A 56,573-nucleotide genomic window follows, 5' to 3' on the forward strand; every position below is an offset into this window, starting at 1 on the left:
TGGTCGCGCTGCTCGCGAGGCGCAACCCGCGCTTCGCCGCCTACGACGCGGCCGATCCGGTGCCCTGAGTGCGATCGCGCGACGGAATCCTGCCGATCATCGGCGGATATCGGACGTCGCATCCGGAACCGCGCCGGCGCACGCCGTGGCGTGAATAGAGTTCGGGAGTGACTTCGACCGCCACTCCCCCGCCATCCGTCATCGCGCGCCCTCGGTCCGCGTCGATCGTGGTCCAATTCCTCCTGACGGGGATCGTGTGGGGATCCAGTTTCCTGTTCATGAAGGTTGCGCTGGGCGGAATCTCCCCGGCTCAGGTGGCGTGGTCCCGGCTGATGCTCGGCGCGCTCGCCCTCGGCCTGTTCGTCGTGCTGCGCCGCGACCGCCTGCCGCGCGCCGGCAGCACCTGGATGCACCTGACCGTCGTCGCCGTGACGTTCTGCGTCGTGCCGTTCCTCATCTTCTCGTGGGCTCAGCAGCATGTGAGCTCCGGGCTCTCCAGCATCTACAACGCGACGACGCCGATCATGACGGCGATCATGGCCTGGGCCGTGATGCGGGTGGAGAAGCTGAAGCCGGGACAGATCGTCGGCATCCTGGTCGGGATCCTGGGCGTGATGGTCATCATCGCCCCGTGGGGCGGACTGGACGGGAGCCAGAGCATCGGTGCGCAGCTCGCGATCCTCGGCGCCACCGCCTGCTACGGTTTCAGCTTCGCGTACATGCGGCGCTTCCTCTCTGACACCGGGGTGAGCGCGCTGGTGTTCACCTTCCTGAACATCGGCCTCGCCGCCGCGATCATGCTCCTGCTCACGCCGGTGCTGGTGCTGACACCGGTCAGTCTCGACGCCGGGGTCGTCGTGGCCGTGGTGCTCCTGGGCTTCCTGGGCACCGGCCTCGCCTACGTCTGGAACCAGAACGTGCTGCGGGCCTGGGGACCGACCAGGGCGTCGACGGTCACCTACATCACCCCGGTGGTCGGGGTCACGCTCGGAGTCCTCGTGCTGCACGAGCAGGTGACCTGGAACGAGCCGGTCGGGGTGCTCGTCGTGTTCGCCGGCATCCTGCTCGCACAGGACAGGCTCCGGCTGGGCCGTCGCGTCGCCTGAACATGCGAGAGGGGTGCGGATGCCGCAGCATCCGCACCCCTCTCGGGATGTGGCGATCAGGCCTGCAGAGCGCCCTGCAGGTCGAGGTTGATCGTGACGTCCTTGCCGACCAGGACGCCGCCGGTCTCGAGGGCCGCGTTCCAGGTCAGCCCGAAGTCCTCACGGTTGATGACGGTGGTGGCGGACGCGCCGGCCTTGTAGTTGCCGTAGGGGTCGGTGCCGAAGCCGCCGAAGTCGAGCGCGAAACTGACCGGCTTGGTGGTGCCGCGGATGGTCAGGTCGCCGTCCACGAACAGATCGCCGTCCTCGACGCGGGCGCCGGTCGACACGAACTCCATGGTGGGGTGGTTCTCGGTGTCGAAGAAGTCGGCGGAGCGCAGGTGCGCGTCGCGGCCCTCGTCGTTGGTGTCGATCGAGGTCACGTCGACGCTGGCCTCGACCTTGGTCTCGAGCGGGTTCTCCGGAGCGTACAGGGTCGCGCTCTTCACGCCGAAGCTGCCGCGCACCTTCGAGATCATCATGTGGCGGACGCTGAAGGTGACCTCGCTGTGCTGCGGGTCGAGGGTCCAGGTGCCGGCGCGGTAACCGGGGACGTCGATGGTGCTCATTGTGCTCCTTGGGGGAAGTCGTTGCCGCCGAATGGCGACACGGGTTACAACTTACATGCGTTTGGATATATTCCGAGGAATCGGATTTTCTTTTCCCAGGCAGAACAGGCCCCCACCCGGATGCCGGGTGGGGGCCTGCTGCGCGGAGATGTCAGCCGACGGCGACGAGGTCGATGATGAAGATCAGGGTCTTGCCGGACAGGAAGTGGCCCGCACCGGCCGGGCCATAGGCCAGGTGCGGCGGAATGACCAGCTCGCGGCGACCGCCGACCTTCATGCCGGGGATGCCCTCCTGCCAGCCCTGGATCAGGCCGCGCAGCGGGAACTGGATGGTCTCACCGCGACCCCAGGACGAGTCGAATTCTTCGCCGGTGTCGTAGTCGACGCCCGCGTAGTGCACGGTGACGGTGTCGCCGGGCTTCGCCTCGGTGCCGTCGCCGGCGATGATGTCGCGGATGACGAGCTCCGCGGGAGCCTCGCCGGTGGGGGCGTCGAACTCGGGCTTTGTGCGATCAGTCATGCCTCCATGTAACCGGACGCCCCGCGCACGGTCAACGCGAGGATGCGCGCCGAGAGCGAACAGCCGACCCTTGACACTTCGGATCGGGTGATGCACCCTGGGAACAGATCAACTCAGCGCCCGGATTCGCTTGCAGGCATCGCCGCAGCACCGGGCGCTGAGTCTTGCTGCGACCTGTCTGCTCAGTACGCCAGCAGCGCGGCCCTGGTCACCCGGGTGCGCACCAGCAGCGCGTGCTCGTCCGCGGCGGCGTACCTGTCGTGTCCGTGGATCGCCCGCTGCCGCACGGCGGCCAACTCCGTGGCATCCCGGATGAACGACTTCATCAGCGGTCGCCGGTCGCCGCGCAGCGTCGACGCCCACCTCATCGCCGTGCGCCGCCCCGTCGGGGTCGCCAGCATGGTGACCTCCTCGGGTGTGAACCACCCGGCCTTCGCGTAGTCGCCGAGCCGCTCCCTGGTCAGTCGCGCCTCTTCGCGCTTGAGCGCGATGATGCCCAGGATGAAGCCGATGAACAGCGGCACCTGCATGGTGAGATACAGCGGGAAGAAGTCGCCGAACAGCGAGGAGCCGTTCCACAGGGCGTGCAGCGCCATCGCGCCGAGCAGCCCGACGCAGCCGGCGCCGAAGACGCTGCCCATGCTCGCCCCTCGTCGCGCCGCGAGACCGATCGCGAAGCCTGTGACGGAGGTGAACATCGCGTGCGCGAAGGGCGACATCAGCCCCCGCACCACGAACGTCGCCGTGAGGGCCTCGCCGCCGCCCTCGTGCAGGCTGATCGCGAAGTACTGGATGTTCTCGGTGAAGGCGAACCCGGCTCCGACCAGAGCGCCGTAGACGACGCCGTCGACCGGTCCGTCGAACGCGCGCCGCGCCATCACGAAGATGAGGAAGACGCCGAGACCCTTGGCGATCTCCTCGACGATGGGCGCCTGTGCGACCGCCGTCAGCGCGTCGGGTCTGGCGCCGAACATCTCACCGAGGCCGCGGTCGACCAGCAGGGCGATGCCGACCGCGGCGATCCCGCCCCATGCCAGCGCGAAGATCACCAGGCTGCGCGGCTCGGGCTCCCACCGGTCGATGAACCAGACCCCGAGCAGCACGATCGCCAGTGGGACGAGAGCGAGGAATAGACCGAGGAGGGAAGCCCCGGCACCGAGGGCGTTCACGAAGTAGCCGATGAGCTGCAGCAGCGCGAAGCCCAGCACGCCGAAAATCCAGATCGCCACTGTGCGGCCGGTTCGCACCGGCGCGGGAAGTGCGGGCAGCGCGGGTGCGGGCGCCGGCGCGACCGGGGCTGCGGGTGCCGCATACCTCGGGGCCCTCGCCAGCGGCGACGCGTACACGGGGCGCGGCGGCTGATACTGCTGCGGTCCGCCGCCCTGCGCGGGCGGCGGACCGTAAGCGGGTGGCTGTCCTCCGGAGCTCATGCAGGACAGCCTATTGGCGACAGCGGGTCAGTCGTCCTCGGCGGCGACGATCGGGATCGCCGCGGTCACAGTCTCGAGCCCCGACAGGCGCGCCGGCGAGAGCTGCTTGGTGACCTCTTCACGAGTCATCAGATCGGCCTCGACGACGAGGTCGGCGATGTTGCGGCCGGTCAGCAGCGCCGTCTTCGCCAGCGCAGCGGAGGCCGCGTACCCGATGAACGGGGTGAGGGCGGTGACCACGCCGACCGAGGCGCCGACCATGGCGCCCAGGCGATCGGTGTTCGCGGTGATGCCGTCGACGCAGTTCACGCGCAGCGTCCACATCGCCTGGCGCATCCAGGTGATGGACTGGAAGATCGAGTGCGCGATGACCGGCTCGAACGCGTTCAACTGCAGCTGACCCGCCTCTGCCGCCATCGTGACGGTCATGTCGGCGCCGGCGACGGCGAACGCCACCTGGTTGACGACCTCGGGGATGACGGGGTTCACCTTGCCGGGCATGATGCTGGAGCCCGCCTGCATCGCGGGCAGGTTGATCTCACCCAGACCCGCCTGCGGGCCGGACGAGAGCAGACGCAGGTCGTTGCAGATCTTGGAGAGCTTCATCGCGTTGCGCTTGAGCGACGACGAGAACGACATGAACGAGCCGGTGTCACTGGTCGCCTCGACCAGGTCGCTGGCGGTCTGCAGGTCGAGACCGGTGATCCTGCGCAGGTGCTTCAGAACAGCCGGCGCGTACGCGGGGTGCGTGGTGATGCCGGTTCCGATGGCCGTGGCGCCCATGTTGATCTCGAACAGCAGCGAGGCGTTCTCGGTGAGGCGGGCGTGGTCGAAGCCGAGGGTCGAGGCGAAGCCGTGGAACTCCTGGCCCAGGGTCATCGGCACGGCATCCTGCAGCTGAGTGCGACCGACCTTGAGGATGTCGTGGAACTCGCGCGACTTCTTCAGGAACGAGCCGCGCAGCAGGTCGAGCTCTTCCAGGAGCGAGCGCAGTGTCAGCGACAGTCCGATCTTGACGGCCGTCGGGTAGACGTCGTTGGTCGACTGGCTGCGGTTGGTGTGGTCGATCGGCGACAGGAAGTCGTAGTCGCCCTTCTCGCGCCCCGCCATCACGAGCGCGATGTTGGTGATGACCTCGTTCGCGTTCATGTTCGTCGAGGTTCCGGCGCCGCCCTGGATGACGCCGACCACGAACTGGTCGTGGAACTCGCCGTCGATCACGCGCTGCGCGGCGGCGTCGATGAGGTCTGCCCGCTCGGCGTCGAGCACGCCGATCTCCTTGTTCGCCCGCGCACTGGCCTGCTTGACCATCGCGAGGCCGACGACCAGATCGGGGTAGACCGAGATCGGGCGCTTCGTGATCGGGAAGTTCTCCTCGGCGCGGAGGGTGTGCACGCCGTAATAGGCGTCCGCGGGGATCTCCATGCTTCCGATCGAATCGGTCTCGGTACGAGTACGGGCAGGCGCGTCAGCGGCCATGTCACATCCTTGTGGGTGTTCGGCGGGTACTGGAAAGCGGGGGATGCACCCAGTCTACGCCGAGGGCTTGCGCGAGAACGCCTCCAGGCGCTGCTCGGGCGTGAGCGCCGCCATCTCGCGCACCCACTCCTCGGAGAAGAAGTCGCCGGTGGGCGCGTCGACGACGGGCACCACTGTGTGCGTGATCGTGTCGGGGTACACGTGCACCAGATGGAACGACTGTCCGGCGTCCATCCCGTTCACGTCCACCGCCGGCAGCGCGACGTTCATCGAGTAGCAGGTGGACGAGGCGACGTTCACCGGTACCCCGGCGAAGGTTCCGGCCGAGGAGTAGTGCAGATGGCCGGCCAGGATGCCGCGGACGTCGGTGCCGCGGATCACGTCGGCGAACTCGTCCTGATGGCGCAGCTCGAGGATGTCGAACAGCGGCAGGTGCGAGGGCAGCGGCGGGTGGTGCAGCGCGAGCAGGGTGCCGCGCGGGGCAGGAGTGCGCAGCTGCTCGGCGAGCCAGTCCAGCTGACCGGAATCCAGGTCGCCGTGATGCCAGCCAGGCACGCTCGAGTCCAGGGCGATCAGACGCAGGCCGTCGAGATCCCAGACCCCGGTGACGGGCTCCTCGGTCGGGGCCGCGTCCAGCAGCTCGGCCCGCAGCGCCGGACGCTCGTCGTGATTGCCCGCGACCCACACGATCGGGCACCGGAGCTCGGATGCCACCGGTTCGAGCGCCGCCCGCAGCCTGCGGTACGCATCCGGCTCGCCGAAGTCCGTCAGGTCACCGGTGACGACGATGGCCGAGGGCGCCGGATGCACCTGGCGCACGGCCTGCAGAGTGCGGGCCAGGTTCGCGTCGGAGTCGGCACCGCCCGCATGCCGCGCTCCCCCGGCGAGCAGGTGCGGGTCGCTGAGATGGATGATCGTGTGCGACGCCGCCTCATGACGACCGAACGCGGGAAGGGCGGGCATGCCCCTCATGATAAGCCGCAGTCAGTGCCCGATGACGATCAGCGTGATGCCGCCCAGCACGGCGAGGCCGCACAGGATGAAGCATCCGATCGCAGCCAGGAAGGCGAGCGTCTTCTGCGCGTCGGTGAGCGGGCTCTTCTTCGCCGCCTTGGCCGCCTGCTTCTCGGCGCGGCGGATCTCCTTGTCGGTGAGCACGGTGATCGCGTCGGTGAACTCCGCAGGGGACACCACCGGGATGCGTCCGGCGCGGACCAGCATCCGCAGTCCGAGGGAGTAGAAGACAACGATCGCGACCGCGCCGACCAGTGCGGCGAAGAAGACGTAGCCGAAGTCGATCCAGTTGATCTCGACGCTCATCGGGCGTCCTCCTGCTCATCGATGTCGAGGTCCCACTCGGCCAGCTGCGCGCGGGCCCGGCGGCTGCCGCTGAGCTCTTCCCATTCCTTGGCCGCCTGATCGGCCTCGGCGTACTTCTGCGCGGCGCGCTCTGCGGCCTTGCGGGCGGCCTTGACCTCGCCGGGCGTCCCGCCCGCCTTCTTCAGCTTCTTCGCCTTGCGAGCGGCACGCTCGGCCTCATCTGCCTTGCGCTCGGCGCGCTCCAGCGCGCGCATCAGCTCGATGCGGCTGGTGCGGCGGGTCGGACCGGGGACGTCGGGCTGGTCGACGGCGTGGCCGGACTCCGCGACGTCGCTCATCGCGTTGGACGCGGTCACGGCGTTCTTGCGGGAGCGCAGGAAGATGCCGACGATGATGATGACCGCGGCGATCGCGTCGATCGCGACGCCCCAGCCGCCGAACTGTACGACGAGCACCGCGGCGATGGCGCCCACGGCGCCGGCGGCCGGGAGCGTCAGCAGCCAGCCCAGCGCGATGCGTCCGGCGGTGCGCCAGCGCACCGTGGAGCCACGGCGTCCGAGCCCCGAGCCGATCACCGAACCGGATGCGACCTGCGTCGTGGAGAGAGCGAAGCCGAAGTAGCTCGAGGCCAGGATGGTCGCCGCGGTCGAGCTCTCGGCGGAGAAGCCCTGCGCGGGCTTGACGTCGGTGAGGCCCTTGCCGAGCGTGCGGATGATGCGCCAGCCGCCCAGATAGGTGCCGAGCGCGATCGTGAACGCACAGGCCACGATCACCCAGAACTCCGGGTTGTGATAGTCGGCGCTGTTCCGGTCGCCTGTCTGCCAGCCGACCGAGATCAGGGCGAGGGTGATCACGCCCATCGTCTTCTGGGCGTCGTTCGTTCCGTGCGAGAGCGCCACCATCGACGAGGTGAAGATCTGTCCCCAGCGGAAGCCGGAGCGGCCGTCGGGCCGTCCGTCGTATCGCCGGGTGATGCCGTAGGCGACCTTTGTCGCCGTGTAAGCGATCACACCGGCCGTGACGGGGGCGATGAGCGCGGGCAGCACGACCTTGGAGAGCACCATGCTGAAGTTGACGCCGGCCAGGCCGTAGCCCACCAGGGTCGCGCCGATCAGGCCGCCGAACAGGGCGTGCGAAGAGCTGGACGGCAGGCCGAGCAGCCAGGTCAGCATGTTCCAGGTGATCGCGCCGATGAGGCCGGCGAAGATCAGCGAGGGCAGCAGGTCATGCGGGATGTCGGCCTCGTTCACGATGCCGCCGGATACCGTCTTCGCGACCTCGGTGGACAGGAACGCGCCGACCAGATTGAGGCCCGCCGCCAGCAGCACGGCCACCTTGGGCTTGAGAGCACCGGTGGCGATGGGCGTCGCCATCGCGTTCGCGGTGTCGTGGAAGCCGTTCGTGAAGTCGAAGAACAGTGCCAGCGCGATGACCAGCACGACGATGAGGGCTGCGGTTTCCACCGGTCGCTTTCGTTGAAGATGCAGAGACAGTGCCGACGGGGTCGGCGTGACGAACGAAGAGTTCACCGTGGGTTCACGTTCCGTTGATCGGCCCTTGTGAATCCTCCCACCCCGCTCCCCCTCGGTCAACTTGCGCCCGGTAGCGTGGGAGGGTGACCGAGCAGACCACGAGCGCGCCCGCAGCGGCGCGCCGCCCCGCGCCCCGCACCCACCACGGAGACACCTTCGACGACCCCTACGAATGGCTCCGTGCCAAGGAGGATCCCGAGGTCGTGGCCCACCTCGAAGCCGAGAACGCCTACACCGAGCAGCGCACCTCGCACCTCGACGCGCTCCGCGAGCGCCTGTTCCAGGAGGTCAAGGGCCGGGTGCAGGAGACCGATCTCTCTGTGCCGACCCGTCAGGGCGACTGGTGGTACTACGGCCGCACCGAGGAGGGGGCGCAGTACGGCATCCAGTGCCGCACCGCGGCATCCGCCGACGATTGGACCCCGCCGAAGCTGGTGCCGGGTGAGCCGGTGCCCGGCGAGCAGGTGCTGCTCGACGGCAACGTCGAGGCCGAGGGGCACGAGTTCTTCTCGCTCGGTGCGTTCGATGTGTCCGACGACGGCACCCGGATGCTGTGGTCGGTGGACGTCGAGGGCGATGAGCTCTACACGGTGCACGTCCGCGACCTGGCGACCGGCGCGGACTTCGACGATGTGATCGAGAACACCGGTCAGGCCTTCTTCACCCCCGACGGCACCGCAATCCTCTACACGACGCGCGATGAGGCGTGGCGGCCCGACACTCTCTGGCTGCACCGACTCGGCACCCCGGTGGCCGACGACGTGAGGCTGTTCCACGAGCCCGATGAGCGGTTCTGGCTCGGTGCGGGCATCACCCGCTCCAAGAAGTACCTGGTGGTCGAGATGGGCTCGAAGATCACCAGCGAGGCGCACCTGTTCGACTTCGCCGACCTGACCGCCGGCGGCAGGGTGGTCTGGCCTCGCCGCGACGGCGTGGAGTACGAGATCGATCACGCCGTGATCGACGGCGAGGACGTGCTGTACGTGCTGCACAACGAAGACGCCCTCGACTTCGAGCTGGTCGCCGTGCCGGCATCCGACCCGCAGGCTGAGCGCCGCGTCGTGCTGCCGCACACGCCCGGACGCCGCATCCTCGAGGTGGACTGCTTCCGGGACTTCGCCACCGTCGAATACCGCCGCGAGGGGCTCGGGCAGATCGCGCTGCTCTCCTACGCCGACGACCGGCTCGACGAGCTGGAGTTCGACGAACCGCTGTACTCGGCGTGGTTCTCCGGCAACCCGGAGTGGCATGCCCCGCTGCTGCGGATGGGCTACGTCTCGTTCATCACGCCCTCGACGGTGATGGATCTCGACGTCACGACCGGCGAGCGCCTGGTGCGGAAGCAGCAGGCGGTGCTCGGCGGCTACGACCCGGCGGACTACGACCAGCGACGGCTGTGGGCGACCGCGGAGGACGGCGCGCAGGTGCCGATCTCGCTGGTCTGGCGGCGCTCGTTCGGCGAGCCCGGCTCCGAGCCCCGCCCAGTTCACCTGTACGGCTACGGCTCCTATGAGTCGAGCATGGACCCCGGTTTCTCCCCCATGCGCCTGTCGATGCTCGACCGCGGCGTGGTGTTCGCGATCGCCCACGTCCGCGGCGGCGGCGAGATGGGCCGGCACTGGTATGACGACGGCAAGATGCTGCGCAAGCGCAACACGTTCACCGACTTCGTCGCCTGTGCGCGGCACCTGGTGGATGCCGGAGTCACCACGCCCGAGCAGATGATCGCCGAGGGCGGCAGCGCCGGAGGCCTGCTGATGGGTGCCGTCGCCAACCTCGCGCCCGAGCTGTTCACCGGCATCCTCGCCGAGGTGCCCTTCGTCGACGCGCTGACGTCGATCCTCGATCCGTCCCTGCCGCTGACGGTCGTGGAGTGGGACGAGTGGGGCGACCCCCTGCACGACCCCGAGGTGTACGCCTACATGAAGTCGTACACGCCGTACGAGAACATCAGGACGGATGCCGCATACCCGCCGATCCTCGCGATCACGTCGATCAACGACACCAGGGTGCTGTACGTGGAGCCCGCGAAGTGGGTCGCGGCGCTCCGGTTCTCCGGCGCCGAGGACGTGCTGCTGAAGTGCGAGATGGCCGCCGGGCACGGCGGTGTCAGCGGGCGCTACAACGCCTGGCGCGAGCGCGCGTTCGCGCTGGCCTGGATGCTGGACCGCTTCGGCCTGGCGGACTGACGAGTCAGGGCCGGCGCGCGGCGCCGGCCCTGCTGCTCAGCCGAAGAGCGCCGCGGCCTCGTCATAGCGGCTGCGCGGCACGGTGTTCAGCTCGCCGAGGGCGTCCTCGAACGGGACGCGCACGATGTCGGTGCCCTGCATGGCCACCATCTGCCCCCAGGCGCCGTCGACGATCGCGTCGGCGGCGTGCAGGCCGAGCCGGGTTGCGAGCACGCGGTCGAACCCGGAGGGTGAGCCGCCGCGCTGGATGTGACCGAGGATGGTCGCCCGCGTCTCGATGCCGGTGATGCGCTCGATCTCGGGCGCGAGCCGGTCGCCGATGCCGCCGAGGCGGGGGCGGTTGAACGCGTCGAGCCCCTTGTCGCTGTAGGCCTCGTCCATGCCCTCGAGCTTGAACCCCTCGGACACGACGACGAGCGGTGCGCGACCGCGATCGTGGGCGCTGGTCACCAGAGCGGCGATCTCGTCGAGGGTCTGCGGGACCTCGGGGATGAGGATGGCGTGCGCACCGGCGGCCATGCCGGCGTGCAGGGCGATCCAGCCCACGTGCCGGCCCATGACCTCGGCGACCATGCAGCGCTGGTGCGAGTCACCGGTGGTGCGCAGCCGGTCCATCGCCTCGGTGGCGATGTTGACGGCGGTGTCGAAGCCGAAGGAGTAGTCGGTGGCGCGCAGGTCGTTGTCGATGGTCTTCGGCACGCCGATCACGTTGATGCCGTCCTTGGCGAGGCGGTCGGCCGCCGCCAGGGTGCCCTCGCCGCCGATCGCGATGATGCCGTCGATGCGGTGCCCGTACAGAGTCTTCGCGATGTTCTCGGCGCCGCCGCGCTCGCCCTCGTAGGGGTTGGTGCGGCTGGTGCCGAGGATGGTGCCGCCGACCTTCGACAGGCCCTTGACCTCGTGCCGGGTGAGCGGGAAGAAGTCGCCGTCGACCACGCCGCGCCAGCCGTCGCGGATGCCGACGAACTCGAGATCGTAGGCGGTGGTGCCCTTGAGCACGATGCCGCGGATGACTGCGTTCAGTCCGGGGCAGTCGCCACCGCTGGTCAGAATGCCGATCTTCATGCTGCTGCCTTCATGCTTCGGGGGAAAGGGTAAAGGCGACGCTGCCTGCTTCCGACCCTAGTGGGCGGCGGCATCCGATGCCATTCGAAGTGACCGAAAACCGGGAATCTTGCGGGGCGCATCGGGCCGAAACGACGATCTTGCGAGATCCTGTCGATATCCAACGCCAGAGGGCGTCAAGAACATTTGTTCTTAACGCCCTCTGAACGGCTTGTGACGTCAGGCGCCCTGCAGCGCCTCGCGCAGCAGGTGCATGAGCGCGCCGAGCTGCACGGACTCCGTGCTTCCCGGTTCGATGTTCTCGCCGTCCAGCGCACGGCCGGCCAGGCCCTGCTTCTGGTCGATGAGCTCGGCGATCTTGGTATCGATCGTGTGCGCGGCGATGATGCGCCACGCGGTGACCGGCTCGTCCTGACCGATGCGGTGCACTCGGTCGATCGCCTGGGTCTGCTCGGCCGCGGTCCAGCTGAGCTCCGCGAGCACGACGTTCGAGGCCGCCTGCAGGTTCACGCCCACGCCGGCGGCGGTGAGCGAGCACACCGCGATGCCGACGGCCGGGTCGGTGTTGAACGCGTCGATCGCAGCCTGGCGGGCCGGGGTGGTCTGGTCACCGCGGATGGAGACCGCCTTGATGCCGGATGCCGCGAAGTGCGCCTCGGCCTGGTCCATGACGTCGATGTGCTTGGCGAAGAACACGACCTTCTCGACCGAGCGCTGCAGCTGAGCGGCGTAGTCGGCGGCGAGCTGCGCCTTGGCCTGACCGATGCGGCGCACCATCGTGAAGACGTTGTCTCCGCCGGTGCCTGCGGCCTTGGACTCCTCGAGCTCGTTGTGCGCGACCAGACGGACGATGTCGTCGTCGATCTCACCGGCATCCGAAGGTCCGTGCGCGGCGGCGCGCGCCTCGACGATGCGGCGGTACTTCGCCGCCATCCGCTGGCCCAGCTCGCGCTCCGCCTCGCGGATGCCGCGGCCGAACTCGTCGTCCAGCTGCACCGGCAGGTCGGCGATCAGCTTGTCGGGCAGATCGGCGGCGACGTCCTTCTTCTTGCGCCGCACGATTCCCATGGAGATGACGGCCTCGCGGGCCTCGGCGTAGAACGACTTGTCGGCCGGGGTGAGCCCCGTGGCATCCAGCTTCTCCATCAGCGCCGGCTCCGGCTTCTCGCCGTTGGTCCAACCGAGGAAGCGCCAGATCGCGTCGAAGTCCTCGACGTCGTTGATCAGCGGCGTTCCGGTGAGGGCGAGCATGAGCGGGTCGCGCTCGCGGTCGCGGATGCGGGAGGCCAGTGCCAGCACGTTCTGCGAGCGCTGCGAGGAGAGGTTCTTGATGAAGTGCGCCTCGTCGACGACCATGCCCTTCAGGCCGATCGAGCTGAGCCAGGACAGGTGCCGGTCGAGGATCTCGTAGTTCACGATGAACACGTCGGCGAACGCGTCGATGTCGGTGCCGTCGCCCTGGATGACCGCGGCGCGGCGCTGAGGCGTCCACAGCTCGACCTCGCGGGCCCAGTTCATCTTCACGACGTTGGGGACGACGACCAGCAGCGGGTACGCCTCGGCGACGGATGCCGCGAGCACCGACTGCGCGGTCTTGCCGAGGCCGGGCTCATCGGCGAGCAGGAAGCTGCGGTGGCCGGCGCGCACGGACTCGATGAACCGCGACTGGTGCACCATGACCTCGCGGCCCTTGGGCGAGATGTGGTCGTACTCGGGCACCGGCGGCAGCTCCATGGTGGCCGCTCCCCCGCCGGCACCGGACTCGAACGCCTTGTAGAGCGGGCCCATCAGCTCCCAGCCGTCCAGGCGGCGGCGCGGCGTGGAGGCCGGGCGCGGCGTGAGATCCGGTGCGAGGAAGGGGTTCGAGAGCTGGCGGGCCTCGACCGAGGGCGGGGTGACCTGCTTCTCGGCGAGCGCGGCCGAGACCACGGTGGTCTGGCGCACCGGAGCGATGTCGGTGATGACGAGCTCCTCGGGCGCGAGCTCCGCACCCGATTCGAGCAGCCAGTCCCGGCGCATCCGCTTGGCCACGGGGCTCGTGGCCTGGTCGGCCTCGAGCAGCTGGATCAGTGAGGTGTCGCGCGCGGCGGTCTTCGCGAGGATGGTCGCCACGCCGTCGAGGCGCTTCAGCAGTTCCGCGCGCGCCGAGTCGGACAGTTCGGGGTCGGCCTTCACCCTGGCGCGCTCCTCGCGCACCAGGAAGGCGATGACCTGGAACTTGACACGATTGGTGGGCCCGAGCTTTCCGCGCTGGGCCTTCGCCTCGATCTCACGCACCTTGCGCGCGAGGATCGGGATCAGAGGCGCCTCGTCATCGCGACGGGACGTCTTCTTTCGCCGCGGGGCGGCGGTCGCCGTGGTCGGCATGCTCCTCCTGAGCTGAGATATCCGTGCCGAGGATGCTCGGCCGTACCTGTCGTCCGCGGGCGGCGTGCTGCCGGAACGGACCTCACCGGATGCGTATTCGCATGGCGACTGCGCATTCGGGCCGATGCCCCCGCGACCTCCGGATCGCCGGCGCCGATGCGCAGCAGATGCGCTCGGGCGGGAATCCGCGCCTAAGTCTACGCCATCACGCGGTTCCGGCGCCGCGACAGGCCGTGTGTCAGACGCCGAGCAGCCGTTTCGCGGCGGCGACATCCGCGTCGATCTGGGCGATCAGCGCGTCGATCCCCTCGAACGCGACCATGCCGCGCAGACGCTCGGCGAACTCGACGGTGACATGGTGGCCGTAAAGGTCCAGGCCGGTCTCACCGAGCACGTGCGCCTCGACCTGCCGTCGCGCCACATCATCGAAGGTCGGGTTGGTGCCGACCGAGATCGCGGACGGGTACCGCCTGTCGCCGTCGACCAGCCAGCCGGCGTAGATGCCGTCTGCGGGAACCAGGGCATCGACCGTCTCGGAGAGGTTCGCTGTCGGGAAGCCCAGCTCTCGCCCGCGCTTGAGACCGTGCACCACCTCCCCTGTCACCGAAACCGGTCGACCCAGCACCTGTGCGGCCTGGGCGACGTCACCGGCATCGAGCAGTTCGCGCACCCAGGTCGACGACACGCGCCGGTCGGAGCCGGGCAGGAACACGTCCTCGACCACGTCGACCGTGAAGCCCTGCTTCGCGCCGAGCTCGCGGAGCAGCTCTGGTGTGCCCGCTCCCCCGCGTCCGAAGCGGAAGTCCGCGCCGACCAGCACCGTGCGCACGTGCAGCGCATCGACCAGGATGCCGGTGACGAAGTCCGCGGGCTCGCGCGATGACAGCTCCCGGTCGAAGGTGAGCACGAGCGTCGCGTCGATGCCCGTGCCGGCGAGCAGTTCGAGCTTGCGCTCCAGATCGACGACGCTCTCCGGGCAGATCTCCGGACGAAGCAGCGCGAGCGGATTGCGATCGAAGGTCACGGCGACGGTGCGGGCGCCGGATGCCTCCGCGTCCTCCTGCATCTGCCGGATGACGGCCTGGTGACCGATGTGCACGCCGTCGAACTTGCCGATCGCGACGACCGAGGGGCCGAAGTCGGCCGGCACGTCCTCCGTGCCGCGGAACACGATCATGACGCGACCGCCGGACGGTGGGTGCGCAGCCACCACAGGCCGCAGATCGGCAGCACGAGCGGGATGAACACGTACCCCATGCCGAAGTACGACCACACCGAGTCGTGCCCGAACAGCTGCGGCTCGACAAGGCTGAGCGTGCCGACCACCAGCACGCCGACCAGCTCGAAGACGATCGCCACCCAGGCGACCGTGTACCAGCCCGGCTTGCCTGCGTTGATCAGCGCAAGAGTCGCCAGGATGTACACCACGGCGGCCAGCGCCGACAGCGTGTACGCCAGCGGCGCCTCGTCGAACCTGCGGACGATCTGCACGAAGCTGCGTCCCGTGGCACCCAGCGCCATCACGGCGTAGACGATCACGAGGACGCGGCCGACGCCCGTCATGCGGGCGCTCGAAACAGTGTTGGTCATGGCGTGTTCCAGTTTAGAGGCGTCCTTCGTCTCGCTGCGCTCGCTCAGGAGCCGTCAGGCGACCTGGATCGTCCAGATGGTCTGCATGCGCCACAGCATGATCGCCAGCGAGAAGCCGACGACGCCGAGGATGACGGTGCTCCAGCGGCTGCGCTCCAGCAGCGCCCAGGCGACGCCGCCCAGCGGCAGCAGCACCGCAGCGACAAGGTAGACCCAGAACTCGAGGAGATCACCTGAGGGCGGGTTGCCTGCGAGCGGCGCGATGATGGCGACGACCACCTGCACGAGCAGCAGCAGCTCGACGACGGCGAGGCTGCCCACGGTCCAATCGCTCGGCCTGCGGCCGGCGAAGCCGGCGATCAGGCAGAACAGCCCGGACGCACAGGCGAGCGCGATCTGCACGATCGTGAACCACAGGATCATCGGGATGCCTCCTCGGGCATGTTCATGGCGCTCTTCAGGTCCTTGCCGCGTGCCTCGACCACCCCGACCAGGAGGTCGTCGGGGTCGATCGCGGCGGCCAGCGGCGCGGTCAGTCGCGGTGCCTGCCCGCCGAGACGCTTGCCGTGCCGCAGGTCGCGCGCCTCGTCAGCAGTGACGGCGAGCACCGGCAGCACGCGTTCGGCCGCCGCGGCCGGGGTCATCGGCTCGGCCTCGGCCAGTTGGTCGATGGTCACGGCGTCCGCGACATCGAAGCGGCCGACCCGGCTGCGGCGGAGCGCGGTGAGATGCCCGCCGACACCCAGTCCTGCGCCGAGATCCCTGGCCAGTGCACGGATGTAGGTGCCCGACGAGCAGTCCACGATCACGTCGAGGTCGATGCCCCCGTCGGTGCGGCGCTCCGCCAGCACCTCGAAGCGCGAGACGGTCACCTCGCGGGCGGCGAGTTCGACCTGCTCCCCCGCGCGGACACGGTCATATGCCCGGCGCCCGTCGACCTTGATGGCCGAGACAGCACTGGGGACCTGCGAGATCTCGCCGGTCAGCGCGGCGATGCCGGCCTCGATCGCGGATGCCGGCACATCCCCGGTATCCGTCGTGGAGACGATCTCGCCCTCGGCGTCGTCGGTGGTCGTCGCCTGACCGAGACGGATCGTCGCCTCATAGGTCTTGTCGGCGCCGACGATGTACGTCAGCAGCCGGGTCGCGCCCTCGATGCCGATGACGAGGAGACCTGTGGCCATCGGGTCGAGTGTGCCGGCATGCCCCACCTTGCGGGTGCCGAAGGCACGGCGCACGCGCGCCACGACGTCATGGCTGGTGAGCCCGCCTGGCTTGTCGACGAGAAGGATTCCGGGCGAGACCATCCCACAAGCCTACGGCGAGTCAGCCGCAGACCTCGTACGGCGGCTCGTCGCGCGAGGTGACCGTCACCGCACTCACCGTGTCCTCTCCGGCGCGGAACGAGAAGAAGATGGCACCCTGGCCCGGCCCCGCCGGCCCCACGCGCAGCAGCGCGCCGTCGCCGACGGTCGGCTTCTGCACGGCTGCATCCGGGTGGGCTGCGAGCACCTCGTCGCGGCTGGATCCGAGGCCCAGGCCGTCGGCGGTGCGCGGGCCGTCAGCCGGCTTCACCGTGTCGGTACTGGACTCCGTCTCGATCGTCGTGACGTTCCCGTCGCTGATGTCGCTGCTGCGCGCGAAGTACACCGTGACGCCGGTCGCCTGATCATTCCGGAACGCCGCCCAGGTGCAGTTCTGGTCGACAGTCCAATTCGGCACGCCCGCGACAGCGTCGGCGAAGAGCTCGTCCAGCTGCACGGGCCCCATGCCCTGCTCGGTGATCGTCCAGGTGCGCACGTCGGCCGGGTCGGCGTCGGTGTGCTGCGTCTCGATCGGCGACGGCGTCGGCGACGCCACCGACGTCGGCGGCGGCGCAGTGGTGCTCGTCGGCGACACCGTGCCGCATCCTGCCAGCGCGACCGCCAGCGCCAGCGCGCCCAGCATCGCTGCGGTGCGCCTTCCCTTCGTCGTGTTCATGGCTCGCCCTCCGTCGCAGCCGTGCCCCTCGATAGGCTGGCTGGATGCCCACGCCCGCGACTCCCCCCGCCGCGTGGCGCCCAGCTCTGCTGGAATGGTACGCACACGAGGCCCGCGATCTGCCCTGGCGGCGAGCGGAGTTCTCGGATCGTTATGGCGCATGGGGCACGCTGGTCAGCGAGTTCATGCTGCAGCAGACGCCCGTGACCCGTGTCATCCCGCACCTGCGGGAGTGGCTGGAGCGCTGGCCGACTCCTGCCGCGCAGGCTGCCGCGACGCCGGCCGAGGTGGTGCACCAGTGGGCCAACCTCGGTTACCCGCGGCGAGCGCTCTGGCTGCATCGCGCCGCGATCGAGGTGGTCGAGAGGCATGGCGGCGTCGTCCCACGTGACGTCGACGCGCTGCTCGCGCTGTCCGGCATCGGCGACTACACAGCCCGCGCCGTCGCCGTGTTCAGTTACGGCGACCGGCATCCGGTGGTCGACACCAACACCCGTCGGGTGATCGCGAGGGCCGTCGACGGGCGCTCACAGCCCGCTCCGCCGGCGCGGGCCGACCTGACCCGCATGTCGGCGCTGCTGCCTGAAGACGACGCGGATGCCGCCGTGTTCAACGCCGCCGCGATGGAGCTGGGGGCCGTGGTGTGCACGGCCCGCGCGCCCCGGTGCGAGATATGCCCGATCGCGGCATCCTGCGCCTGGGTCGCCGCAGGTCGTCCCGACACCGGCGACGAGCGCCGCCGCCAGGCGCGCTACGAGGGCTCGGACCGGCAGACGCGCGGCGGTATCCTGCGCGCGCTGCGGCACGCGCAGGATCATCGGATGCCTGCGGATGCCGTGCTCGCGGACTGGCCCGACCGCGTGCAGCGGGACAGGGCGATCGACTCGCTGATCGCAGACGGCCTCGTCGAGGCATCCGACGATCACCTGCTGCTCCCCCGCTGAACGCATGGATGCCCCGGGAAACCCGAATCCCCGGGGCATCCGCACGCCGTGTCACGGCGTCAGGCGATGCGAATCAGCTGCAGGCGGCGACGAGCTCCCACGCACCCCACTGGGATGAGCCGGGGGTCTCGCCCTGCGTCCACCACTTCGCCTTGTAATCGGACCCCTTGTAGCTCACGGTCGAGCCTCCGGGGTACGCGGTTCCGGCGCTCCATGCAGCGGCGCAGGCGCCGGGAGTCGTGCCTGGGTCGGTGCCGGGATCGGTTCCCGGATCCGTGCCGGGGTCGGTGCCGCACGTGCCGGCCTTCTCCCACACGGCGTTGGTGCCGGGCTTGTCGCCCTGCGTCCACCACTTCGCCGTGTACTCGGCACCTTCGAAGCTGACCTTCGCGCCGCCGCTGTACGTCGCGGTCGCGGACCAGGCCGCCGCGGCGCAGGTGCCGGGGTCGGTGCCCGGATCCGTTCCGGGGTCGGTTCCGGGGTCGGTGCCGCCGCCGTTGCCGGGGGTGTCGCCGTCGCCCGGCGTGCCGGTGCGCAGTCTGTCGGCGTAGGCGCCGATCAGCTCGCCGTTGCGATCGCCGTCGAGCTCCCAGAACATGCCGCCGCCGAGGCCGAGGTCCAGGGTGTACTGCGCCTTGCGCTCGATGGACTGCTTGTTGTCGTAGCTCCACCACTGGTCGCCGTTGTAGCGCCAGGCGGAAGCCGTCGCGGCGTCGTAGTACTCGGTGCCGAGGCTCTTCAGCTTGTCGTAGTCCTCATTGCCGGCCTCCCAGGTTCCTGGCGCGGCGCCGGTGGCAGCGCTCCACGGCTGAGCCGAGGTGACGCCCTTCCAGCCACGACCGTAGGCGGCCATGCCGAGGCCGATCTGCTTCGGGTCGATGCCCGCCTTCAGGTACATCTGCACGGCCTTGTCGGCGCTGAACCGGCGGTTCGGTGCGCGGGTGTCCTTCGGGTCGTCGAAGAGGTTCGCCTGGTGCCCGGTCAACGCCGGGTCCCACGCGCCGTGCAGGTCGTAGCCCTGCACGTTGCCGTAGTCGAGGGACTTGAAGTTCTCGGGGTCGTTCCAGCCGCCGGCTGTGATGTCATCCGGGTTGGCGGGCAGGAACGCCGAGAGCAGGTACTTCTTGCCGCTCGTCGCACCGTAGGCGTCGAGCTGAGTGCGGAACTCCTTGAGCAGAGCCTTGAAGTTCGCCTTGTCGTTCACCTCGTCGACGTAGTTGCCGACATTGCCGTTCTGGCTGCCGGGCCACTCCCAGTCGATGTCGACGCCGTCGAAGACGCCCGCCGCGGCGGCCGCGCCGCCGCGGCCGTCGATCACGGGCAGGTTGCCCTTGATGTACAGGTCGATACAGCTCGACACGAACGCCTTGCGAGAGGCATCCGTCGCCGCCGCCTTGGAGAAGTTCTTCGACCAGGTCCAGCCGCCGAGCGAGATCAGCACCTTCAGGTTCGGATGCTTCGCCTTGAGCTGCTTGAGCTGGTTGAACGAGCCCGCCAGCGGCTGGTCCCACGTGTCGGCCTTGCCGGACACCGACGATGCGGCGTCATAGCTCATGCCGAAGTCGGCCCAGGCATCGCCTGCACCGTCGGAGCCGTTCGGCCCCTCGCCCTGTGCCTTGTTCGCGATGAAGCACTTCAGCGTCTGGTTGTTGATGTTGCCGAACGAGTAGTTGATGTGCGTCAGGTCGTCTGCGGCACCCGAGGCGTCGATCTGCTTGACCTTGAAGTTGCGGCCGTACACGCCCCACTGGGCGAAGTAGCCGACGTTGCGGTAGCCGTTTACGTTGCCGGTGTCGCTCGCCGCGGGGGTCTCAGCGGGTGTGGCCGCGGCAGCCGGCACCGCGAAAGCCGCGGCCAGCGTCGCTGCAGCCGCCACGCCCGCGAGCGCTGCGACGATGCCGCGCCGGGGGGATCTGGTCTTCTTCATACCTTCTCTTCCTGTTCGGCGGATGCCGGGCATCCGCTCCGTACCCCGCGATCAGCGGGAATCCTGATCCGGGCGGCGCGCGGAGGGAAACGCGCCGCCCGGATGTCCAGCGGACGTGGACGTCAGCAGCGAACGCCGTCGCCCCAGACCGAGGCGGAGCCGGGCTTGTCACCCTGCGTCCACCACTTGGCCGCGTACTCGGAGCCGTCGTAGCTGACCTTCTGACCGCCGGTGTAGACCGAGCTCGCACTCCAGGCCGGCGCAGTGCAGGTGCCGGTGCCGCCGCCCGATCCTCCGCCGCTCGACCCCGAACCTGGCTCGACGAGGGTCGCGCCGCGCGTCAGGTCGTACAGCGTGGCGTAGGTCTCGGTGCCGACCGTGACGCGCAGGTTGGAGATCTGCGCCATCGGCAGCCGCCAGCTGAGCTTGGTCCATGCCGATCCGCCGGCCGGGATGCCGCCCGCGGGCACCTTCAGCGAATAGGTGTGGAAGTCGCCCTTCAGGCCGCCGACGTTGCTGCCGGTGTGGTCGCTTCCGACCTTGGTCAGGCCCCATCCGTTCTGCTCGCCCATGGCGCCGGTGTCGCTGGTGCCGGTGTCGAAGGTGATCGTCGCGCCCGCCGGGATGGCGGTCTTCCCATTGTTGGTGAAGGTCACTTTCGGATTGATCGGATAGTTGTTGTCGCCCAGCGCGAAGTCGCTGTAGCCGACCTGCAGATCGAGCGCCTTGGTCGGCATGGCGACGTTCGCCTTCGTCGCGCCGTAGGGCTTCGAGGCCGCCAGGCGGTCGTGGATGATGTCGATCAGGGTCTCGCCCATCTCGTACTGACCCTTGGCCTGGTTGTAGCCGTAGTCTCCCGCGAGCTCCCAGATCATCATTCCGCCGATGCCGTTGTCGGCCACGTAGTCCGCCTTCGCCTTGATCGCCTGGTCGGCGTCACCGGAGAGGAACGTCTTCGTCTGCGCGTTCCACCACCACTCCACCTTCGTGGTCTGGTCGAAATGACGGCTGTAGGTGCCGTTGATCGTCGTCGGTGCACCGTACGAGGCGGTGTAGTCACCGACCACGCCCTTCTCCAGGTTCAGCACGTGCCAGATCGGGTTCGCACCCGCTCCGACCTCGCCGCCCGACTTGTCCAGGTCGTGCCACAGGTTGTTGATGCCGACAGCACCGGCGCCGCACTTGGACGTACCGCCGAGCGACGGCCCCGTGCCCGCCGGGCACTTCGTCTGGTCGGCGAGCGGTGCCGTGCCATAGAGCCCGTCCGTACCGCCCTGCACGCCGTCCCAGCCGCGGGTGTAGAACGGCACGCCGACGTTGATGCGGCCTGCCGGCATCGCGCCGCGGAAGTAGTGGTACGCCCAGTCGGTGTTGAGGTACCCGATGTTGCTGTACGCGTTGTACACGCCACCGGCTGCGAGCTCGGGGTCCTTGCCGTCGTCGTACAGCGCGCCGTTGCCGCCCACGTAGTTGTTCCACGACCCGTGCAGGTCGTAGCTCATGATGTTCACGTAGTCGAGGTACTGCAGGATCTGGTGCGCCTCGGCACCTCGCAGCAGCCAGCCGGATGCCGGGGCGGCGACAGTCAGCATGTAAGCCTTGCCGTCCGCGGCCGAGGCCCGGTCGAGCTTCTCGCGCAGCGTCTTCATGAGCGACTGGTAGCCGGCCCAGAGCTTCGCGCGACGGGGCTCGGAGTACGCGAAGTCATCCGGGCTGCCGGCCTTGCCGTTGCTGTTGGCGTACTCGTAGTCGATGTCCACGCCGTCGAATCCGTAGGTGCGGATGAACTGCACCGCGGAGTCGGCGAAGGTGTCGATCTTGGCCTGGGAGTCGGTCAGCGTATAGAAACCGCCGTCGGCGACGCGGTTGCCGTCGGCATCGAAGTGCCCACCGGTCTCGGCCCAGCCGCCCACGGACACGAGCGCCTTCACACCGGGGTTCTGCTTCTTGTATTTGTTCAGCAGGTTGAAATGACCGGTGTACTTGTACGCCGGGTCCATCTCCGCACCGGCCTGGCCGGGCCAGGTCATGTCGGTGGCCGGGTTGCCCGCGGCATCCTGGTTCACCGACACCCTGCTGTCGCTGCCGATGTGCGCGAAGGCGTAGTTGATGTGGCTGAGCTTGGTCCACGGGATGTCGGATGCAAGGTAGCTCGGCTGCCCGTTCTTGCCGGTGCGCCAGCTGGTGAAGTAACCGATGACGCGGTTCTCGAGGCCGTTGGGCAGCTTCTCGCGGCCGGCCTGGTCGTAGACCGTGCAGTAGGGGACGTCGACACCGGGGGTCTGGTAGAGGCCGTCGGGACGGCACTTCTCATCCGGGTTCGAGGTCCACGGAGTGCCGGGATCCGGAGTCGGCGTGGGAGTCGGGTCCGGCGTCGGCGTGGGGTCAGGCGTCGGGGTCGGGTCCGGCGTCGGAGTCGGGTCGGGTGTGGGCGTGGTGCCGCCACAGGCGCCGAGGTTCTCCCAGGCGCCCCAGGCGCTCGCGCCGGGGGTCTCGTTCTGGGTCCACCACTTCGCCTTGTAGTTCGCGCCCTGGTACGAGACCTGCGCCCCTCCGGAGTATGCCGAGGCTCCCGCCCAGGGGGCCTGACACGGCTCCGCCGCGGAGGCCGTGCCGGTGGCTATCGCGAAGCCCGCGATCACCACCGCGGCGCTGATGACCGCCCCGGCGCGAAGCCGGAACGAGGATCGACGAGTGTGCATGGGGCTCCTGTTCTCCGAACGGACAGCAGGCCCGGGAATCGGGCTGGCCCGACGCTATCGGCGGGAGAAGGTGCCCCACATCAGTGGTTTCCACATTGTCTGCGGAGCGGTCAGACGTGCTGGTTCGTGCGGTGCGCGAGCGCAGTCAGCTCGCCCCTCGTGCGCACCTCGAACTTGCGGAAGATCCGCCCCGCATGCACCTCGACCGTGCGCACCGACAGATGCAGACGCTCCGCGATGTCGCGGTTGCTCGTCCCCTCGGCGATGAGCATCGCGATCTCCAGCTCCCGCCCGGTGAGCATCGGCTGCCAGGCAGAGCGGCACACGCCCAGCGGGTCGGCCGTGCACACCGGGATCGGGGTGGTGGGAGTGTGCACGTCGATGATGGGCTGCTCCCCCAGCTTCGAGAGTCGCGCCTCGGCGGCGCAGCGCCACGCGTCCGCCCCCGCGTCCGCGAGCATGCCGATCGCCGTGCGCAGGTGCCTCGCCGCTGCAGCGCTGTCGCCCCTGGTCATGCCCACGATTCCCAGCATCGCCTCGATCCGGCCGCGTTCGAACGGCGATCGGATCTGGATAGCCTCATCCGCGATCTCCTCGAGCTGGAGTCCGGTCGCGCCGGCGCCCGTGGATCGGATCTGCCTGCGCAGGGCACCGGCGTGGGCGGCCTCGGGCGGCTGCACCTGCACGGGCACATCCAGCGGACCCACTTCGTCAAGACCCGGCAGACCGACCTCGAAGCCCTGGGGCGCGCGCTCGGCCCAGATCCGCAGATGCACGGATGCCTCGTCGCTTCGACCGGAGAGGTAGGCGGCGATCGCCCGCTCCACCGATCTCGCCTGCATGCGCGGCAACGGCGACACGGCCTCGAGCACGGCGGAGAGCTCACCGGTGCGACCGTCGCAGGCCAGCTCCAGGCGCCTCGCCAGGCGAATCGCCAGCCCGCCGAAGGGCAGCGCAAGCGGCACTGCCGAAGCAGCGCGCTGCAGTGCGGCGCGCGCCTCCCCCAATTCGCCGTTCCAGGTGCGCAGCAGCGCCGCCAGCACCTCTCGATGCGCCCGCAGCAGCGGTCCGTGCGCCACTCCGAGCGCGCCCGGGTCCTCATTCACCGGCTGCGGTGTCGTCGCGACGGCGAGGATGCGCAGTCCGCCGGAGACGTCGCCACGCAGCGCGGCGCGCAGGGCCGCGCGCAGCGGTGCGTGCACCGGGTCGTCATGCTCGAGCACCGAGATGTCGATGCGCGCCCAGTGCCCGGCGAGCAGGTCACGATCGGCCGCCTCCTGGTCATCGTCGGCCAGCGACGGGGCTGTCCCGTAGCGAAGCGTCGTCGCGATCGACAGCGCCCGCGCCGCGCGGGCATCCGGACACGCGCCCGCCATCACCGGAGTCAGCCATGCCACCGCGTCGTCCAACCAGCCGCCGCTCAGCGCCGCGCATCCCGCCGTCACGCGGGCCTCGTCCACATCCGCGGCATCCGCGTGGCTCGCGGCCTCGCGGGCGATCGAGTACGCCCGCTCCGCCTGCCCGGCATCCAGCGCACGGTTCGCGATCCTCAGCAGGGGCCGGGTCAGGGTCCCGTCGCCCTGCATCTGGCTGAGGGCGCGGTGCCAGAGCGCCCGCTCCTCCTCGCCACGCGCGACGTAGACCTCCTCCAGCGCGCGGTGTGCCTCGGTGCGGGCCCCGAGGTCGGACGACTCGTGCGCGTAGATGCGCACCCGCGGGTCTGCGAACCAGAATCGGCCGGCGACCAGTGTGAGCGCGGCGCCGGCCGCGGAGTGCACGAGTTGATCCATGTCGATGCCGCCGGCTTCGAGCAGCACGTCGACACGATCATCGACGCAGACGGCGGCGATCAACAGGACGCGCAGGTCGCTGGCGGGCAGCGCCGCAGCGATGACGGAGCGGATGCCGGGGACCAGCGGCAGCGGATCGGGCAGCGCGCTCAGACCCGTGCGCTGCTCGGGGGCGAGTGCGTCGGCGACCTCTGCGGCGATGTCCTCATCGCCGCAGCACGTGGCGACGAGCTGCGCGTGCACGTGCGGCGCGATCGTCGGATGCGAGGCGGGCGGCCCCGCCGTCACCACCGCGCGGACGCTCCTGGGTACTGCGAAAACCGTGGCCACATCGCCCTCCGATCACAACGCTGATCGCGTGGGCAAAATGTTAGCACCGATTACAAACTAATAGCACGCGCCCTCTTCATCGGCGCATGTATCAGAACGATCGGGACAAGGCTCCTCACCGCCATCCATATCACTGCAGATCGGAGACCCCGATGACATCCATCCTGTTCGCGAGCGTTCCCGTGCACGGCCACGTCACACCGCTGCTCCCGCTCGCGCAGGCGTGCATCGCCCGCGGCGACCGCGTGCGCTTCCTCACCGGATCCCGATTCCGGGATGCCGTCACCGCGACGGGCGCCGAACACATCCCGCTGCCCGCCGACGCGGATTTCGACGACCGGCGGATCAGCGAGCGCTTCCCCGAGCGAGAGCGGCTCTCCCCGATCAAGGCGATCGCGCATGACATAGAGCACGTGTTCGTGCGGCCGGGCGCGAGTCAGTACGCCGCCGTGCAGAGCCTCCTCGGCCAGGAGGCGGCCGATGCGATCGTGGTCGATCCGACGTTCGCGGCCGGGGCACTTCTCGTGGATCTGCCCGCCCACGAACGTCCCGCGGTCATCGTCGGCGGGGTGCTGCCGCTGAATATGTCAGCCGATGGGCTCGCACCGTTCGGGTTCGGCCTGGCTCCCCTCGGTGGCGCACCGGGGCGGATTCGCAACGGGATCCTGCAGGCACTCACAACGCGCCTGATGGCTCCGGTCAGCGCGGCCGGGGCGCAGATCTGCAGGCAGGTGCACGGCCGCGCACCGCGCATCCCCGTCATGGACTGGATGCGGCACGCCGACGCGATCGTGCAGCTGACGGTGCCGTCCTTCGAGTACCCGCGTCCGGGGATCGACGCCAGAATCGAGTTCGTCGGTCCGGTGTCGTCCTCGACAGCGGCCGTGCACGCGCGGCCGGCCTGGTGGTCCGAGCTGGACGGTTCCAGGCCGGTGATCCACGTGACCCAGGGAACGCTGGCGAACGACGATCCGGAGGACCTGATCCTGCCCGCCGCGAGCGCCTTCGCAGGATCGGATGCGCTGGTGGTGATCGCCACGGGCGGAGCTCCGGTGTCCTCACTCGGCGCGCTGCCTGAGAACGTGCGCGTCGCGGAGTTCCTGCCGTATGAGGAGCTTCTGGCGAGGACGACGCTGATGATCAGCAACGGCGGCTACGGCGGAGTGCAGTTCGCGCTGCGTCACGGCGTGCCCCTGGTGATCGCTCCGGGCAAGGAGGACAAGGTCGAGGTCGCCGCGCGAGTGGCATGGTCGGGCGCGGGTGTGAACCTGCGTACGCAACGCCCCACGCCCGGACGACTGCGCCGCAGCGCGGATCACGTGCTGGGCGATCCGTCCTATCGCCGGGCCGCTGAGCGCATCAGTGCGGACATCGCCGCCGCTCCCGGCCTCTCAGGATTCGTCGAGGTCATCGACCGGGCGGTCGAGCGGAACCCGGCGGGCCGTCTGCCGGCCTGAGCTCACTCGTCCTCGTCGTCCGCCCGGTAAGGGTCGGCATCGCCGGCGTGCGTGGCCGTCGAGGCGAGCCTCGCCACCTCGGCGTCGCGCTCCTGCGCCTCACGCAGCAGAGCACCGATGTGGTCGGCCGTCTCGGGCAGCGCATCCGGGATGAACTCCAGCGTCGGCACCAGTCGGGTGCTCAGCTGACGACCCACCTCGCTGCGCAACATCCCGGTCGCCGAGGTCAGCGCGGCGCCGCTGGCGACGCGCTCCTCCTCTGTGCCGAGCACGGTGTAGAACACCGAAGCGTGCTGGAGGTCGCCCGAGACGCGCACGTCCGTGATCGTCACGAAGCCGAGGCGCGGGTCGCGCAGCCCCTTCTCCAGCCGCTCGGCGAGGATGACGCGGATGCGGTCCGCGAGCCGTGCCTGTCGTTCGCCAGCCATGTTCCCTACTCCCCTGTGTGACGAATGAGGGGCGCCCGCAGGCGCCCCTCACATCGTACGGACTCGATCAGCCGCGCGGCTTCTCGACCATCTCGATGGTCTCGATCTCGTCGCCGATCTGGATGTCGTTGTACTTGCCGAGGCCGATACCGGCCTCGAAGTCGGTGCGCACCTCGGTGACGTCGTCCTTGAAACGACGCAGCGACTCGATGGCCAGGCCATCGGCGAGCACGACGCCGTCTCGGATGACGCGCGCCTTGGCGTTGCGCGTGATCGTCCCGGAGCGGACGATGACACCGGCGATGTTGCCGAACTTCGAGGAGCGGAACACCTCGCGGATCTCGGCGACACCCGACTGGACCTCTTCGAACTCCGGCTTGAGCATGCCCTTGAGCGAGCTCTCGATCTCGTCGATCGCGTTGTAGATCACCGAGTAGAACCGGATATCCACGCCCTCGCGGGACGCCGCCTCGCGGGCCTTCGCGTCGGGGCGGACGTTGAAGCCGATGACGATCGCGTTGTCGATCGTCGCCAGGTTCACATCCGACTCCGTGACGGCGCCGACACCGCGGTGGATGATCCGCAGCTGCACCGAGTCGTCGACCTCGATCTTGAGGAGCGACTCCTCCAGCGCCTCGACGGCACCGGACACGTCGCCCTTGATGATGAGGTTGAGCGTCTCGACCTTGCCCTCTTCGAGAGCACGGGTGAAGTCCTCGAGCGAGATGCGCTTGCGGGCCTTGGCCAGCTGGGCGTTGCGCTCGACGGCCTCACGCTTCTCGGCGATCTGGCGGGCCATGCGGTCCTCGTCGGTGACGATGAACACGTCACCGGCGCGGGGCACCGAGTTCAGACCCTGCACCTGCACCGGACGCGAGGGCGCCGCGAACTCGACCGCGTCGCCGTTCTCGTCGAGCATGGCGCGGACGCGGCCGTACGCCGTGCCGGCGACGATCGCGTCACCGACGCGCAGCGTTCCGGACTGGATCAGCACGGTCGCGACGGAGCCGCGGCCCTTGTCCAGCTTCGCCTCGATGGCGACACCACGGGCGGCCTTGTTCGGGTTCGCCGTGAGGTCCAGGCCCGCGTCAGCGGTCAGCAGCACCGCGTCGAGCAGGTCCTGGATGCCGGTGCCGGCGCGAGCCGACACGTCCACGAACATGACGTCGCCGCCGTACTCCTCGGCCACCAGGCCGTACTCGGTCAGCTGCTGGCGCACCTTGGCCGGGTTGGCCTCGGGCTTGTCGACCTTGTTCACCGCGACCACGATCGGCACGTCGGCCGCCTGGGCGTGGTTCAGCGCCTCCACCGTCTGCGGCATGATGCCGTCGTCGGCGGCGACCACCAGGATCGCGATGTCGGTCACCTGCGCGCCACGGGCACGCATGGCGGTGAACGCCTCGTGACCCGGGGTGTCGATGAAGGTGATCGCGCGCTCGTTGCCGTCGTGCTCGGTCCAGATCTGGTAGGCGCCGATGTGCTGCGTGATGCCGCCGGCCTCACCGTCGATGACGTTGGTCTGACGGATCGCGTCCAGCAGACGGGTCTTACCGTGATCGACGTGTCCCATGACGGTGACCACCGGAGGACGGATCTCGAGGTCGTCCTCACTCTCGGCCTCGAGCTCTGCCTCGAGGTCGAGACCGAAGCCCTCCAGGAGCTCCTTGTCCTCGTCCTCGGGCGAGACGATCTGCACCTTGTAGCCGAGCTCCTCGCCGAGGACCTCGAAGGTGGCCTCGTCGAGCGACTCGGTCGCGGTCGCCATCTCACCCAGGTTGAACAGGATGGTGACGAGCGTGCCGGGCTGGACGGTGTAACCCCTCAGGGCCTCGAGCTTGTCCGCGAAGTCGGCGATCGAGGCACCGCGGCGCAGCCGGATGATCTCGCCGTTGCCCTTCGAGACGTTGACGCCGCCGACGATCGGCGCCGACCGCATCTCGAATTCTTGCCGCTTCGCCCGACGCGACTTGCGCTGCTTGCTCTTGCCGCCGCCCTTGCCGAACGCACCGGCGGTACCACCACCGGGTCCGCGGCCACGGCCACCGCCGCCACCGGGACGACCGGCGAAGCCGCCGCCCGGGCGCTGGAAGCCGCCACCGGCACCACCGGCACCCGCACCGGGACCACCGGGACGACCGGGACCGCCGGAGCGCTGCTGGAACGGTGCGCCACCGGGACGACCGCCCTGACCGCCGCGTGCGCCACCGGGACGACCGGCGCCTGCCGGACGGGGTCCGCCTACGCGCGGCGAACCGGGGCGGGGCGCCTGCGGCCGCGGGATGTTGCCCGGGGTCGGGCGCTGGCCCATGCCCTGAGCCGAGGCGAACGGGTTGTTGCCAGGACGCGGGCCTGCGGGACGCTGGCCCATGCCCTGCGCGGACGAGAACGGGTTGTTGCCGGGGCGCGGTGCGCCCGGCTTCGGAGCGCCGCCGCCCTTGGGCGCGGCACCGTTCTGACCGGCACCGCCTTGACCGGCACCGGGCTTCGGTGCGCCACCCGGCTTGGGCGCGCTGCCACCGGGCTTGGGCGTCTCGGAGGCCGGCGCCGCCGGCGCGGCCGGAGCTGCCTGCTCGGCGGCCGGCGCGGGAGCGTCGTCGACGGGCTTGGCAGGCGCCGCGGGCTTCGCGGGACCGGGCTTCGGGCCCGGCTTCGGGGCGCTCTTCGCACCCGGAGCCGCAGGCTTCGGGGCGGTCTTCGTCTCGGGCTTCGCCTCGGCCGGCTTCGCGGACGGGTCGGCCTCGATCGCCGCGCGCAGCTTGCGCGCCACCGGCGGTTCGATGGTCGAGGACGGGCTCTTCACGAACTCGCCGAGCTCCTTGAGCTTCGCGAGAGCGAACTTGCTGTCGACGCCGAGTTCAGCGGCGATCTCGTGCACACGTGGTTTGGCAGCCACAATTCTCCTGTCTGGGTCGGTCCGCCCAGGCAGGGCAGACCATCAGTCGCGGACGGGTCTCATTTCGAGCCGTTCACTTTGTTTCCATAGCCGTTCAGCCTTTGTTCTGGCGATGCTGTTCGATGATCCGCATGTCGGCCTCGGAGAGTTCCGGGGTTCCCGACGTGCGCAGTGCACGGGCGAAAGCACGTCGCCGCTGCGCGGCATCCATGCATTCCCGCGTCGGATGCAGCCACGCTCCCCTGCCGCTCAGGACAGCGCGCTCGTCGAGGACGAGTTCACCATTCCGGGCAACCACCCTGATCAGGGCGGATCGAGAGGCACGTTCGCGGCAACCGACACACGTTCGTACAGGTTCCATCCTACACCTCGCCCTCGGGTGTCCGTTCCCCCGCGCCGGGGTCAGTCCATGACGCTGTCGGGCTGGATGTCGATCTTGGCTCCGGTGAGCTTCGCGGCGAGGCGGGCGTTCTGCCCCTCCTTGCCGATCGCGAGCGACAGCTGGTAGTCGGGGACGAGCGCACGGACGGCCTTCGTGCTGGCATCCAGCACGAAGGCGCTGGTGACCTTCGCCGGCGAGAGCGCGTTCGCGACGAACGTGGCAAGGTCGGGGTTGTGGTCGACGATGTCGATCTTCTCCCCCGAGAGCTCCTCGGTGACCGCGCGCACGCGGCGACCGAGCTCGCCGATGCAGGCGCCCTTCGCGTTGATCGACGGGTCGTTCGCCTTCACCGCGATCTTCGTGCGGTGGCCGGCTTCGCGGGCCAGCGAGACGATCTCGACGAGACCGGCAGCGATCTCGGGGACCTCGAGCGCGAACAGCTTGCGCACCAGCCCGGGGTGGGTGCGCGACACGGTGATCTGCGGGCCCTTGGTGCCCTTGGCCACGCTCGTGACGTAGACGCGCAGCCGCGAGCCGTGCGTGTACTCCTCGCCCGGCACCTGCTCCTCGGGAGGCAGGATGCCCTCCACCGAGCCGAGGTCGACGTGGATCATCCGCGGGTTCGGACCCTGCTGGATGACACCGGCGACGATGTCGCCCTCCTTGCCGCGGAACTCGCCGAGCACCGCGTCGTCCGCGATGTCGCGCAGCCGCTGGCTGATGACCTGCTTGGCGGCGAAGGCGGCGATGCGGCCGAAGTCGTCGGGAGTGGTCTCCTCCTCGCCGATGACCGCGCCCTCCTCGTCGAGGACGGGCTGCAGCACGGCGACGTGACCGGACTTGCGGTCGAGGTGCACGCGGACGCCCTCGGTGGTCTCGTCGCCCTCCGACGAGGCGTTCTTCAGGTAGGCCGTGAGGATCGCCTGCTCGATGATCTCGACGAGTTCATCGAAGGGGATCGCCTTCTCCTTCTCGATACCGCGCAGCAGCCCGAGTTCGATGTCCATGACGGCCTCCCTATTAAGCTCTCACCGCGGTCAGGTTCGCCGCGGGCATCCGTCCAGGATACCGGAACGCGCGGCGGTGGAGGATTCCGCCCTCTGGACGGATGCATGCCGCTGCCCGCATACTGTGCGGCATGGCTCTCCCCGACACCGCCCCCACTCGATATGACACGATCGTGATCGGCGCCGGCATGGCCGGCACCACCTGCGCGCGGATGCTTCACGACGCCGGCCGGAGCGTGCTCGTGCTGGAGGCCCGCGACCGGATCGGCGGACGCATGAACACCGACCGCAGCGCCGGCTTCCCCGTCGATCTCGGCGCGTCGTGGATCCACGGCATCGCCGAGTCCCCGCTCTGGAACCTCACCCAGGCGCTCGGCGTGCCGACGATCGAGTTCACAGTGGGCAGTTTCCAGGCGGGCGGGCGGCCGATCGAGGACTTCGACGGCGACGGGCGGCGGATGGATGCCGCCGCGAGCGCGCAGTGGGTGGCCGACGTGGCTCGCGCCGATGCGGCACTGCTCGACGAGATAGCGACCTCCTCCCCCGGCGACAGCTACCTCGACGTGACCGAGCGCGTGCTGGACCGGTCCGGCCTCGACCCGGAGCGCATCGACGAGATCCGCGAGTTCTTCCGGCATCGGGTCGAGGAGCAGTGCGGGGCTTGGATCGGCGACCTCGACGCGCACGGCCTCGACGAGGACGCGATCGAGGGCGACGAGGTGGTGTTCCCTCGCGGCTATGACGAGCTGCCGAATCGCATCGCCGCCGGTCTCGATGTGCGGCTCACCGAGCCGGTCTCGGTGATCTCGCGGAGCGCGGACGGCGTGATCGTGACGACGGACCGAGCCGACTACACCGCGGCATCCGTCGTCGTCACCGTGCCGCTCGGCGTGCTCAAGTCCGCCTCGATCGCGTTCGAACCGCCTCTGCCCGAGCGGGTCTCCGATTCTCTGGAGCGGCTCGGCATGGGCGTGTTCAACAAGGTCTTCCTTCAGTTCCCGGAGAGGTTCTGGGACGAGGGCAGCTACGTGATCCGCGCACTGGGCGAGGCCGGCGAGATCTGGCACTCCTGGTACGACGTCTCGGCGATCAGCGGGCGACCGACGCTGCTGACGTTCGCGGCCGGACCGCTGGGTCGGCATCTGCAGGATGTGTCGGATGCCGGGATCGTCGACGACGTGGTGGGCGCACTGCGCGCGCTGTACGGCGATGTCGTGCCCGATCCGGCTGCGCACTGGATCACCCGCTGGGGTCAGGATCCGTACTCCGACGGGTCGTACTCGTACCAGGCGACAGGCACGTCGCACCTCGACCACGACGCTCTGGCGGCCCCGGTGGACGGCGTGCTGCACCTCGCCGGCGAGGCGACCTGGGGTGATGAGCCCGCCACGGTCGGCGGCGCCTACGCCTCCGGGCACCGCGCCGCCGAGCGTGTGCTCGGCCACCCCGTCGACCTCGCTGCCTTCGCCGCGGGGATCGTGGCCGCCGAGCGGGGCTGAATCAGCCGACGACTGCGCGCAGCCAGGTGAGGATCGCGTCCAGCGCCTCGGGATCCAGGTGAGTGCCGGGATCGTTGTAGCCCGCGCCGGGCGCCGCCGCGCGCTCCTCAGGCGAGCGGACGTCCTCTTTCAGCACGTGATTGGCGTGCTCCGGGAACGCGAAGGTCACGTGAGGCATGCCGTCGGCGGCGGTCTGCAGCGGTCCGCCGTCGAGTTCGGCGTCGACCTGCACGTCTCTGCGTCCGATCACCACGAGCACCGGGATGCGCACTTCGGGCAGTGCGTCCGTGGCATCCTCCGCCCAGAGCTCGCGTGCGAACGGCAGGTTCGCCGGCGTCTCGAAGCTGGACAGCACCATCCGGACGGGCTCGGGCAGTCCGGCATCCGGAGCCATCGGCTCCCCGGCGCTGTACCGTGCGGCGGCCTGCTCGACCAGAGGCATCAGGTCGGCCCCACCGGGCACCAGACCGAGCTGCGTGCGCAACTGGGTCAGCAGCACCGCGCCGATGCTGCGCCCTGGAGGAGCGGCGAGCACGATGCCTGCCAACGGCACCCGCTGAGCGGTCGTGGCGTAGTGCAGCACGTGCAGGCATCCCTCGCTGTTGCCGAGGCCGACGATGTGCGCGGCATCCACGCCTTCCTGCGCGACGAGCGCACCCACCGCCGCGACCAACTCGTCGAGGTGGGACTGCATGCTCATCTTCCCGATCAGCTGCGGCACGTTCTCGGCAGCATGGGGGCCGGAGGCGCGCTTGTCATAGCGCAGCGAGGCGATGCCCGCATCCGCCAGGGCCTCGGCCAGCAGCTTCGCGCTGCCGTTGGCTCCCGGCAGCAGCGGCGAGGTCCAGTCCCGATCGGTCGGGCCGCTGCCCGCGACCATCACCACCGCAGGATGCGGCCCTTCGCCGTCGGGAGCGGTGAACGTGCCGTGCATGTCGATGCCGTCGAGGTTCCAGGTCACATCTGCGGAATGCGTCACGAACTCATGATGCCACTCCCCCGGAATTCTGCGCTTGTCCGCGGAACGGTGCGGGTCTAGCCTGAGCGCAACGGATCTCTGCGGATGCCGCCCGCATCCGCACTGGGGAACGAGATCGGACCACCGTGACGCCGCTGGACATCCTCTTCGTCGGGGCGGACGCCGGAGGCAACATGCCGCCGGTGGCCGCCGTCGCGCGCGAACTGCTGACGCGAGGGCATCGAGTCGCCTTCGCCGGCCTGCTGCCCCGGCATCCCGGGGTGGAGCCCGTGCCGCTGCCCGCGCTGGTCGGACATCAGCCGGGGCTCGCGACGAACGGCGCGGCGCAGATGTCCGACATGGCCCGGATGGGCGTGAGCCCCACCGTCGCGAAACAGGTACGCGAGGCGATCGCGCAGCGACACCCCGACGTCATCGCGCTCGACGGCATCATGATCTCGTCGATCCGCGAGGCAACCCGTGCCGGAGCGCCGACCGCCGTGCTGTTCCATTCCTTCGGCGCCGTCTGGGGCGGACGGATGTCGCAGGGACCGGCGAGCGCGATGCTGGGACCGTTCGGACTGAGCCCCACGCAGGTGTGGAGCGCGGCGGGCGCCCGGCTGCTGCTGACCGATCGCGACCTTGACCCGCTCACGGACGAGGAGAACACGCTCGGATTCGAGTGGACCGGCACGACCGAACGCGGGTCGGCGCCGGTGCCCAGGGCCGACGGTGAGCGCCCCCTGGTGCTGGTCAGCCTCAGCAGCGTCTGGCAGCGCAAGCAGGACGACGTGTACCGGCGAGTCATCACCGCGATCGGCGCTCTGCCGGTGCGCGCGGTCGTCACGAGGTCGGCGCCGCAGACGCCGCTGCGCGGTGAGTTCCCTGCGAACGTCGAAGTGCGCGGTCGGTCGTCGCACGCCGAGATCCTGCCGCACGCGGCACTCGTCATCGGGCACGGCGGTCACTCCACGACCCTCGCCGCGCTCGCGCACGGCGTTCCCGTGCTCGCACTGCCGATGAACCGAACCTCGGATCAGCCGTTGATCGGACGGATCGTCGAGTCGCAGGGCGTCGGACGGATGCTGCCCCGTTCGGTGCTCGCACCCGAGCTCAAGAACGCCATCGCCGGTCTGCTCTCAGACGCGCGCATCGCATCGATCGCCGCACGGACCGGAGAACGGCTGCGCGCCGAGCAGGGCGCGGTGGTAGCTGCCGACCGGATCGAGGGACTCGCGGGCTGACGGCCCTCAGCCCGCAGACGGCAGCGCGTTGATCGAGCGGATCAGCTTGTACAGCGATCCGACCTTGTATTGGTTCAGCACCAGCACGAGCCGTGGCAGGTCGACCGCGTCGTGATCGGCGCGCTCCGGGGCGAGCGGCCCAGTGCGCTCGATGCGGCCGCGCAGAAGCAGATCGCCGAACTGCTCGTTCAGGGCTTCGATCTCGGCGTCCGTCGGGTCGTTGCGCAGCCGCAGCACCAGCTGGTCGCCGACCCACCGCAGCGAGTCGTAGTTGTGCCAGAAGTCGAGGATCTCGCGAGAGGCGGCCACGACCGAGTCGGTGATCAGCACCCGATCCAGGTCATCGGCCGCGATGTAGCCGCTGGCCGCGAGGCTGCCGTCGACGAAGGTCTTGAGCCCGTGCCAGAACGTGCCGCCAGGCTCGTCCAGCAGCACGATCGGCACCGGCTCGGCTTTGCCTGTCTGCTGCAGCGTGAGCAGCTCGAACATCTCATCCATGGTGCCGAACCCGCCGGGCAGGCACACGAATCCGCGCGACTCCTTGATGAGCATGAGCTTCCGCGTGAAGAAGTACTTCATCGAGACGAGGTTCGAGTCCTCGGCCACGACCGCGTTCGCCTTCTCCTCGAAGGGCAGCCGGATCGAGATGCCGATCGACATCTCCCGCCCCGCGCCCTCCGCGGCAGCCTGCATGATGCCTGGGCCCGCGCCGGTCACGACCATCCAGCCGTCCTTGGACAGCAGGCCGGCCACGTCGTGCGCCTGACCGTAGAGCGGGTCATCCGTGGTGGTGCGCGCTGACCCGAAGATCGTCGCCTTGGGCACGCCGCCCAGCGGCTGGAACAGTCGGAACGCATCGCGCATCTCGCTGATCGCCGCGGAGGCGATCTTCAGGTCGAGGCGGTCGGTGCGGTCCTGTCCCAGCGCGACGGCAGACTGCAGGATGCGCGTCACGAGAGCCTTGTTCGCTGTGATGCCCTCCTCGTCGAGCAGCGCGGTCAGTCGCGCGCGGAGGTCGTCGGACGAAGGCGCATCGGTCATGCCTCCACCCTTTCATGCGGGACAGCACGGGGCTCGTCGCCCTCGCCGGGCGAGTCGACGCGATCCGCGACCACACGGTGCCGGAAGATGAGTGCTGCCGCGCTGCACAGCGCGCCGGGAGGAGAGCGCCTGATGGCCAGGACGAAGCGCGCGCGTCGCAGCGAGCTGAAGAACACCGCGTACGAGATCTTCATCGGCATCCTGTCGCTGCTGTCGATCACGAACCTCGTGCTGGTCTACGTCTTCGCCGGCGACGGGGCCATGCAGCTCGTGCTGTCGGTGATGAACGCGCTGTTCAGCGTGATCTTCCTGATCGACTTCATCTACCGGATCACCACATCGAACACGCCCTCGCAGTACTTCTTCCGCGGCTTCGGATGGGCCGACCTGCTGGCGAGCCTGCCGTTCCCGCAGTTCAAGATCCTGCGGGTGTTCCGGCTGCTGCGGGTGTTCCGCCTCCTGCGTGCGCTCGGCTTCCGGCAGATCGTCTCCACCCTCGTGCACGATCGTGCGAACAGCACCCTGATGACGCTGCTGCTGCTCGGCATCATCGTGCTGCAGTTCGGCAGCCTCTCGATCCTCGCGATCGAGGAGCATGCCAAGGGTGCGAACATCACCTCGGCGTCGGACGCGCTCTGGTACACGGTCGTCACCATCTCGACCGTCGGCTACGGCGACCAGTACCCGGTGACGAACGCCGGACGCGCACTCGGCGTGCTCATCATCATCGTCGGCGTCGGCATCTTCGGAACGTTCACCGGCTACCTGGCGAACCTGTTCCTGGGCCCGTCGAAGAGCGACGCCTCCGTCGCAGACGGCGCGGATGCCGGCGAGACCCCCTCGGCGGATGCCGGCATGGAGTCGGGGCACGGCGACGAACGCGCCGCCGGTCGCAGTCGCGCGGCTTCGGCCGGTGTGGCAGCCGGTGCCGCGTCCGGGGCGGTCGCGGCCGGGATGTCGCACGCGGATGCGGATGACGCGGATGCGCCGCGGGATGCACGTCTGGCGGCTCTGCTCGCGCAGTCCGAGCAGCTGTCCGCCGAGATCAGGGACCTGCTCGACCGGCGCTGAGCACGGCGCCGGAGTGCTCCTCAGTGCCGCGGCCCGTCGCACGGCAGACGAAGTCCCGCGGTCGTACCGGCCGTCAGAGTGTCCGTTCGAGCAGATCGGCGGCGCGTCCGGCACCGCCGAGTGATCCCAGCTGCGCCGCGACCCGCTCCGCCGAGGCGCGGAACGACGGTTCGCCGATCACCCGATCGACAGCGGCTGCCACGGCCTGCGGCTTCGGTGTGCCGGTGCGCAGGTTCAGTCCCGCACCGCTCCACGCGACGCGGGCGGCGACCTCGGGCTTGTCCAGGTCTCCCCCGGCGATGATCAGCGGGATGCCGTGCCGCAGCGCTGCGAGCGTGCCGCCCCAACCGCCGTTCGTGATCATCAGGTCCACCCGCGGAAGCAGATCACCGAACGGTGCGAACCCGATCACGCGGGCGTTGTCGGGCACGGGGAGCGGCAGCTCGTCGACGCCCGCGACGCCGGTGGTGGCGATCACGAGGACGTCGCGGTCCGCGAGGGCGCCGAGGGCGGGGCGCAGCAGGTCGTCCGGGTCGATGTTCTGCGTTCCCTGGGTGATCAGCACGACCCGACGTCCGTCCAGGTCGCCCCACCACGACGGCAGCGACGCCGAGCCGGAGGTCACCGGACGGGCGACCTCGCCGACGAAGTGGAGGTGCGGAGGCCGATCTGTCCGGCCGTAGTCCAGCAGCGCGGATCCGCTCGCTGCGATCAGCGTGCGGGAGAAGACCAGCCGATCCATCGTGATGCGCTCCGGCGGCAGGCCGACGGCGCGCTCGGCGACAACGATCGCCTGCACGAGCGTTCGCGAGATCAAGGGCACCAGTCCGCGCAGCGCGGCATCCCTCGCCCTCGTGACCGGGTTCGTCCCCGGCCGGATGCCCATCCCGCTGGGCGGCCCTGCGGGGCCGGGCAGGTTGAGCGGCAGCGAGCAGATCGTCGACCACGGAGCATCCGCCCGCCTGCTGTACAGCACCGCACCGACCGAGGTCTCGTCCGCGGCGAGGGCGTCCCACGGCTCGCGCTCCCACTCCGCTGTCAGGTCGGCGACCTGCGCCGGTGCCGTGCCGATGAAGCAGTCGACCACGTTGATCAGCAGCTGGGACAGCCCTTTCCTGCCGACCATCCGCGGGAACGTGGCGGGCATGTCGTTCTCGTCGAAGTCCGGCGCGGTCCGCCACGGCACCAGCCGGGCTCCGGACGCCTCGATCCGATCGCGGAACCGGCCTCCGGTGTAGAACCGCACGTCGTGCCCACGACGCACGAGTTCACGCGCGATCGCAGCCATCGGGGCGACATGCCCTGTGAACGGCATCGTCGTCAGCAGGAACCTGCTCATGCCGTGATCATGCACCTCGCGCGGCCCGCGCGCCAGAGTGCCGGCACGGGGCCCGCAGTCCGCGGGCCCCGTACCTGCTCAGCCCAGCCGGGCGATCAGTTCGGATGCCGGGACGGTCTCGCGCTCGCCGGACCGGCGATCCCAGAGCTCCACCTGGCCGTCGGCCGCACCGCGGCCCACGATCACGATGGTCGGAACGCCGAGCAGCTCGGCGTCGCCGAACTTCACGCCGGGCGAGACCTTCGGGCGGTCGTCGAAGAGCACCTCGCGACGGGTCGCCTCGATGTCGGCGGACAGCTGAGCGGCCAGGTCGAAGGCGACCTGGTCCTTGCCCGTGGCGATCACGTGCACGTCGAACGGCGCGATCGTCTCGGGCCAGATCAGGCCCTTGTCATCACTGTTCAGCTCGGCGATCGCCGCCAGGATGCGCGTGACGCCGATGCCGTAGGAGCCCATCGTGACGGTGGTCAGCTTGCCGTTCTCGTCGAGCACCTTGAGCCCGAGTGCCTCGGCGTACTTGCGGCCAAGCTGGAAGACGTGGCCGATCTCCATGCCGCGTGCGATCGAGACCGGACCGGAACCGTCGGGAGCCTGGTCGCCGTCGCGCACGCTGGCGACCTCGACGAAGCCGTCCGCGGCGAAGTCACGGCCGGCGATCACGCTGTGCGCGTGCTTCTGGTCGATGTTCGCGCCGGTGATCCAGCTGGTGCCCTCGGCGACGCGCGGGTCGACGAGGTAGCGGATGCCGGTGGCCGACTCCTCGCCGAGCACAGCGCCCGTCTCGCTCCACGGCCCGATGTACCCGCGCACGAGGAGCGGGTTCTTCTCGAAGTCGGCATCGGTGGCGGGCTCGACCTCGGCCGGTGCGAACGCCACCTCGGCGCGCTTCTCGTCGACCTCGCGGTCGCCGGGCACGCCGACGATGACGAGCTCCCGGGTTCCGTCCAGGTGGGTCAGCGCGAGCACGACGTTCTTCAGGGTGTCCGCCGCGGTGAACTCGCCCTCGAGCACGGCATTGCTGTGCGCGACGAGGGTGTCGATCGTCGGGGTGTTCGGCGAGTCGAAGACCACCGGCGCGGCATCCGCATCGAAGGCGACCGGGGCGATCGCCGGCGTCGTGTAGGCCTCGACGTTGGCGGCGTAGCCGCCGGCGGACCGCACGAAGGTGTCCTCGCCGATCGGGGTCGGGTGCAGGAACTCCTCGCTGCGCGAGCCGCCCATCGCGCCGGCATCCGCCTGCACGATCACGTACTCCATGCCGAGTCGCTGGAAGATGCGCTCGTAGGCGTCGCGCTGCGCCTGGTAGCTCGCGTCGAGTCCGGCATCCGTGTAGTCGAACGAGTACGCGTCCTTCATGGTGAACTCGCGGCCGCGCAGGAGGCCTGCGCGCGGACGCGCCTCATCGCGGTACTTGTCCTGGATCTGGTAGATCGACAGCGGCAGGTCCTTGTACGACGAGTACAGGTCCTTCACGAGCAGCGTGAACGCCTCTTCGTGCGTCGGTGCGAGCAGGTAGTCGCCGCCCTTGCGGTCCTGCAGACGGAACAGCAGGTCGCCGTACTCGTCCCAGCGGCCGGTCGCGGCGTATGCCTCGCGCGGCATGAGAGCCGGGAAGTGCACCTCCTGGGCGCCGGCGGCCTCCATCTCCTCGCGGACGATCTTCTCGATCTTCGCCTTCACGCGCAGGCCGAGCGGGAGCCACGCGAAGATGCCGGCGGCCTGAGGCCTGATGTAGCCGGCGCGGATCAGCAGCTTGTGGCTCGCGACCTCGGCGCCAGCCGGGTCTTCACGGAGCGTACGGACGAAGAGATGAGAGAGACGGGTGACCACGGGATGATTCTACGGGTGGTCACCCGTCGCCTCTCACAACCGTCAGTTCAGTGCGCGGGTGCCCTCGGGGATCACGCCGTTCGCATAGAGGCTCGTCGCGACATCCTGCAGCGCCGTCAGCGCGACCCGCTGCGGCACGGGACCGTACGAGATCCGGGCGACGCCCAGCTCCTGGTACTCCGCCGCGGTGAGCGCACCGGGCAGACCGATCACGCTGACCTTTCCGACGCCGATCCCGTCGACGAGCGTACGGGTGGCGTCGGCGTCGAGGATGCCGGGCACGAACACGGCCTGCGCGCCGGCGTCCAGGTAGGCACGGCCGCGCTCCACCGCGTCGGCGAGCTTGTCGGCGAGCGGCTTGTCGCCGCCGCGCACGATCGCATCGGTGCGGGCGTTCAGCACGAATGGCACCCCCTCCGCCTCGCCGGCCTTCACGATCGCCTCGACCTGAGCGACCGACTCGGCCAGCGGCTTCAGGCGGTCCTCGATGTTCGCGCCGACGACACCCACGCCGATGGCGAGCCGAGTCGTCTCGCCGGCATCGCCGTATCCGTCGTCGAGGTCGGCGCTCACAGGCAGTTCGACCGCTGCGGCGATCCGGCCGACGAAGTCGATCATGATCTCGCGCGGGATCTGACCGTCGGCGTAACCGAAGGTGGCGGCGATGGAATGCCCGGCGGTGGCGAGGGCGCGGGTCTCGGGAAGGGCGGCGATCGCCTGAGCCGAGACCACGTCCCAGACGTTGACGACACGCAGGATCTCGGGTGCATCGTAGAGGGCGGCGAGGGACTGAGCCCTGTCAGCAGTGGTGGTCATGACTGCCACGCTAACGCCGCGCCGGGTGCCCGGGGCGGATGTGTCCGAAGAAGGCGGCATAAGCTGGCGCCATGCCGCAGCGACGATCGCATATCGCAGAGTCCGCAGCGCAGAGCGCCCTGGCCGACGCGCTGGCCGCCGTGCGAGCGCCCTTCGACGTCCCGTTCCCGCCCGAGGCGATCGCCGAGGCCGAGCACGCCACCGCGCCCGTGCCCGACGTCGATCTGCGTGACATCCCGTTCGCGACGCTCGACCCTGAGGGATCCAAGGACCTCGACCAGGCCTTCCAGATCGAGCGCGCAGGCAAGGGCTACACGGTGCGGTACGCGATCGCCGACGTGCCCGGATTCATCGCTCCGGGCGGTGCCCTGGACGCGGCGGCGCGCGAGCGCGGGCAGACCCTGTACGCCGCGGACGGCTCCATTCCGCTGCATCCGCCTGTGCTCAGCGAGGGCAGTGCCTCACTTCTGCCCGATCAGGAGCGCCCTGCGCTGGTGTGGACGTTCGCCCTGGACTCCGACGGCGCCGTGACGGAGACGACGCTGCAGCGCGCATTGATCCGCTCGCGAGCCCAATTGGACTATGTGAGCGCCCAGAGGTCGCTCGACCGGGGCGAGGACTCCCCCGCCGTGCTGCTGCCGGAGGTCGGCCGACTGCGGCTGGAGCAGGAGGCGGCGCGCGGCGGCGCGAGCCTGAACCTGCCGGACGCCGAGGTCGTGCGCACCGCACCCGGGCGGTACGACATCGAGATGCGTCATCCGCTGCCGATCGAGGAATGGAACGCCCAACTGTCTCTGATGACGGGCATGGCCGCGGCCACGATCATGCTCGACGGCGGCATCGGCGTGCTGCGCACGATGCCGCAGCCCGATGACACGACCTTCGAGGCCTTCCGGGTGCAGACCGAGGCGCTGGGCCGGCCGTGGACCACAGGGCGGTACGGCGACTACCTGCGCGGGCTCGACCGCACGGACCCCCTGACCCTCCCGGTGCTCGAGGCGGCCAGCGCGCTGTTCCGCGGTGCGGGATACGTCGTCTTCGACGGCGCACCGCCGGAGGAGCGGATTCAGGCGGCGATCGGCGCACCGTACGCGCACGCGACCGCGCCGCTGCGCCGACTCGTCGACCGATGGTCGCTCACCATCTGTCTGGCTCTGTCACAGGGCGAGAAGGTTCCCGACTGGGCACGCGAGGGTCTGCCGGAACTGCCGAAGCTGATGCAGGAGTCGTCCGCGCGTGCGTCGCAGCTGAACTCCCAGACTCTCGATCACGTCGAGGCAGCCCTGCTCGCCCCGCACGTCGGCACGGAGTTCAGCGCGACCGTCGTTCGGCCCGCCAACGGTGAGGGGAAGGCGACGGTTCAGATCGCCGACCCTGCGGTGACCGCCCGCGCCCCCGTGCCGGAGGGGACGACGCCCGGCGCCGTCGTGCGGGTGCGCCTGGACGCCGCGGACGTCCGCACAGGGACCGTGACGTTCTCGGCCGCGTGAGCGGGCACCCTGCTCCGGATGCAGGGAGAGCGGACGGATACAGGACGATCCGGCGGCGTGTCGCCCTCCATTCGGAATTCGGTCCTGCATCCGTACCCGTGAACGGCAGGGTGAACCGATGATCGAACGGCTGGATACGACACAGCGGACCTGGCTCGCGGACCGGCTACCGGGTGCGGAGCTCGTCCGCGACATGTCCTGGAACCTCGTCGACACGACCGTGCTGCACGTGCGCTCGGGCGGGCGGGACTTCGTCGTGAAAGCAGCAGGCCCTGACGACACCCACCTGCCGCGCGAGATCTCCGCGCACCCTGCCTATGTCGAGCCCCTCGCGGTCACGGCGCAGGCCGCGCGGCTGCTCGACGCCGATGCCGCCGCGCGCATCATCCTGCTCGAGTATCTGGCCGGCTCGCTCGTACTCGGCACGGATGCCGAACGGCTGCCCGACACGTACCGGCAGGCGGGCGAACTGCTGCGCCGCCTGCACCGGCTTGAGATGCGGAAGGATGCCGGATACGAGGAGCGCGCAACGGCTCGCGCGCTGCACTGGTTGCGGCAGCCGCACCGCGTGGATGCCACGACCGCTGAGCGCACCCACAGCATCCTGTCCTCCGCCCCGACTCCGACCGTCCAGCTGGTCCCGACGCACGGCGACTGGCATCCGCGCAACTGGCTCGCCGACGGCGGCACCGTACGGGCGATCGACTTCGGGCGCTTCGCGTTCCGCCCTGCCTCCACCGATCTCGCCCGCCTCGCCGCGCAGCAGTGGCGCGGGCATCCCGAGCTCGAGGCGGCGTTCTTCGAGGGTTACGGCCCCGATCCGCGTGACGCGGAGCTGTGGCGACTGGACGCGCTGCGCGAGGCGATCGGCACCGCGTGCTGGGCGTACAAGGTCGGCGACGAGGCGTTCGAGCGCCAGGGCCACCGCATGCTGGCCGAAGCACTCGCCCTGTTCTGAACCGCGCGGCGCAGCTGGATCCCGGAGGACTGCGCCAGCTCGGATGCTCACGGCGCCGAAGTCTCCGGGATGCTGCGGAACTCCGGAATGATGCCGCGGCGACCGCCGCTACGCTGGCCCGATGGACTTCGCCGCCGTCGCAGAGAGATTCGTCGCCGAGCACTTTCCTGGCGCCGACTCGGTGATCATCGGCGGCAGCACCGCCCGAAGCGAGCGCACGGCGAGCAGCGACATCGACCTGCTGCTGATCGGCGGGGCGCTCTTCACCGACGATCAGACCAGTGCCGCGTCGACGCACGCGTTCGAGGGTGAGGTCTTCGAGGTGTTCGCCTACACCACCGCGGGGTTCGCGGAGTGGGCTCAGCGCGGCGTCGATCAGCATCGACCGGTCATCGTGCACATGCTCATCGAGGGCTGGGCCGTGCGAGAAGGCGCTGACCTCGACGACCTCCGCCGGCACTGGAACGATGTCCTGAAAGCAGGGCCGACGCTGACCGAGGCGGAGGCCGCACACCGCCGGTACGTCATCACCGACGCGCTCGACGATCTGCGTGACGCCACCGACCCTCTGGAGCGCCGCGTCCTGGCATCCATGCTCTTCGAGCGCACCGCCGAGCTGATGCTGCTCGCCGAAGGCCAGTGGCTCGGCACCGGGAAGTGGCTGCCCCGCCGGCTGCGCGCATGGGATGCCGGCCGGGCCGAGGCGCTCGCTGCGCCCCTGCTCACGGACGACCACCCGGCCTTCGCCGATCGTGTGCAAGCGGAGCTGGATCGCGCCGGCGGACGGATGCAGGACGGATTCGTGCGGTGAACGACAAGGTGATCCGGGACTATCGCGAGCAGGATGCGGCGGCGACGCTGGCGGTGTTCCTCGACGCCGTGATGATCACCGCCGCTGTCGACTACTCCGCCGCGCAGATCTCGGCGTGGGCACGTCCCAGTCAACGCAGGGTCGAGGACTGGAACGAGGCGAGATGCCGCGTCAGCACCATCGTCGCCGTCGTCGACGGGCAGATGGCGGGATTCTCCGACGTCAGCGCGGAAGGGTACATCGACATGATGTTCGTCTCCCCGCACTTCGCTCGGCGGGGCGTTGCCCGTCGGCTCCTGGCCGAGATCGAAGGACGAGCCCGGGATGCCGGGGCGGCCGGCCTCTCCGCGAACGTGAGCATCACGGCGCGGCCCTTCTTCGAGCATGCGGGCTTCGTCGTCGAGGCCGAACAGCACCCGGTGACGGAGGGCGTCGAGCTGACGAACTTCAAGATGACGAGGGCGCTCGGCTGAACGCACGGGCTGGATAGCATGGCCCAGTGCGCCACCTGATCCGACTGTCCGACTGGGACCGCGCCGACGTCGAGCTCCTGTTCGCGCTGGCCGAGCGGTGCGAACGGGGAGCCGGGCCACGTCACGAGGGCTGCGCCGTCATGTTCTTCCCCAGCACCAGCCTGCGCACGCGTGTCTCGTTCGAGCGCGGTGCCCACCTCATGGGCCTGCAGCCGATCGTGTTCCCGCCCGAGTCGCTGGAGAAGTCCGAGTCGCTCGCCGACGTGGCCGGCTACCTCGCATCGTGGGCGGATGTGCTGATCGTGCGGCAGCGCATGCGGATCCTCGAAGACCTGGCCGCATCCAGCCCGGTCCCCGTCGTCAACGCGATGACCGAGCTGAACCATCCGTGCGAGGTGCTCGGCGACGTGTACGCACTCAGCCGCACGCGCGACCCACGGAGTCTGCGGTTCCTGTTCGTCGGCGCCGACGGCAACATCGCCCGCGCCTGGCAGGAGATCGCCGGCGTGCTCGGTCTCGCTCTCGTCCAGTGCTGTCCGGGCGCACTCGCGACGCCAGGGCTTGAGCACACCGACGATCTCCTGCGCGCGATCGCGACCGCCGACGTCATCATCACCGACGCTCCGGGGCAGCATGCCGAGGCCCTCTCGCCGTTCCGGATCACCGCCGGCCTTCTCGACTCCGCACCGACGGGCGCGCGGTTCATCCCCTGTCCCCCGCATCTCGTGGGTCGGGAGGCGACCGAGGACGCTTTCCGGCATCCGGCGTTCGCCGGCCACGGCTTCAAGAAGACGCTCATGCCTGTGCAGCAGGCGATCATCTCGATGTGTCTGGACCGGTGACGCCCGGGGGCTCCTCCCCCGATTCGACGAGCGCCTTCAGCGCCTGCAGCGACGTCTCGAGGTAGTCCTCGTAACGGCGTATCCAGGGGCCGAGCGCCAGCTGAAAGGCATCCGCATCGATCCGGTAGCGCTGGTTGCGTCCTTCACGCTCCGAAACCACGAGGCCGGCCGCGCGCAGCGCCATCAGGTGTTTCGAGATGCCCGATGCCACCAGCTCCGGGAATTCCTCGGCGAGCTCGCCGACCGTGCACACACCGCGGTCGGCGAGCAGATCGAGGATGCGCCGGCGCGTCGGATCGGCGAGCGCGCGGAAGGCCGCGTCCGACAGATCGGTCACCCTTCCCCCACGCGGGCGGCGAGCTGCTCCAGGATGCGATGCTTCACGATGCCGCGCCGATACGCGTCGCGCGTGCCGCGCCAACCGTCCGTGCCGATGCCGGCGAAACCGTCGTGCACGAGAGTCGCCTCGGTGCCCGCCTCGGTCGGCCGCAGCATGATCACGAGCCGGCCGGGATGCTGCCACCCGGCATCCTCCTCCAGCCAGGACAGCACCAGACGTCCCTCGGGCACGAGTTCGAGCACGGTGCCGACGATCTGCGTGTCTCCGTCTGCGCCGGTCATCCGGTAGGAGCCGCCGACCGTCAGATCGATCTCCAGGTCAGCGCCGATCCAGCGGCGCAGGCCTTCCTGGGTCTCCAGCCACCGCCACACGGCACTGGGGCGAGCGGCGATCTCGAGCGAATGCGACACATCAGGCATGACAACCTCCTGCATTACCAATCAGTAAACTTTACCGATTGGTAAGAGGTTAGATCCGCCAGACACCGTCGTCAACCCCGATCCACCTGCGCGAACTGCGCGGCACTGTAGCGCTCGCCCCGCACCTCGTCGGCGAGGGCGTCGAGCTCGGCGAGTTCGACGGGCGTCAGCACGAGTTCCGCGGCCGCCAGGTTCTCCTCGATGCGGGAGATTCGCCTGGTGCCGGGGATCGGCACGATCCACGGCTGCTGCGCGAGCAGCCACGCCAGCGCGATCTGACCGGGTGTGGCGTCCTTCGCCGCGGCGAGCGCACCGACCCGTTCGATCAGCGCGGCGTTCGCCGCCCGGTTCTCCTCGGTGAACCGCGGCAGGCCGCCCCGCATGTCATCGGCGGCGAACGCCGTCGTGGTGTCGATCGCCCCAGTGAGGAAGCCGCGTCCCAGCGGGCTGAACGGCACGAAGCCGATGCCGAGCTCACCGAGCACCGGAAGCACATCCGTCTCCGGATCGCGGGTCCACAGCGAGTACTCGCTCTGCACCGCCGTCACCGGCTGCACGGCATGCGCGCGGCGGATCGTCGCTGCGGACGCCTCGGACAGTCCGAAAAGGCGCACCTTGCCCTCGTCGATGAGCGCGGACACCGTGCCTGCGACATCCTCGATGGGCACGGCCGGATCCACCCGGTGCTGGTAGAGCAGGTCGATCACGTCAGTGCGGAGGCGGCGCAGCGAGGCGTCCACGACCTCCCTGATGTGCTCGGGCCGGCTGTCCAGGCCGTGTCCGCCGATCTGGAAGCCGAACTTCGTCGCGATGACGACCTGGTCGCGCACCGGCGCGAGCGCCTCGCCGACGAGCTCCTCGTTCACGTAGGGCCCGTACACCTCGGCGGTGTCGAAGAGCGTGACTCCAAGGTCGACGGCGCCGCGGAGCACGGCGATCATGTCTTCGCGACTGCCGGGGTTGGGGCCGTAGGCGTGCGACATCCCCATGCATCCCAGTCCGATCGCCGAGACCTCGAGTCCCTGGCCGAGGGTTCGCTTCTGCATGTCATGCTCCTTCTCTGTCGGTGATGCGGTCATGCTCGGCGAGCGCGCGGAGCCCCTGCACCGCCGAGTACGGCTTCATGTACAGGACCTCGCCGAGCCGCTGCTCGCGCGCCCGCCGCAGGCGCCTGCCCAGATCGGGGCGCAGGTCCCGGAGGTATGCCCGCGCGAGCTCGGCGTGCGGCGAGTTCGACACGATCCTGATCGCATCGGCGTCCTCGACCAGCGCGATCGCGTTCTGCACGTTCTCGCGCGTCGTCCTGCTCTGCGTGTCGAGCCGGATCGGACCGGCGTATCCGCGCCGCAACGCGTAAGCGGCGAGCAGCTCGGCCTCGGGGATGTCGCCACCGACGGCACCGCCGCAGAGCACGAGCATCGACTCTCCGGCATCCGGCGACAGCGAGCGCAGCGCGGCGCGCACTCGATAGCGGTTCACGCCGTTCACGCGCGTGCCGCGGTTGCGATAACCGAGCACCACGATCGCCTCGCGCCGCACCGGATGCCCGTCATCGACACCCATCCGGCGACGCGAGGAGCGCTCGTGCACGATCTCCGACCAGACCAGGACGGCGGCCAGCACGGCTGCCCCGATGACGGCCGCGCCCACGATGGCCCTGCTCATCCGATTCACCGTCACGTGCACCGACGCTACTCCCTCGCGCGGCAGCAGTCAGGGCCGGGTCACGAGGGCCCGGCCCTGAGGAGCCGATTCAGCGGATGCCGGTCAGCAGCCGCCGAGGTCCTTCCACACGCCCCACTCGCCCGTGGTGCCCGGCTTCTCGCCGGTCGTCCACCAGGACGCCTTCCAGGTGTGACCGGCCTCGCTCACCTGAGCGCCTCCGATGTAGATGCTCGACGCGCTCCATGCCGGTGCCGTGCAGGTGCCCGGGGTCGGGGTCGGCGTCGGTGTCGGCTCCGGGTTCGTCGGTCCGCCGGTCCCCACGGTCACGTCCATGCAGTTGTAGAACGCGTTCACCGTGTCGGCGACGTTCCAGCGCGCGAGGATCATGTGGTCGCCCGCCGGCAGGTTCGTCAGCGTGTGCTTCACGGTGGCCTCGGGCTGCCGGTTGTAGCCGTCGAAGACCGCGAACGGCACACCGTCGACGAAGTACTCCCAGCTGCTCGTCGAATGCCGAGCCGTGATGTTCCAGGTCAGGGTCGTGGTGGAGTCGATCCTCGTGCGCGGCCACGGCTTGGACGCGTCGTCGAGGATCGCGTACTCGGCGTTGCCGCCACTGCACTTCATCGAGCCCTTCGGCGCCTCGACGCTCTGAGGCTCGTACTCGATCGATCCGCAGTCGAACGAGGTCGCGCCCGCCGCGCACTGCGCCTGGCGGCTGGGCGGGTCCGTCACCCAGCCGTGTGCGCCGGCAGCCGTCACCGCGGCCCCGCCGACGAGAGCTCCGATCGCGATACCCACCGCGATGATCCATTTCCGTCTCATTGCCCGTCTCCTCCGTATCGTCCTTGACAGTCGGTCGGCCCCCGAAGCATCCGGGCGCCGTCGCCAGCACGCTAGCGGCGATGGGGACCGCCGCGCCCGGTTCCGGAGCAGGCATGTGGAAACCACGTACGGCGTACGATCCTGCTGTGACCGCAGACCCGCTCGCCTCCTGGCTCCGCACCGACGCGCACCGGCTGCGCACCCTGGATCCGGATGATCCCGACGACAGCGATCTGGAGCCGCTCCTCGACATCATCGGCGACGCCCGCGTCGTCGCCGTCGGCGAATCGATGCACCGCGTGCACGAGTTCCTCGGTCTTCGGCACCGTCTGTTCCGCTTCCTCGTGCGCCGCGCCGGGTTCACGACCCTGGTGATGGAGAGCGGCCAGCCGGAGGGCCTCAGGGTCGATCGTTGGCTGCGTGATGGTGGGCCGGGGCTGCGCGACGTGCTGGGTCGCGGGATCACGTACCGGTTCGGCGCCTGCGAGGAGATGCTCGATCAGGTCACCTGGATGCGGGAGCAGAACGTCCGCGGCATCCCGGTGCGGTTCGCCGGTATGGACGTGCCCGACTCGTCCGCGAGCGCGCTGCCGGGTGTCCTCGCGACGCTCGATCTGCTCGATGACACTGATCCGGCCTACGCCGCACATGTGCGCGCGGCGGTGGTCCCTCTGTTCGACTACCTCCCTGCCGACCGCTCAGGACTGGCGCAGGCGGCCCCCACCATCCAGGCGTACCTCGCGCTCCCGCCCGAGCGGCGGAACGAGATCGCCGCGGCGGTCGGCGATCTCGCTGCGCGGACGCGCGCACTCCGGCCCGACCTCGTCGCGCGCTCCGGCGGTGGGAGCTCGGCGGTGCGTCGCGTCGACGCCGCGATCAACGCGGCCGAGAGCGCACGTGCCGCCGACGACTTCCTCCGCGCGATGACCAGCGGCCCGATTCGCACCTGGCCCCCTGCCAACATCCGGGATGCGTGGATGGCGGACTCGGTGGAGAGGGTGCTGCGCGACGAGCCGCGGATCCTGGTCGCGGCAGCGAACGGCCACGTGCAGCGCACGCCGTTCTCCGCTCCGCCGTACGTGCCGGATCCGATGACCACTCTCGGTGGACACCTCGCGGAGAGGCTCGGATCCGCGTACGTCGCGATCGGCACCGCATTCGGCGGCGGTGATGCGTGGCTGCACCGACCGGATCCCGCCGACGCACCCGGTCACTCCCGGCCGTTCGTGCAGCCGATCGGCCCGCTGCTGCCGGGCAGCGCCGACGCGGCGTTCGCACGCGCTGGCATCGGCGACTTCGTCGTGGATCTCCGGCGTATGACGCCCGCCGCCATGGACGCCCTGGATCGCACGGCGGGTGTGCAGAACGGCGACGTCCTGCAGCCGCTGCCCGTGCGGGAGGCGTTCGATGCGATCGCGTTCGTCGAATCCGTGTCGCCCTGGCACACCTGGCTGAACGAATTCGGCGTGGACGAGCGGGCGACGGCCTGACGCGTCAGGCGGCCACGGCCGAAGTCGTCATCGTGAGCAGCTGATCCTGCAGTACCAGCGACACGGTGATCGAGGCGAACTCCGCGAGCGAGGCCGCATGCGTTCCGCCGCACGGGATCGATGCGGTGCCCGCCGGCAGCTCGCACTCCCAGCGGCGCATGTCGATGATCGTCGGCCCGTCGGTGACGATGCGACTCGGAGCCCCTGAGGCCACCCAGGACGCCAGCGTGGCGTTGATCGCAGCCTCGCGCTCCGCCACGGTCGCCGCGAAGGTCTCGGAATCGAAGCCCGCCTTGCGCAGGCTCTTGCCGAGGCGGTATTCGTCGACGGCGCCGTCGACATGAATGAAGCTGGTCTGGTTCGCCCGGCCCTCGAAGTCCGGGCTGCCGAGCGCATCGGCGCCCGGATCCTTGCGCCACAGGTCCGCCAGCGCAAGATCGAGGGCGAGGGATGCCAGATGGCATGCCGTGTGTCCGCGGCTGAGGCCGGCTCGACGCACCTCATCGACTTCGAGGGCCGCGGACGCCCCCGCTGTGATGGACGCCGGAATCTCGCCTTCCACGCGGTGCCCCACCAGCCACGTCCAGCCCTCCGCACCGCGCTTGACCGGGATGTCTGTCCCGACGGCGAAGGCGCCGTCGTCGCTGATCGCCGCCATCACGGCCTCGGCCACTGCGACCTCGTCCGCTCCGACCACGATCGTCCCTGAGTCCCCCGGCTGGTCGGGCCAGGTGTGGTCCACGGGATGGAACGGGGTGACGTCGGTGACCACGACACCACCCTGCACTGTCAGCACGCGGGCATCCGCCCTCAGGGCTCCGGCGGGGAACGTGACGGTCGTGGGGCGCGCGAGAACATCAGGATGCATGACTCCATGCTTCCACGCGCGCAGCGTCCACAGCATCCGCTCACGATACGCTGAGGCATCGGATGCTCCCCCACGTCCGACCCGAGGTGACCGTGAACGAACGCATCCCGCGGCTGCTGCTGCCGTCGCACTACGACTTGCCCGGGATCGACGACGATTCCCGTACGCTGTACGCCCACCTGGCGAGCGTGGGGCCGCTCCCGCTGGAGCAGGTCGACTCTCCGGCGCTGCGCACTCTCACCGCCACCGGCCTGGCCGTCGTGCATGCCGGATCCGTCGACATCGTGCCCCCGGCCGGTCCGCTGCAGGAGATCGCGGATCAGCACACTCAGCGGGCCGTCGCCGCCCAGCTCGCCATCGATGATCTGATGGCGGTCTGGCGCGCGGCGCGCGGGCAGGAGGTCGGTGTGGAGGTGCTCTCCGGGCCGTCCGCGAGCCGGGAGTTCGACGCCCACATCGCGCAGGCACGGCGGGAGATCCTCGCTCTGTCGATCGGTCCGCGGGCCGGGATGACGATCGAGCCGGCGCACGGCGTGCTCGACGCGTTGGCCCGTGGGGTGGGCGTGCAGGTCGTCTACCACAGTCGCCTGTTCGAGAACGAGTCCGCCCTGGCCGTCACGACCGAGTGCGTCGCCGCCGGAGAGCAGGCCAGGGTGCTCCCCCGGGTCCCTGTGAATCTTGTCATCGCCGACGACTGCGCGACCCTGAACGTCTCCTACGACAACGATGAGCCCATCCATCTCGCGGTCATGCGCAACCGCCGGCTGGTCGAGTCGTGGCGAGTCGTCTTCCAGACGTTCTGGCAGCTTGCGCTGCCGTTCGACCCGGGCAGCGCGCTCGAGTCGGTGCGTCATCCAGCGCCGGACGAGCACCGGGAGCTGGTCCGGCTGCTCAGCCTCGGCATCACCGACCGCGCGATCGCCCGTGAGCTGGGCGTCTCCGAACGCACGGTCGGCCGCCGGGTCACCGCTCTGCAGGAGCACCTCGGTGTGGACACCAGGTTCCAGCTGGGTCTGCAGCTGGCCATGCAGGGCTGGGTGTGACTCGACGGCCGACACGGTCATCGACGCGGCTCGGTCATTGACGCGGCGGGGTCACTCCGCATCCGGGGCGATGAGCTCGGGGAACACCTTCTCCCACTCAGCCGCGAGGTCCTCGGTGGCGATGATGTGTCCCTGGTCGTCCTGCGCCTTCACGAAGTCCGCCGCCCACTCGGAGCTCGCATAGCGCTGGTTCGGAGTCCCGTGGTGCCCAGGGTTCGTGAACGAGCAGTCGCCGACCGTGTAGAACGACTGCATCGCCTGCAGCGCCGACGCCTTGTTCAGCGACGCACCCCGCTTGCTCACCGTGAAGTACGTGCTGAAGGCGTCCGCCATCAGCTCAGACCGGCGGGTCTGCTCGGCTTCGTCGGTCAGGTCGGTCTCGAACAGATCGTGGGTGTACTGCACCTGGTGCGCGTACTCGTGGCCGAGCACGGCCCGGTCGCCCACGGCGCCGAGTCCGATGTCGTCCCACATGCTGCTCAGCCCCACGCCCATCGCGACGCGACGCGTGATGCCGAGCTCGGCGAGCATGCCCGTGCTGTCATCGGCACGGTCCGGGTCGAGGGCGAACGCGTTCAGGGTGAACAGGGGGTTGTCCACGCCGCCGGGGAAGCCCTCGTCCACCAGCCCGCGCATGATGCCGCTCTCCACCGAGAGCTGCATCAGGATGGCGATCAGTCCGTTGACCCGCCCGAACCCGTCGTAGACGAACTGACGGTCGGCTGCAGCCTCCGGGGTGCTGGCGAACACCTTCGCGTCGAACGGGACCAGGCCGACCTCGCTGTCGTTGATACCCCAGAAGCTCTCCAGAGCACGGAACGTGCGCGACAGCTCGTTGGTCTTGTCGCCGTTGACGCCGAACTCCGCATCGTGCGGATCCACCGGCGTCTTCATCAGCGTCCAGTACTGCAGGAACAGCGAGGGAGAGACGCCGAGCAGGCCGTTGTTGTACCAATACCAGGCATCCGGGTCCACGCTCGCGAGCTGGGCACGCGCCCATGTCGTCAGCTCGCTCGTGCTGCACTGGTAGTCGCCCGGATCGATGGCCCCGGCCATCCCCTCCGAGATGCCCGCGTCGCGCAGCGTCTCGCGCACGGCGTCGAGCTCAGTCTGCACGGCCGCGGCGAAGGCGGCATCCGAGGCTCCGATCTCCTCGTAGTGCGCGCGGGTCGTCGGGTCGAGATCGGCGGTCTTGAGGTACTCGTTGAACTGCGCGCGCACCGCTGCGACGTCCTGCGCCCCTGTCTGGGCGATGGTGGCGGTGGCCGCCGTGGTCGTCGGAGCGGCCGCCGCGGATGCGGCGGATGCTCCGAAGCCGGTGACCGCGAGGGCTGCGATCGACGCGACGGCGAGGGGTGTCTTGAACGAGAGTTTCATCAGCACTGATTCCTTACTCTTCGTCAGGCCTGGGGTGCCTGAACTCATGAGCAGTGAATCAAGTGGCTGTGAGGCTCACAAGGAAATCCGATGTCCAGGATCGGACATGTCCGGCGTCAGTCAGCTGGTGACGACCTGCGCGGTGCCGAGCGGGGCGTCGGGGCCCATCTCCGCGGCGATGCGGTTCGCCTCTTCGATGAGGGTGGCGACGATGTCCGCCTCCGGCACGGTCTTGATGACCTCGCCCTTGACGAAGATCTGCCCCTTGCCGTTGCCCGAGGCCACGCCCAGGTCCGCCTCGCGGGCCTCACCGGGGCCGTTCACGACGCAGCCCATCACGGCGACGCGCAGCGGCACGGTCATGTCCTTCAGTCCCTCGGTGACGTCGTCGGCGAGCGTGTACACATCGACCTGCGCACGCCCGCACGACGGGCAGGAGACGATCTCGAGCTTGCGCTCGCGCAGGTTCAGGGACTGCAGGATCTGATGGCCGACCTTGACCTCCTCGGCCGGCGGAGCGGACAGCGACACGCGGATCGTGTCGCCGATGCCCTCGCTGAGCAGGATGCCGAAGGCCGTGGCGCTCTTGATCGTGCCCTGGAACGCCGGACCGGCCTCGGTCACGCCGAGGTGCAGCGGCCAGTCGCCGCGCTCGGCGAGCAACCGGTAGGCCTTCACCATCACGACCGGGTCGTTGTGCTTGACGGAGATCTTGAAGTCGTGGAAGTCGTGCTCCTCGAACAGCGACGCCTCCCAGACCGCGCTCTCCACGAGCGCCTCCGGAGTGGCCTTGCCGTACTTCTCGAGCAGCCGGGGGTCGAGCGAGCCCGCGTTCACGCCGATGCGCAGCGAGACACCGGCGTCCTTCGCCGCCTTGGCGATGGCTCCGACCTGGTCGTCGAACTTGCGGATGTTGCCCGGGTTCACGCGCACCGCGCCGCAGCCGGCGTCGATCGCCTGGAACACGTACTTCGGCTGGAAGTGGATGTCGGCGATGACCGGGATCTGGCTCTTCTTCGCGATGATGTGCAGCACGTCGGCGTCGTCCTGAGACGGCACCGCGACGCGCACGATCTCGCAGCCCGACGCCGTCAGCTCGGCGATCTGCTGCAGGGTGCCGTTGATGTCGGTGGTCTTCGTGGTCGTCATCGACTGCACGCTGACGGGGGCGTCGCCGCCCACGAGCACCTTGCCGACCCGGATCTGGCGGGACTTGCGACGAGGGGCGAGGACTTCCGGGACGCGCGGCATCCCCAGGTTCACTGCTGGCACCCCTCCAGCCTACGACGCCCGCGCCGCACCGGGCCTGCACGCACGCATAGGCTGAGCGGATGGCCTCCGTCCTGCTCACCGGTTTCGGTCCCTTCGCCGGCGGCGCGGGCAACCCGTCGCAGGATGCCGTAGGCGCCTATGCGGCCGCGCATCCGTCGGACGATCTGGTCGCCGCGGTGCTCCCTGTCGTCTTCACCGATGCCGCGACACAGCTGCGCGCGCTGATCGCCGAGCACCTACCGGAGGTCGTCATCGCGTTCGGGCTGGCGGGCGGCAGCACGAGGGTCGCTGTCGAGCGGGTCGCGGTGAACCTCATCGACGCCCGCATCCCGGACAACTCCGGTGCCGCGCCGATCGACGTGCCGAGCGAACCGGACGGACCCGCCGCCCGGTTCGCGACTCTGCCTGTGAAGCGGATCGCGCGGGCGATCGACGAGGCGGGCATCCCCGCGCACGTGTCCCTCTCGGCGGGCAGCTACGTGTGCAACCACGTGTTCTACACGGCGCTGGCAGCCGCGCCGGAGGCGCGGGCGGGATTCATCCACCTGCCGTGGTCGGCGTCGACCGCGCCGGACGGCGCCCCGCACCTGCCAGACGACGCCCTGGTGCACGCTGTGGGCATCGCCGTGGCGCAGGCCCGGGGCGACGAGGATGTCCGCAGCACGGGCACCGAGTCCTGATCGCGTCACACGCCCGATCCCCGCCTTCGGGTGTGGTACTTTCGCCCTATGTCCGCGAACCGTTCCTGGTGGCCCGCCTCCTAGGCGGAGTTTCGCGTACCCACGAGAATCAGACCGCCTTCCGGGGCGGTCTTTTTGCATCCCGCGCCGGATTCCCCGATACAGGAGACCCGATGGCCATCGCCGACCGCCTGCACGCCCTCACCGCCGACCCCGACGCGTCATTCGTGCTCATCGCGCGCGACAGCGGCGTCGAGCTGCTCACCGGCACCGTCACCGACGTCGATCTGCTCGCCGACATCCCGCTCAAGGCGGACCGGGAGGTGTTCGCCCTCGTCCCCTACCGTCAGGTGCGCGAGCGGGGATTCGAGGCGCGGGATGACGGCACGCCGCTGCGCTGCATCCTCGTGGATGCGCACGAGCAGCTCGACGCCGCAGAGCTGATCGCCGCGCTACCCGACGAGCCGATCGCTCTCCGCGGCGGCGGGTTCGACATCACCGACGAGGACTACGCCGCGATCGTGACGCGCGTCATCGACGAGGAGATCGGCCGCGGCGAGGGCGCGAACTTCGTGATCCGCCGCGACTACCGCGCCTCCTTCGAGACCGGTGATCGCATCGCGGCGCTCACCTGGTTCCGCGCCCTGCTCGAGCACGAGCGCGGCGCGTACTGGACCTTCGCGGTGATCACCCCCGGCCGCATCGCGGTGGGCGCGAGTCCGGAGGCGCATGTCGTCGCGCGCGACGGCATCGTCACGATGAATCCGATCTCGGGCACGTTCCGGCATCCCGCCGGCGGCGCCACCAAGTCGGCGCTGACCGAGTTCCTCTCCTCGACGAAGGAGACGGAGGAGCTGTTCATGGTCGTCGACGAGGAGCTCAAGATGATGAGCCAGGTCTGCTCGGACGGCGGGCGCATCACCGGCCCGCACCTCAAGCAGATGTCACGGCTCACGCACACCGAGTACATGCTGCGCGGGCAGAGCCGGCTCGACCCGCGCGACGTGCTGCGCGAGACGATGTTCGCGCCGACCGTCACCGGGTCGCCGATGCAGAACGCCTGTGCCGTGATCCGGCGGCACGAGCAGACTCCGCGCGGCTACTACTCCGGTGTCGCTGCACTGTTCAGCCCCAACGCGCACGGCGGCCACGACCTGGATGCGCCGATCCTGATCCGCA

At 69.6% G+C, this 56,573-nt stretch carries 51 protein-coding genes (2 of these 51 only partly in view); 17 read left to right on the forward strand and 34 right to left on the reverse strand.

From position 1 onward, the window contains the following. Together ACFVDO_RS04390 and ACFVDO_RS04395 are read left to right on the forward strand one after the other, a co-directional pair. Window positions 1-68, forward strand: partial view of an MFS transporter gene (locus ACFVDO_RS04390; protein ID WP_378859856.1) — the end only. The gene continues 1,213 nt to the left of window position 1, outside the view; the window shows 68 of its 1,281 coding nt (coding positions 1,214-1,281); the start codon falls outside the window, past its left edge; the stop codon is at window positions 66-68. A gap of 210 nt (window positions 69-278) precedes the next feature. Then, a complete protein-coding gene (locus ACFVDO_RS04395) occupies window positions 279-1,106 on the forward strand; it encodes a DMT family transporter (protein ID WP_378859855.1) in 828 nt (275 codons plus the stop codon). Between the two features lie 56 nt (window positions 1,107-1,162). Here the strand turns inward: ACFVDO_RS04395 and ACFVDO_RS04400 are convergent, their stop codons facing one another. The 7 genes from ACFVDO_RS04400 to ACFVDO_RS04430 form a co-directional block, all read right to left on the reverse strand. After that, entirely contained in the window at window positions 1,163-1,714 is a 552-nt protein-coding gene (locus ACFVDO_RS04400) for a YceI family protein (RefSeq protein ID WP_378857972.1), read from the reverse strand. Window positions 1,715-1,865: 151 nt separating this feature from the next. After that, window positions 1,866-2,234 (reverse strand): FKBP-type peptidyl-prolyl cis-trans isomerase, encoded by a 369-nt coding sequence (locus ACFVDO_RS04405; RefSeq protein ID WP_378857971.1) that lies wholly within the window; start codon window positions 2,232-2,234, stop codon window positions 1,866-1,868. 182 nt (window positions 2,235-2,416) lie between these two features. Then, window positions 2,417-3,664, reverse strand: coding sequence for a PrsW family intramembrane metalloprotease (locus ACFVDO_RS04410; RefSeq protein ID WP_378857970.1), 1,248 nt, complete (start codon window positions 3,662-3,664; stop codon window positions 2,417-2,419). 27 nt (window positions 3,665-3,691) lie between these two features. After that, window positions 3,692-5,143: an aspartate ammonia-lyase gene (locus ACFVDO_RS04415; RefSeq protein WP_378857969.1), complete on the reverse strand. Its 1,452-nt coding sequence runs from the start codon at window positions 5,141-5,143 to the stop codon at window positions 3,692-3,694. A gap of 54 nt (window positions 5,144-5,197) precedes the next feature. Beyond that, window positions 5,198-6,106, reverse strand: a complete 909-nt coding sequence (locus ACFVDO_RS04420) for a phosphodiesterase (RefSeq protein WP_378857968.1) — start codon at window positions 6,104-6,106, stop codon at window positions 5,198-5,200. 21 nt (window positions 6,107-6,127) lie between these two features. Then, window positions 6,128-6,463 carry a peptidase gene (locus tag ACFVDO_RS04425; protein WP_378857967.1) on the reverse strand — a complete coding sequence of 112 codons (336 nt, stop codon included), beginning with the start codon at window positions 6,461-6,463 and terminating at the stop codon, window positions 6,128-6,130. Then, window positions 6,460-7,926: an anion permease gene (locus ACFVDO_RS04430; RefSeq protein ID WP_378857966.1), complete on the reverse strand. Its 1,467-nt coding sequence runs from the start codon at window positions 7,924-7,926 to the stop codon at window positions 6,460-6,462. Before ACFVDO_RS04430 ends, ACFVDO_RS04425 begins: the two co-directional genes overlap by 4 nt. 152 nt (window positions 7,927-8,078) lie before the next feature. On the opposite strand from ACFVDO_RS04430, the gene ACFVDO_RS04435 reads away from it, so the two are divergent. Then, window positions 8,079-10,184 (forward strand): S9 family peptidase, encoded by a 2,106-nt coding sequence (locus ACFVDO_RS04435; RefSeq protein WP_378857965.1) that lies wholly within the window; start codon window positions 8,079-8,081, stop codon window positions 10,182-10,184. Between the two features lie 36 nt (window positions 10,185-10,220). Here ACFVDO_RS04435 and ACFVDO_RS04440 read toward each other — a convergent pair whose 3' ends face one another. From ACFVDO_RS04440 to ACFVDO_RS04470, 7 genes are all read right to left on the reverse strand, one after another. Next, entirely contained in the window at window positions 10,221-11,249 is a 1,029-nt protein-coding gene (locus tag ACFVDO_RS04440; RefSeq protein WP_378857964.1) for an ATP-dependent 6-phosphofructokinase, read from the reverse strand. A 219-nt stretch (window positions 11,250-11,468) separates the two neighbouring features. Then, the gene (locus ACFVDO_RS04445) at window positions 11,469-13,616 is read right to left on the reverse strand and encodes a DEAD/DEAH box helicase (protein WP_378857963.1); all 2,148 of its coding nucleotides are present in this window, start codon (window positions 13,614-13,616) and stop codon (window positions 11,469-11,471) included. A gap of 238 nt (window positions 13,617-13,854) precedes the next feature. Then, window positions 13,855-14,793 (reverse strand): bifunctional riboflavin kinase/FAD synthetase, encoded by a 939-nt coding sequence (locus ACFVDO_RS04450; RefSeq protein ID WP_378857962.1) that lies wholly within the window; start codon window positions 14,791-14,793, stop codon window positions 13,855-13,857. Next, window positions 14,790-15,206 carry a hypothetical protein gene (locus tag ACFVDO_RS04455; RefSeq protein ID WP_378857961.1) on the reverse strand — a complete coding sequence of 139 codons (417 nt, stop codon included), beginning with the start codon at window positions 15,204-15,206 and terminating at the stop codon, window positions 14,790-14,792. Before ACFVDO_RS04455 ends, ACFVDO_RS04450 begins: the two co-directional genes overlap by 4 nt. 54 nt (window positions 15,207-15,260) lie before the next feature. Further along, window positions 15,261-15,629, reverse strand: coding sequence for a hypothetical protein (locus ACFVDO_RS04460; RefSeq protein ID WP_378857960.1), 369 nt, complete (start codon window positions 15,627-15,629; stop codon window positions 15,261-15,263). Next, complete coding sequence (gene truB, locus ACFVDO_RS04465) at window positions 15,626-16,513, reverse strand: tRNA pseudouridine(55) synthase TruB (RefSeq protein WP_378857959.1); 888 nt, start codon at window positions 16,511-16,513, stop codon at window positions 15,626-15,628. The genes ACFVDO_RS04460 and truB overlap by 4 nt, the downstream gene beginning before the upstream one ends. A 19-nt stretch (window positions 16,514-16,532) precedes the next feature. Then, window positions 16,533-17,186 (reverse strand): hypothetical protein, encoded by a 654-nt coding sequence (locus tag ACFVDO_RS04470; protein WP_378857958.1) that lies wholly within the window; start codon window positions 17,184-17,186, stop codon window positions 16,533-16,535. Window positions 17,187-17,230: 44 nt separating this feature from the next. On the opposite strand from ACFVDO_RS04470, the gene ACFVDO_RS04475 reads away from it, so the two are divergent. After that, the gene (locus ACFVDO_RS04475; protein ID WP_378857957.1) at window positions 17,231-18,130 is read left to right on the forward strand and encodes an A/G-specific adenine glycosylase; all 900 of its coding nucleotides are present in this window, start codon (window positions 17,231-17,233) and stop codon (window positions 18,128-18,130) included. Window positions 18,131-18,203: 73 nt separating this feature from the next. On the opposite strand, the gene ACFVDO_RS04480 is transcribed toward ACFVDO_RS04475, so the two are convergent. The 3 genes from ACFVDO_RS04480 to ACFVDO_RS04490 all read right to left on the reverse strand — a co-directional run bounded on the left by ACFVDO_RS04480 (window position 18,204) and on the right by ACFVDO_RS04490 (window position 24,840). Beyond that, entirely contained in the window at window positions 18,204-20,057 is a 1,854-nt protein-coding gene (locus ACFVDO_RS04480) for a glycosyl hydrolase family 18 protein (RefSeq protein ID WP_378857956.1), read from the reverse strand. A 122-nt stretch (window positions 20,058-20,179) separates the two neighbouring features. Beyond that, entirely contained in the window at window positions 20,180-22,759 is a 2,580-nt protein-coding gene (locus tag ACFVDO_RS04485) for a glycosyl hydrolase family 18 protein (RefSeq protein WP_378857955.1), read from the reverse strand. A gap of 110 nt (window positions 22,760-22,869) precedes the next feature. Next, window positions 22,870-24,840, reverse strand: a complete 1,971-nt coding sequence (locus ACFVDO_RS04490) for a LuxR C-terminal-related transcriptional regulator (RefSeq protein ID WP_378857954.1) — start codon at window positions 24,838-24,840, stop codon at window positions 22,870-22,872. Between the two features lie 191 nt (window positions 24,841-25,031). Between ACFVDO_RS04490 and ACFVDO_RS04495 the strand changes: the two genes are divergently transcribed. Further along, entirely contained in the window at window positions 25,032-26,336 is a 1,305-nt protein-coding gene (locus tag ACFVDO_RS04495; protein ID WP_378857953.1) for a glycosyltransferase, read from the forward strand. A 2-nt stretch (window positions 26,337-26,338) separates the two neighbouring features. On the opposite strand, the gene rbfA is transcribed toward ACFVDO_RS04495, so the two are convergent. From rbfA to nusA, 4 genes are all read right to left on the reverse strand, one after another. Further along, a complete protein-coding gene (rbfA, locus tag ACFVDO_RS04500) occupies window positions 26,339-26,764 on the reverse strand; it encodes a 30S ribosome-binding factor RbfA (RefSeq protein ID WP_378857952.1) in 426 nt (141 codons plus the stop codon). Between the two features lie 67 nt (window positions 26,765-26,831). Further along, window positions 26,832-29,657: a translation initiation factor IF-2 gene (infB, locus tag ACFVDO_RS04505; protein WP_378857951.1), complete on the reverse strand. Its 2,826-nt coding sequence runs from the start codon at window positions 29,655-29,657 to the stop codon at window positions 26,832-26,834. A gap of 94 nt (window positions 29,658-29,751) precedes the next feature. Beyond that, a complete protein-coding gene (locus ACFVDO_RS04510) occupies window positions 29,752-30,018 on the reverse strand; it encodes a YlxR family protein (protein ID WP_116241428.1) in 267 nt (88 codons plus the stop codon). Between the two features lie 41 nt (window positions 30,019-30,059). Continuing rightward, a complete protein-coding gene (gene nusA, locus ACFVDO_RS04515; protein ID WP_378857950.1) occupies window positions 30,060-31,046 on the reverse strand; it encodes a transcription termination factor NusA in 987 nt (328 codons plus the stop codon). Between the two features lie 131 nt (window positions 31,047-31,177). Here nusA and ACFVDO_RS04520 point away from each other — a divergent pair, with 131 nt between their 5' ends. Continuing rightward, window positions 31,178-32,545, forward strand: coding sequence for a flavin monoamine oxidase family protein (locus ACFVDO_RS04520; protein ID WP_378857949.1), 1,368 nt, complete (start codon window positions 31,178-31,180; stop codon window positions 32,543-32,545). Window position 32,546: 1 nt separating this feature from the next. Here the strand turns inward: ACFVDO_RS04520 and ACFVDO_RS04525 are convergent, their stop codons facing one another. Next, a complete protein-coding gene (locus ACFVDO_RS04525) occupies window positions 32,547-33,524 on the reverse strand; it encodes an alpha/beta hydrolase (RefSeq protein WP_378857948.1) in 978 nt (325 codons plus the stop codon). A gap of 125 nt (window positions 33,525-33,649) precedes the next feature. Between ACFVDO_RS04525 and ACFVDO_RS04530 the strand changes: the two genes are divergently transcribed. After that, entirely contained in the window at window positions 33,650-34,747 is a 1,098-nt protein-coding gene (locus ACFVDO_RS04530; RefSeq protein ID WP_378857947.1) for a glycosyltransferase, read from the forward strand. A gap of 6 nt (window positions 34,748-34,753) precedes the next feature. On the opposite strand, the gene ACFVDO_RS04535 is transcribed toward ACFVDO_RS04530, so the two are convergent. Further along, window positions 34,754-35,788 (reverse strand): TIGR00730 family Rossman fold protein, encoded by a 1,035-nt coding sequence (locus ACFVDO_RS04535; RefSeq protein ID WP_378857946.1) that lies wholly within the window; start codon window positions 35,786-35,788, stop codon window positions 34,754-34,756. 132 nt (window positions 35,789-35,920) lie between these two features. On the opposite strand from ACFVDO_RS04535, the gene ACFVDO_RS04540 reads away from it, so the two are divergent. Then, entirely contained in the window at window positions 35,921-36,859 is a 939-nt protein-coding gene (locus ACFVDO_RS04540) for a potassium channel family protein (protein WP_378857945.1), read from the forward strand. 73 nt (window positions 36,860-36,932) lie between these two features. Here ACFVDO_RS04540 and ACFVDO_RS04545 read toward each other — a convergent pair whose 3' ends face one another. From ACFVDO_RS04545 to ACFVDO_RS04555, 3 genes are all read right to left on the reverse strand, one after another. Next, the gene (locus tag ACFVDO_RS04545; RefSeq protein WP_378857944.1) at window positions 36,933-38,198 is read right to left on the reverse strand and encodes a glycosyltransferase; all 1,266 of its coding nucleotides are present in this window, start codon (window positions 38,196-38,198) and stop codon (window positions 36,933-36,935) included. A gap of 78 nt (window positions 38,199-38,276) precedes the next feature. Beyond that, window positions 38,277-40,028, reverse strand: a complete 1,752-nt coding sequence (locus ACFVDO_RS04550; protein WP_378857943.1) for a proline--tRNA ligase — start codon at window positions 40,026-40,028, stop codon at window positions 38,277-38,279. A gap of 42 nt (window positions 40,029-40,070) precedes the next feature. Beyond that, window positions 40,071-40,844 carry an isocitrate lyase/phosphoenolpyruvate mutase family protein gene (locus tag ACFVDO_RS04555; protein ID WP_378857942.1) on the reverse strand — a complete coding sequence of 258 codons (774 nt, stop codon included), beginning with the start codon at window positions 40,842-40,844 and terminating at the stop codon, window positions 40,071-40,073. Between the two features lie 71 nt (window positions 40,845-40,915). Here ACFVDO_RS04555 and ACFVDO_RS04560 point away from each other — a divergent pair, with 71 nt between their 5' ends. The 5 genes from ACFVDO_RS04560 to ACFVDO_RS04580 all read left to right on the forward strand — a co-directional run bounded on the left by ACFVDO_RS04560 (window position 40,916) and on the right by ACFVDO_RS04580 (window position 45,418). Next, window positions 40,916-42,334, forward strand: a complete 1,419-nt coding sequence (locus ACFVDO_RS04560; protein ID WP_378857941.1) for an RNB domain-containing ribonuclease — start codon at window positions 40,916-40,918, stop codon at window positions 42,332-42,334. Window positions 42,335-42,452: 118 nt separating this feature from the next. Next, complete coding sequence (locus tag ACFVDO_RS04565) at window positions 42,453-43,292, forward strand: phosphotransferase family protein (protein WP_378857940.1); 840 nt, start codon at window positions 42,453-42,455, stop codon at window positions 43,290-43,292. 121 nt (window positions 43,293-43,413) lie between these two features. Further along, window positions 43,414-44,103, forward strand: a complete 690-nt coding sequence (locus ACFVDO_RS04570; protein ID WP_378857939.1) for a hypothetical protein — start codon at window positions 43,414-43,416, stop codon at window positions 44,101-44,103. Further along, window positions 44,100-44,576, forward strand: a complete 477-nt coding sequence (locus tag ACFVDO_RS04575; protein WP_378857938.1) for a GNAT family N-acetyltransferase — start codon at window positions 44,100-44,102, stop codon at window positions 44,574-44,576. Before ACFVDO_RS04570 ends, ACFVDO_RS04575 begins: the two co-directional genes overlap by 4 nt. Before the next feature lie 26 nt (window positions 44,577-44,602). Then, window positions 44,603-45,418: an ornithine carbamoyltransferase gene (locus ACFVDO_RS04580; protein WP_378857937.1), complete on the forward strand. Its 816-nt coding sequence runs from the start codon at window positions 44,603-44,605 to the stop codon at window positions 45,416-45,418. On the opposite strand, the gene ACFVDO_RS04585 is transcribed toward ACFVDO_RS04580, so the two are convergent. From ACFVDO_RS04585 to ACFVDO_RS04605, 5 genes are all read right to left on the reverse strand, one after another. Beyond that, window positions 45,393-45,755, reverse strand: coding sequence for an ArsR/SmtB family transcription factor (locus ACFVDO_RS04585; protein WP_378857936.1), 363 nt, complete (start codon window positions 45,753-45,755; stop codon window positions 45,393-45,395). The two genes, ACFVDO_RS04580 and ACFVDO_RS04585, sit on opposite strands and share 26 nt — an antisense overlap. Beyond that, entirely contained in the window at window positions 45,752-46,177 is a 426-nt protein-coding gene (locus tag ACFVDO_RS04590; RefSeq protein ID WP_378857935.1) for an SRPBCC domain-containing protein, read from the reverse strand. Before ACFVDO_RS04590 ends, ACFVDO_RS04585 begins: the two co-directional genes overlap by 4 nt. Window positions 46,178-46,248: 71 nt before the next feature. Next, the gene (locus ACFVDO_RS04595; RefSeq protein ID WP_378857934.1) at window positions 46,249-47,223 is read right to left on the reverse strand and encodes an aldo/keto reductase; all 975 of its coding nucleotides are present in this window, start codon (window positions 47,221-47,223) and stop codon (window positions 46,249-46,251) included. A 1-nt stretch (window position 47,224) separates the two neighbouring features. Then, a complete protein-coding gene (locus tag ACFVDO_RS04600) occupies window positions 47,225-47,842 on the reverse strand; it encodes a YdcF family protein (RefSeq protein WP_378857933.1) in 618 nt (205 codons plus the stop codon). A 102-nt stretch (window positions 47,843-47,944) separates the two neighbouring features. Continuing rightward, complete coding sequence (locus ACFVDO_RS04605) at window positions 47,945-48,664, reverse strand: lytic polysaccharide monooxygenase (RefSeq protein WP_378857932.1); 720 nt, start codon at window positions 48,662-48,664, stop codon at window positions 47,945-47,947. 146 nt (window positions 48,665-48,810) lie between these two features. Here ACFVDO_RS04605 and ACFVDO_RS04610 point away from each other — a divergent pair, with 146 nt between their 5' ends. Beyond that, complete coding sequence (locus ACFVDO_RS04610; RefSeq protein ID WP_378857931.1) at window positions 48,811-50,154, forward strand: erythromycin esterase family protein; 1,344 nt, start codon at window positions 48,811-48,813, stop codon at window positions 50,152-50,154. A 4-nt stretch (window positions 50,155-50,158) separates the two neighbouring features. On the opposite strand, the gene ACFVDO_RS04615 is transcribed toward ACFVDO_RS04610, so the two are convergent. After that, window positions 50,159-51,022: a hypothetical protein gene (locus tag ACFVDO_RS04615; RefSeq protein ID WP_378857930.1), complete on the reverse strand. Its 864-nt coding sequence runs from the start codon at window positions 51,020-51,022 to the stop codon at window positions 50,159-50,161. A gap of 62 nt (window positions 51,023-51,084) precedes the next feature. On the opposite strand from ACFVDO_RS04615, the gene ACFVDO_RS04620 reads away from it, so the two are divergent. After that, complete coding sequence (locus ACFVDO_RS04620) at window positions 51,085-52,065, forward strand: response regulator transcription factor (RefSeq protein ID WP_378857929.1); 981 nt, start codon at window positions 51,085-51,087, stop codon at window positions 52,063-52,065. A 51-nt stretch (window positions 52,066-52,116) separates the two neighbouring features. Here the strand turns inward: ACFVDO_RS04620 and ACFVDO_RS04625 are convergent, their stop codons facing one another. Next, window positions 52,117-53,442, reverse strand: coding sequence for a hypothetical protein (locus ACFVDO_RS04625; RefSeq protein ID WP_378857928.1), 1,326 nt, complete (start codon window positions 53,440-53,442; stop codon window positions 52,117-52,119). A 120-nt stretch (window positions 53,443-53,562) separates the two neighbouring features. Continuing rightward, entirely contained in the window at window positions 53,563-54,714 is a 1,152-nt protein-coding gene (ispG, locus tag ACFVDO_RS04630) for a flavodoxin-dependent (E)-4-hydroxy-3-methylbut-2-enyl-diphosphate synthase (protein WP_378857927.1), read from the reverse strand. Window positions 54,715-54,773: 59 nt separating this feature from the next. Between ispG and ACFVDO_RS04635 the strand changes: the two genes are divergently transcribed. Beyond that, window positions 54,774-55,394 carry a pyroglutamyl-peptidase I gene (locus ACFVDO_RS04635; RefSeq protein ID WP_378857926.1) on the forward strand — a complete coding sequence of 207 codons (621 nt, stop codon included), beginning with the start codon at window positions 54,774-54,776 and terminating at the stop codon, window positions 55,392-55,394. 173 nt (window positions 55,395-55,567) lie between these two features. After that, window positions 55,568-56,573, forward strand: the 5' portion of a protein-coding gene (locus ACFVDO_RS04640) for an anthranilate synthase family protein (protein WP_378857925.1). 860 nt of this gene lie beyond the right edge of the window; only the first 1,006 of its 1,866 coding nucleotides appear in the window; the start codon lies at window positions 55,568-55,570; the stop codon falls past the right edge of the window.

Source organism: Microbacterium sp. NPDC057741 (assembly GCF_042798735.1).
GTDB lineage: Bacteria > Actinomycetota > Actinomycetes > Actinomycetales > Microbacteriaceae > Microbacterium.

Bases quoted from the DNA above. Each gene is read 5' to 3' on its own strand.
- ACFVDO_RS04590 (WP_378857935.1), bottom strand. From the start codon at position 46,177: ATGCCTGATGTGTCGCATTCGCTCGAGATCGCCGCTCGCCCCAGTGCC.
- ACFVDO_RS04615 (WP_378857930.1), bottom strand. From the start codon at position 51,022: ATGCATCCTGATGTTCTCGCGCGCCCCACGACCGTCACGTTCCCCGCC.
- rbfA (WP_378857952.1), bottom strand. From the start codon at position 26,764: ATGGCTGGCGAACGACAGGCACGGCTCGCGGACCGCATCCGCGTCATC.
- ACFVDO_RS04595 (WP_378857934.1), bottom strand. From the start codon at position 47,223: ATGCAGAAGCGAACCCTCGGCCAGGGACTCGAGGTCTCGGCGATCGGA.
- ACFVDO_RS04560 (WP_378857941.1), top strand. From the start codon at position 40,916: ATGCCGCAGCGACGATCGCATATCGCAGAGTCCGCAGCGCAGAGCGCC.
- nusA (WP_378857950.1), bottom strand. From the start codon at position 31,046: ATGGACATCGAACTCGGGCTGCTGCGCGGTATCGAGAAGGAGAAGGCG.
- ACFVDO_RS04460 (WP_378857960.1), bottom strand. From the start codon at position 15,629: ATGATCCTGTGGTTCACGATCGTGCAGATCGCGCTCGCCTGTGCGTCC.
- ACFVDO_RS04535 (WP_378857946.1), bottom strand. From the start codon at position 35,788: ATGACCGATGCGCCTTCGTCCGACGACCTCCGCGCGCGACTGACCGCG.
- ACFVDO_RS04400 (WP_378857972.1), bottom strand. From the start codon at position 1,714: ATGAGCACCATCGACGTCCCCGGTTACCGCGCCGGCACCTGGACCCTC.
- ACFVDO_RS04555 (WP_378857942.1), bottom strand. From the start codon at position 40,844: ATGACCACCACTGCTGACAGGGCTCAGTCCCTCGCCGCCCTCTACGAT.
- ACFVDO_RS04605 (WP_378857932.1), bottom strand. From the start codon at position 48,664: ATGAGACGGAAATGGATCATCGCGGTGGGTATCGCGATCGGAGCTCTC.
- ACFVDO_RS04440 (WP_378857964.1), bottom strand. From the start codon at position 11,249: ATGAAGATCGGCATTCTGACCAGCGGTGGCGACTGCCCCGGACTGAAC.
- ACFVDO_RS04395 (WP_378859855.1), top strand. From the start codon at position 279: ATGAAGGTTGCGCTGGGCGGAATCTCCCCGGCTCAGGTGGCGTGGTCC.
- ACFVDO_RS04510 (WP_116241428.1), bottom strand. From the start codon at position 30,018: ATGGAACCTGTACGAACGTGTGTCGGTTGCCGCGAACGTGCCTCTCGA.
- ACFVDO_RS04470 (WP_378857958.1), bottom strand. From the start codon at position 17,186: ATGAACACGACGAAGGGAAGGCGCACCGCAGCGATGCTGGGCGCGCTG.
- ACFVDO_RS04425 (WP_378857967.1), bottom strand. From the start codon at position 6,463: ATGAGCGTCGAGATCAACTGGATCGACTTCGGCTACGTCTTCTTCGCC.
- ACFVDO_RS04545 (WP_378857944.1), bottom strand. From the start codon at position 38,198: ATGAGCAGGTTCCTGCTGACGACGATGCCGTTCACAGGGCATGTCGCC.
- ACFVDO_RS04410 (WP_378857970.1), bottom strand. From the start codon at position 3,664: ATGAGCTCCGGAGGACAGCCACCCGCTTACGGTCCGCCGCCCGCGCAG.
- ACFVDO_RS04415 (WP_378857969.1), bottom strand. From the start codon at position 5,143: ATGGCCGCTGACGCGCCTGCCCGTACTCGTACCGAGACCGATTCGATC.
- ACFVDO_RS04565 (WP_378857940.1), top strand. From the start codon at position 42,453: ATGATCGAACGGCTGGATACGACACAGCGGACCTGGCTCGCGGACCGG.
- ACFVDO_RS04635 (WP_378857926.1), top strand. From the start codon at position 54,774: ATGGCCTCCGTCCTGCTCACCGGTTTCGGTCCCTTCGCCGGCGGCGCG.
- ACFVDO_RS04455 (WP_378857961.1), bottom strand. From the start codon at position 15,206: ATGACCAACACTGTTTCGAGCGCCCGCATGACGGGCGTCGGCCGCGTC.
- ACFVDO_RS04540 (WP_378857945.1), top strand. From the start codon at position 35,921: ATGGCCAGGACGAAGCGCGCGCGTCGCAGCGAGCTGAAGAACACCGCG.
- ACFVDO_RS04420 (WP_378857968.1), bottom strand. From the start codon at position 6,106: ATGCCCGCCCTTCCCGCGTTCGGTCGTCATGAGGCGGCGTCGCACACG.
- ACFVDO_RS04485 (WP_378857955.1), bottom strand. From the start codon at position 22,759: ATGCACACTCGTCGATCCTCGTTCCGGCTTCGCGCCGGGGCGGTCATC.
- ACFVDO_RS04445 (WP_378857963.1), bottom strand. From the start codon at position 13,616: ATGCCGACCACGGCGACCGCCGCCCCGCGGCGAAAGAAGACGTCCCGT.
- truB (WP_378857959.1), bottom strand. From the start codon at position 16,513: ATGGTCTCGCCCGGAATCCTTCTCGTCGACAAGCCAGGCGGGCTCACC.
- ACFVDO_RS04520 (WP_378857949.1), top strand. From the start codon at position 31,178: ATGGCTCTCCCCGACACCGCCCCCACTCGATATGACACGATCGTGATC.
- ACFVDO_RS04600 (WP_378857933.1), bottom strand. From the start codon at position 47,842: ATGAGCAGGGCCATCGTGGGCGCGGCCGTCATCGGGGCAGCCGTGCTG.
- ACFVDO_RS04405 (WP_378857971.1), bottom strand. From the start codon at position 2,234: ATGACTGATCGCACAAAGCCCGAGTTCGACGCCCCCACCGGCGAGGCT.
- ACFVDO_RS04475 (WP_378857957.1), top strand. From the start codon at position 17,231: ATGCCCACGCCCGCGACTCCCCCCGCCGCGTGGCGCCCAGCTCTGCTG.
- ACFVDO_RS04450 (WP_378857962.1), bottom strand. From the start codon at position 14,793: ATGATCGTGTTCCGCGGCACGGAGGACGTGCCGGCCGACTTCGGCCCC.
- ACFVDO_RS04625 (WP_378857928.1), bottom strand. From the start codon at position 53,442: ATGAAACTCTCGTTCAAGACACCCCTCGCCGTCGCGTCGATCGCAGCC.
- ACFVDO_RS04620 (WP_378857929.1), top strand. From the start codon at position 51,085: ATGCTCCCCCACGTCCGACCCGAGGTGACCGTGAACGAACGCATCCCG.
- ACFVDO_RS04495 (WP_378857953.1), top strand. From the start codon at position 25,032: ATGACATCCATCCTGTTCGCGAGCGTTCCCGTGCACGGCCACGTCACA.
- ACFVDO_RS04570 (WP_378857939.1), top strand. From the start codon at position 43,414: ATGGACTTCGCCGCCGTCGCAGAGAGATTCGTCGCCGAGCACTTTCCT.
- ACFVDO_RS04480 (WP_378857956.1), bottom strand. From the start codon at position 20,057: ATGAAGAAGACCAGATCCCCCCGGCGCGGCATCGTCGCAGCGCTCGCG.